48 protein-coding genes (1 of these 48 cut by a window edge) are annotated in these 57671 nt (G+C 30.9%); 26 read left to right on the top strand and 22 right to left on the bottom strand.

Annotated features, from left to right (window positions below):
• The 7 genes from ychF to FVF61_RS02615 all read left to right on the top strand — a co-directional run.
• A protein-coding gene (ychF, locus tag FVF61_RS02645) for a redox-regulated ATPase YchF (protein WP_148452955.1) crosses the window boundary here: on the top strand, positions 1-636 show its 3' portion. Its footprint begins 459 nt before the window's first position; only the last 636 of its 1095 coding nucleotides appear in the window; the start codon falls outside the window, past its left edge; it ends in the stop codon at positions 634-636.
• Between the two features lie 24 nt (positions 637-660).
• Positions 661-1230, top strand: a complete 570-nt coding sequence (locus tag FVF61_RS02640; RefSeq protein ID WP_148452953.1) for a hypothetical protein — start codon at positions 661-663, stop codon at positions 1228-1230.
• Between the two features lie 144 nt (positions 1231-1374).
• Positions 1375-3240 carry a DNA topoisomerase IV subunit B gene (locus tag FVF61_RS02635; RefSeq protein WP_148452951.1) on the top strand — a complete coding sequence of 622 codons (1866 nt, stop codon included), beginning with the start codon at positions 1375-1377 and terminating at the stop codon, positions 3238-3240.
• Positions 3237-4112 carry a hypothetical protein gene (locus FVF61_RS02630; RefSeq protein ID WP_148452949.1) on the top strand — a complete coding sequence of 292 codons (876 nt, stop codon included), beginning with the start codon at positions 3237-3239 and terminating at the stop codon, positions 4110-4112. The genes FVF61_RS02635 and FVF61_RS02630 overlap by 4 nt, the downstream gene beginning before the upstream one ends.
• A gap of 31 nt (positions 4113-4143) precedes the next feature.
• Positions 4144-4626 (top strand): hypothetical protein, encoded by a 483-nt coding sequence (locus FVF61_RS02625; protein WP_148452947.1) that lies wholly within the window; start codon positions 4144-4146, stop codon positions 4624-4626.
• Positions 4626-7286, top strand: a complete 2661-nt coding sequence (locus FVF61_RS02620; RefSeq protein WP_148452945.1) for a DNA gyrase/topoisomerase IV subunit A — start codon at positions 4626-4628, stop codon at positions 7284-7286. Before FVF61_RS02625 ends, FVF61_RS02620 begins: the two co-directional genes overlap by 1 nt.
• A 337-nt stretch (positions 7287-7623) precedes the next feature.
• Positions 7624-10482: a DUF4394 domain-containing protein gene (locus tag FVF61_RS02615; protein ID WP_148452943.1), complete on the top strand. Its 2859-nt coding sequence runs from the start codon at positions 7624-7626 to the stop codon at positions 10480-10482.
• 59 nt (positions 10483-10541) lie between these two features.
• Here FVF61_RS02615 and FVF61_RS02610 read toward each other — a convergent pair whose 3' ends face one another.
• Together FVF61_RS02610 and FVF61_RS02605 are read right to left on the bottom strand one after the other, a co-directional pair.
• Complete coding sequence (locus tag FVF61_RS02610) at positions 10542-11339, bottom strand: TerC family protein (RefSeq protein ID WP_148452941.1); 798 nt, start codon at positions 11337-11339, stop codon at positions 10542-10544.
• 2 nt (positions 11340-11341) lie between these two features.
• The gene (locus tag FVF61_RS02605) at positions 11342-11713 is read right to left on the bottom strand and encodes a DNA topoisomerase IV (protein WP_148452940.1); all 372 of its coding nucleotides are present in this window, start codon (positions 11711-11713) and stop codon (positions 11342-11344) included.
• A 216-nt stretch (positions 11714-11929) separates the two neighbouring features.
• On the opposite strand from FVF61_RS02605, the gene FVF61_RS02600 reads away from it, so the two are divergent.
• Genes FVF61_RS02600 through FVF61_RS02590 form a run of 3 tightly spaced genes read left to right on the top strand, consistent with a single transcriptional unit; the run spans position 11930 to position 17453 of the window.
• Positions 11930-14845 (top strand): glycoside hydrolase family 3 N-terminal domain-containing protein, encoded by a 2916-nt coding sequence (locus FVF61_RS02600; RefSeq protein WP_148452938.1) that lies wholly within the window; start codon positions 11930-11932, stop codon positions 14843-14845.
• A gap of 14 nt (positions 14846-14859) precedes the next feature.
• Positions 14860-15999, top strand: coding sequence for an N-acetyl-alpha-D-glucosaminyl L-malate synthase BshA (gene bshA / locus FVF61_RS02595; RefSeq protein WP_148452936.1), 1140 nt, complete (start codon positions 14860-14862; stop codon positions 15997-15999).
• A gap of 50 nt (positions 16000-16049) precedes the next feature.
• Positions 16050-17453, top strand: a complete 1404-nt coding sequence (locus FVF61_RS02590) for a Gfo/Idh/MocA family protein (protein ID WP_148452934.1) — start codon at positions 16050-16052, stop codon at positions 17451-17453.
• Here FVF61_RS02590 and FVF61_RS02585 read toward each other — a convergent pair.
• From FVF61_RS02585 to FVF61_RS02575, 3 genes are all read right to left on the bottom strand, one after another.
• Positions 17436-18527, bottom strand: coding sequence for a phosphotransferase enzyme family protein (locus tag FVF61_RS02585; protein ID WP_233586658.1), 1092 nt, complete (start codon positions 18525-18527; stop codon positions 17436-17438). The two genes, FVF61_RS02590 and FVF61_RS02585, sit on opposite strands and share 18 nt — an antisense overlap.
• 3 nt (positions 18528-18530) lie before the next feature.
• Complete coding sequence (locus tag FVF61_RS02580; RefSeq protein ID WP_148452932.1) at positions 18531-19370, bottom strand: sugar phosphate nucleotidyltransferase; 840 nt, start codon at positions 19368-19370, stop codon at positions 18531-18533.
• Positions 19371-19440: 70 nt separating this feature from the next.
• The gene (locus FVF61_RS02575) at positions 19441-19932 is read right to left on the bottom strand and encodes a hypothetical protein (protein WP_148452930.1); all 492 of its coding nucleotides are present in this window, start codon (positions 19930-19932) and stop codon (positions 19441-19443) included.
• A 97-nt stretch (positions 19933-20029) separates the two neighbouring features.
• On the opposite strand from FVF61_RS02575, the gene FVF61_RS02570 reads away from it, so the two are divergent.
• Entirely contained in the window at positions 20030-22960 is a 2931-nt protein-coding gene (locus FVF61_RS02570) for an FAD-binding and (Fe-S)-binding domain-containing protein (RefSeq protein ID WP_148452928.1), read from the top strand.
• On the opposite strand, the gene FVF61_RS02565 is transcribed toward FVF61_RS02570, so the two are convergent.
• Entirely contained in the window at positions 22957-23799 is an 843-nt protein-coding gene (locus tag FVF61_RS02565; protein ID WP_148452926.1) for a UDP-2,3-diacylglucosamine diphosphatase, read from the bottom strand. The two genes, FVF61_RS02570 and FVF61_RS02565, sit on opposite strands and share 4 nt — an antisense overlap.
• Before the next feature lie 186 nt (positions 23800-23985).
• Here FVF61_RS02565 and aroC point away from each other — a divergent pair, with 186 nt between their 5' ends.
• Genes aroC through FVF61_RS02535 form a run of 6 tightly spaced genes read left to right on the top strand, consistent with a single transcriptional unit; the run spans position 23986 to position 30497 of the window.
• Entirely contained in the window at positions 23986-25047 is a 1062-nt protein-coding gene (gene aroC, locus FVF61_RS02560; RefSeq protein WP_148452924.1) for a chorismate synthase, read from the top strand.
• Positions 25048-25106: 59 nt separating this feature from the next.
• Positions 25107-26552 carry a dicarboxylate/amino acid:cation symporter gene (locus tag FVF61_RS02555; protein WP_148452922.1) on the top strand — a complete coding sequence of 482 codons (1446 nt, stop codon included), beginning with the start codon at positions 25107-25109 and terminating at the stop codon, positions 26550-26552.
• A 59-nt stretch (positions 26553-26611) separates the two neighbouring features.
• Positions 26612-27649 (top strand): glutathione synthase, encoded by a 1038-nt coding sequence (gene gshB, locus FVF61_RS02550; RefSeq protein ID WP_148452920.1) that lies wholly within the window; start codon positions 26612-26614, stop codon positions 27647-27649.
• Positions 27650-27661: 12 nt separating this feature from the next.
• Positions 27662-28498 (top strand): sulfurtransferase, encoded by an 837-nt coding sequence (locus tag FVF61_RS02545; RefSeq protein WP_148452918.1) that lies wholly within the window; start codon positions 27662-27664, stop codon positions 28496-28498.
• A 7-nt stretch (positions 28499-28505) separates the two neighbouring features.
• Complete coding sequence (locus FVF61_RS02540; RefSeq protein ID WP_148452916.1) at positions 28506-29336, top strand: N-formylglutamate amidohydrolase; 831 nt, start codon at positions 28506-28508, stop codon at positions 29334-29336.
• Complete coding sequence (locus FVF61_RS02535) at positions 29337-30497, top strand: flavohemoglobin expression-modulating QEGLA motif protein (protein WP_148452914.1); 1161 nt, start codon at positions 29337-29339, stop codon at positions 30495-30497.
• 256 nt (positions 30498-30753) lie between these two features.
• Here FVF61_RS02535 and FVF61_RS02530 read toward each other — a convergent pair whose 3' ends face one another.
• Genes FVF61_RS02530 through FVF61_RS02515 form a run of 4 tightly spaced genes read right to left on the bottom strand, consistent with a single transcriptional unit; the run spans position 30754 to position 34853 of the window.
• A complete protein-coding gene (locus FVF61_RS02530; protein WP_148452912.1) occupies positions 30754-31428 on the bottom strand; it encodes a hypothetical protein in 675 nt (224 codons plus the stop codon).
• A 28-nt stretch (positions 31429-31456) separates the two neighbouring features.
• Positions 31457-32200, bottom strand: a complete 744-nt coding sequence (locus tag FVF61_RS02525) for a DUF3575 domain-containing protein (RefSeq protein WP_158635171.1) — start codon at positions 32198-32200, stop codon at positions 31457-31459.
• Positions 32201-32242: 42 nt separating this feature from the next.
• Positions 32243-32659 (bottom strand): thiol-disulfide oxidoreductase DCC family protein, encoded by a 417-nt coding sequence (locus tag FVF61_RS02520; protein WP_148452908.1) that lies wholly within the window; start codon positions 32657-32659, stop codon positions 32243-32245.
• A gap of 1 nt (position 32660) precedes the next feature.
• Positions 32661-34853 carry an endonuclease MutS2 gene (locus FVF61_RS02515; protein ID WP_148452906.1) on the bottom strand — a complete coding sequence of 731 codons (2193 nt, stop codon included), beginning with the start codon at positions 34851-34853 and terminating at the stop codon, positions 32661-32663.
• Positions 34854-34952: 99 nt separating this feature from the next.
• On the opposite strand from FVF61_RS02515, the gene FVF61_RS02510 reads away from it, so the two are divergent.
• Positions 34953-35909: an alpha/beta fold hydrolase gene (locus FVF61_RS02510; protein ID WP_148452904.1), complete on the top strand. Its 957-nt coding sequence runs from the start codon at positions 34953-34955 to the stop codon at positions 35907-35909.
• Here the strand turns inward: FVF61_RS02510 and FVF61_RS02505 are convergent, their stop codons facing one another.
• Positions 35910-37403, bottom strand: coding sequence for a YfcC family protein (locus FVF61_RS02505; RefSeq protein WP_148452903.1), 1494 nt, complete (start codon positions 37401-37403; stop codon positions 35910-35912).
• Between the two features lie 68 nt (positions 37404-37471).
• Between FVF61_RS02505 and ung the strand changes: the two genes are divergently transcribed.
• The gene (gene ung, locus FVF61_RS02500) at positions 37472-38137 is read left to right on the top strand and encodes a uracil-DNA glycosylase (protein WP_148452901.1); all 666 of its coding nucleotides are present in this window, start codon (positions 37472-37474) and stop codon (positions 38135-38137) included.
• Between the two features lie 262 nt (positions 38138-38399).
• Here ung and FVF61_RS02495 read toward each other — a convergent pair whose 3' ends face one another.
• The 5 genes from FVF61_RS02495 to FVF61_RS02475 all read right to left on the bottom strand — a co-directional run bounded on the left by FVF61_RS02495 (position 38400) and on the right by FVF61_RS02475 (position 42454).
• A complete protein-coding gene (locus FVF61_RS02495) occupies positions 38400-39254 on the bottom strand; it encodes a substrate-binding domain-containing protein (RefSeq protein WP_148452899.1) in 855 nt (284 codons plus the stop codon).
• Between the two features lie 35 nt (positions 39255-39289).
• Entirely contained in the window at positions 39290-40156 is an 867-nt protein-coding gene (locus FVF61_RS02490) for a nucleoside phosphorylase (RefSeq protein WP_148452897.1), read from the bottom strand.
• Complete coding sequence (locus FVF61_RS02485; protein ID WP_148452895.1) at positions 40146-41087, bottom strand: DUF1835 domain-containing protein; 942 nt, start codon at positions 41085-41087, stop codon at positions 40146-40148. The genes FVF61_RS02490 and FVF61_RS02485 overlap by 11 nt, the downstream gene beginning before the upstream one ends.
• On the bottom strand, positions 41087-41419 hold the full coding sequence (locus tag FVF61_RS02480) for a translation initiation factor (protein ID WP_148452893.1): 333 nt from the start codon (positions 41417-41419) through the stop codon (positions 41087-41089). Before FVF61_RS02480 ends, FVF61_RS02485 begins: the two co-directional genes overlap by 1 nt.
• Positions 41420-41503: 84 nt before the next feature.
• Positions 41504-42454 (bottom strand): isopenicillin N synthase family dioxygenase, encoded by a 951-nt coding sequence (locus tag FVF61_RS02475; RefSeq protein WP_148452891.1) that lies wholly within the window; start codon positions 42452-42454, stop codon positions 41504-41506.
• 124 nt (positions 42455-42578) lie between these two features.
• On the opposite strand from FVF61_RS02475, the gene FVF61_RS02470 reads away from it, so the two are divergent.
• The gene (locus FVF61_RS02470) at positions 42579-44585 is read left to right on the top strand and encodes an alpha-ketoacid dehydrogenase subunit alpha/beta (RefSeq protein ID WP_148452889.1); all 2007 of its coding nucleotides are present in this window, start codon (positions 42579-42581) and stop codon (positions 44583-44585) included.
• A gap of 43 nt (positions 44586-44628) precedes the next feature.
• On the opposite strand, the gene FVF61_RS02465 is transcribed toward FVF61_RS02470, so the two are convergent.
• Positions 44629-45942 (bottom strand): dipeptidase, encoded by a 1314-nt coding sequence (locus tag FVF61_RS02465; protein WP_148452887.1) that lies wholly within the window; start codon positions 45940-45942, stop codon positions 44629-44631.
• A gap of 84 nt (positions 45943-46026) precedes the next feature.
• On the opposite strand from FVF61_RS02465, the gene FVF61_RS02460 reads away from it, so the two are divergent.
• On the top strand, positions 46027-46446 hold the full coding sequence (locus tag FVF61_RS02460; protein WP_199757251.1) for a 3D domain-containing protein: 420 nt from the start codon (positions 46027-46029) through the stop codon (positions 46444-46446).
• A gap of 55 nt (positions 46447-46501) precedes the next feature.
• Here the strand turns inward: FVF61_RS02460 and FVF61_RS14380 are convergent, their stop codons facing one another.
• Positions 46502-46633: a hypothetical protein gene (locus tag FVF61_RS14380; protein WP_262711993.1), complete on the bottom strand. Its 132-nt coding sequence runs from the start codon at positions 46631-46633 to the stop codon at positions 46502-46504.
• Positions 46634-47129: 496 nt separating this feature from the next.
• On the opposite strand from FVF61_RS14380, the gene FVF61_RS02455 reads away from it, so the two are divergent.
• Positions 47130-47819 carry a hypothetical protein gene (locus FVF61_RS02455; protein WP_148452885.1) on the top strand — a complete coding sequence of 230 codons (690 nt, stop codon included), beginning with the start codon at positions 47130-47132 and terminating at the stop codon, positions 47817-47819.
• On the opposite strand, the gene FVF61_RS02450 is transcribed toward FVF61_RS02455, so the two are convergent.
• Entirely contained in the window at positions 47809-48387 is a 579-nt protein-coding gene (locus tag FVF61_RS02450) for a pseudouridine synthase (protein WP_148452883.1), read from the bottom strand. The genes FVF61_RS02455 and FVF61_RS02450 overlap by 11 nt on opposite strands.
• Positions 48388-48540: 153 nt before the next feature.
• Here FVF61_RS02450 and FVF61_RS02445 point away from each other — a divergent pair, with 153 nt between their 5' ends.
• From FVF61_RS02445 to FVF61_RS02435, 3 genes are all read left to right on the top strand, one after another.
• Positions 48541-50100, top strand: a complete 1560-nt coding sequence (locus FVF61_RS02445) for a DEAD/DEAH box helicase (RefSeq protein ID WP_148452881.1) — start codon at positions 48541-48543, stop codon at positions 50098-50100.
• Positions 50101-50239: 139 nt separating this feature from the next.
• Complete coding sequence (locus tag FVF61_RS02440; RefSeq protein ID WP_148452879.1) at positions 50240-51091, top strand: universal stress protein; 852 nt, start codon at positions 50240-50242, stop codon at positions 51089-51091.
• A gap of 107 nt (positions 51092-51198) precedes the next feature.
• Positions 51199-52197 carry an NADP-dependent oxidoreductase gene (locus FVF61_RS02435; RefSeq protein ID WP_317131652.1) on the top strand — a complete coding sequence of 333 codons (999 nt, stop codon included), beginning with the start codon at positions 51199-51201 and terminating at the stop codon, positions 52195-52197.
• A gap of 76 nt (positions 52198-52273) precedes the next feature.
• On the opposite strand, the gene FVF61_RS02430 is transcribed toward FVF61_RS02435, so the two are convergent.
• From FVF61_RS02430 to FVF61_RS02420, 3 genes are all read right to left on the bottom strand, one after another.
• Positions 52274-53110, bottom strand: coding sequence for an OmpA/MotB family protein (locus tag FVF61_RS02430; protein ID WP_148452875.1), 837 nt, complete (start codon positions 53108-53110; stop codon positions 52274-52276).
• A gap of 289 nt (positions 53111-53399) precedes the next feature.
• Positions 53400-53678 carry a hypothetical protein gene (locus tag FVF61_RS02425; protein WP_148452873.1) on the bottom strand — a complete coding sequence of 93 codons (279 nt, stop codon included), beginning with the start codon at positions 53676-53678 and terminating at the stop codon, positions 53400-53402.
• 148 nt (positions 53679-53826) lie between these two features.
• On the bottom strand, positions 53827-54636 hold the full coding sequence (locus FVF61_RS02420; protein ID WP_148452870.1) for a DUF1853 family protein: 810 nt from the start codon (positions 54634-54636) through the stop codon (positions 53827-53829).
• Between the two features lie 101 nt (positions 54637-54737).
• On the opposite strand from FVF61_RS02420, the gene FVF61_RS02415 reads away from it, so the two are divergent.
• Positions 54738-57563: a M16 family metallopeptidase gene (locus tag FVF61_RS02415; RefSeq protein ID WP_148452868.1), complete on the top strand. Its 2826-nt coding sequence runs from the start codon at positions 54738-54740 to the stop codon at positions 57561-57563.
• The last annotated feature ends 108 nt before the right edge of the window (positions 57564-57671 follow it).

The raw sequence follows: 57671 nt of genomic DNA, 5'->3' as shown, positions 1-57671 counted from the left end.
AAAGAAGCTCAAAAAGAAGAAGCCGTTTTATTGAAAATTAAAGCAGGTTTAGAAGCAGGAATTTCAGTAAGAGCCTTAGAGTTTTCGGAAGAAGAAAATGAAGATTTTGTGAAACCAAGTCAGTTTATAACAGACAAACCTGTTATGTATGTTTGTAATGTAGATGAAGGTTCTGCAGTATCTGGAAATGCCTATGTTGAAAAAGTAAAAGAAGCTGTAAAAGACGAAAACGCTGAAGTATTAGTATTAGCTGTTGGAACAGAAGCAGATATTAATGAATTAGATGATTATGAAGAACGCCAATTGTTTTTAGCAGATATTGGTTTAGATGAACCAGGTTCTTCAAAATTAATTCGTTCTGCTTATAAGTTATTAAATCTACAAACCTATTTCACAGCAGGAGTAAAAGAAGTTCGTGCTTGGACTGTGGATATTGGAGCAACTGCTCCTCAAGCAGCTGGAGTAATTCATACAGATTTTGAAAAAGGCTTTATTAGAGCTGAAGTTATTGCTTATAATGACTATGTTCAATTTGGTAGTGAAGCAAAAGTTAAAGAAGCTGGAAAAATGAGAGTAGAAGGCAAGAATTACATTGTAAAAGATGGAGACGTCATGCACTTCTTATTTAATGTTTAGATAAATAACCCAAATTTATAATAAATGAAACATATTTTATTGGTTGCTATGCTTTTCGGTTTAAGCATAAATGGTTTTTCTCAAGATAAAGAACAGACTGCTAGTGTTGAAAAATCAGTTTATGGTATCCAGACAGGTTTTGCTGGTATTTGGGCTCATGGAGAATTCAGATTGTCCAACAAGTTCGCCTTAAGAACTGAAATAGGTTTAGATTTAGGAATATGGGAAAATAATTACTCAAATGAAAAAGGTCTTTTTTTTATTCCTGTTATTACTTTGGAGCCACGTTTTTATTACAACTTAAATAAACGTGTAAACAAAGGAAAACGAATTGATGGCAATAGTGGAAACTTTATAGCTTTAAAAACCAGTTATAATTCAGATTTGTTTTTCATAGGAACAAGTAAGGATATTAATTTAGAAACCGATTTTATGATTGTTCCAACTTGGGGAATAAGAAGAAATATCGGTAACCACTTTAATTACGAAGCCGGATTTGGTTTAGGATATATACATTATAGAGAAGAATATTATAATGATAGCAATAGTGATGTAGCTGTAAATCTGCATGCAAGAATAGGATATAAGTTTTAATCCTTTAAAAATAAATTCATAAATTTAAAAGCCAATGTTCTCAACAACATTGGCTTTTTATTGTTAATTACTTTGTGGATTCTGTATTTCATTTTTTAGAACGAAACCTTATATTAGCATCGTACCAAAAAATTGCGCCAATTTATGTCTGAACAATCTAATTATACAGAAGATAATATACGTTCCCTAGACTGGAAAGAACACATAAGAATGCGTCCTGGAATGTATATTGGAAAACTTGGCGATGGTTCTTCTCCAGACGATGGTATTTACATCCTTTTAAAAGAGGTTTTAGACAACTCTATTGACGAATACGTTATGGGAGCTGGTAAAACCATCGATGTGTCCATTCAAGGTAATAAAGTTATTGTTCGTGATTATGGTCGTGGAATTCCTTTAGGGAAAGTAGTAGATGTGGTTTCCAAAATGAATACAGGAGGAAAGTACGACTCGAAAGCTTTTAAAAAATCGGTTGGACTAAATGGTGTTGGTACCAAAGCTGTAAACGCTTTATCTTCATTTTTTAGAGTCGAATCTACTCGTGATAATAAATCGGCATCAGCTGAATTTGAACAAGGAAACTTAACCAATCAAGAGCTTTTAGACGATACATCTAGAAGAAAAGGAACCAAAGTATCTTTTGTTCCAGACGATGTTATTTTTAAAAATTACAAATACAGAAATGAGTATGTTGTAAAAATGCTTAAAAACTACGTGTATTTAAACACAGGTTTAACCATTATTTTTAATGGAGAAAAATATTTTAGTGAAAATGGTTTAAAAGACCTATTAGCAGAAAACATAAAAGATACAGACAGGTTATATCCTATTATTCATTTACGAGGAGATGATATAGAAGTCGCCATTACACATAGTAAAACTCAATATAGCGAAGAGTATCATTCTTTTGTAAATGGACAAAACACCACACAAGGAGGGACACATTTAGCTGCTTTTAGAGAAGCTTTAGTAAAAACAATTAGAGAGTTTTATGGCAAAAACTATGAAGCTTCAGATGTTAGAAAATCAATTGTTTCGGCTGTTTCTATTAAAGTTATGGAACCAGTTTTTGAAAGTCAAACAAAAACAAAATTGGGTTCTACAGATATGGGAGGGAAACTTCCAACCGTTAGAACTTTTGTAAACGATTTTCTGAAAACACAATTAGATAATTATTTACATAAAAACCCGGATACTGCTGAGAAAATTCAACGTAAAATACTTCAGGCAGAACGTGAGCGTAAAGAACTTTCTGGTATTAGAAAGTTAGCAAAAGACAGAGCAAAAAAAGCGAATCTTCACAATAAAAAACTACGTGATTGTAGAGTGCATTTTGGAGATACTAAAAACGAAAGAAATTTAGAGACTACCTTGTTTATTACAGAGGGAGATTCAGCTTCTGGTAGCATCACAAAATCCAGAGATGTGAACACACAAGCTGTTTTTAGCTTAAAAGGAAAGCCTCTAAATTGCTATGGTTTAAGTAAGAAAATAGTTTATGAAAACGAAGAATTCAATCTGTTACAGGCTGCATTAAATATAGAAGAATCTTTAGAGGATTTAAGATATAACAATGTGGTAATTGCTACAGATGCTGATGTAGATGGAATGCATATTCGCTTATTGTTAATCACCTTCTTTTTGCAATTCTTTCCTGAAGTAATTAAAGAAGGACATTTGTATATTTTGCAAACCCCTTTATTTAGAGTAAGAAATAAGAAAGAAACAATATATTGTTATTCAGATGAAGAACGACGTGATGCTATAGAGAAATTAAAACTTAAACCAGAAATTACTCGATTTAAAGGACTTGGTGAAATTTCACCAGATGAATTTGTGCATTTTATTGGGGAAGATATGCGTCTAGACCCTGTGATGCTGGATAAAGACATGTCTATTGAAGAGTTGCTTTCTTTCTATATGGGAAAAAACACACCAACCAGACAAGATTTTATTATCGACAATTTAAAAGTAGAATTAGATATTTTAGAAGAAGAAAAAGTATCATGAAGAATTTAAGTTTCAATATTCTGGTTGTCTTGATATTATTAACGCAAAGCAGTTTTTCTCAATATTCTAAAATCGATCTTTCAACAATATCTGAAGAAAAAAAACAGGAGGTTTATGAATTTGTTTATCAAGCTTTAACAACTTGTGATGAAGCTCCTTCATTTACTTCTAAAAAAACAACATATGATTTTAGAAAATTTTATGATGATAACAAGATATCTTCCCATTGCAAATGGCAAGAAGAGCGATATGGTTCCATAGCAAGTATAATTTTAGATGAAGTAATTTTTAGAAATGATAAAGAAGTTTTTAGATACAAAGTAAAAAGATCTAAAGCTGATTGGCTTTCAGAAATAAGAATATTTATAGATAAAAAAGGCAGATTTACTAGTATAAACACAAAAAGTTATTGGTCTGATACATTTTATACTTGGGGTGAACATCCAAAACCATTTGTTGTAGATATTTCTATAGTGCAAGATTCTATTGTAAAACAAAACAATGAATTTGCATTAAAGTCTTATAACCTTTGTGAGAATTCTGAAATTTTTGAACTTAATGAAACCAATGCAATTTATAGAACTATAAGGAAAGATTGGAAAAAATACATGTTAAAAGAATGTGATTCTATAAAACAAACTCACGGAAATTTTAAAAAGTTACAATTCAGTCAGTATTTAACAGATTCAATTGGTTTTAAAGTTTATAGATACCAAGTTGATTTTGATAAGATGAAGAAGCCTTCAGAAATTAGAATCTACTCTAAATTAAATGATAAATATTCTGGTATTTTCGTTGTAGATGTTTGGTATGATAAATATTTTAGTTTAAAAGAAGCAAGAGAAAAATCGAGAAATGAACTAGGAAATTAGTTAATTTAGGGAGCTTAAAAAAATATATACAATGAGAACTAACAATTCTAAAGTAAAAAACGTAATTGTTTCAGTATATTTTATACTGATTGTTTTTGCCATACTTTTAGCAACTGTTTTTAGTGCCTTTAGTGATTTAACGCCAAATCCATTGATTACTTTTTTTGTAATTGTTTTAAGTTTTGGAGCTGTCTTTTTTATAGTACATTCTATAGCAAAATATTTTGAGTATGATAGCGACGGACTCAAAGTAATTGTTACAAATAAAGGGTTATTGTTATCAGATCATTTTAATTACAGAGAACATACTGTTGAATTTTATAAAGAACGACTTACAGGATTTAAATTTAATAATTACTTTTTCTTTAAAAGTTTGTTGCTTTATATTAAAGACAGTAAAGGTCATGTAAAAAAAGAGCGTTTTAACGTAACGCTATTATCAAGAAAAAAGAGAAAATATATAAGACAATCATTAACAAAAATGGTTAAACATAATAGAAAATCTGAAGATTAATGAGTGAAGAGAATGACGAATTGTTAAACGAACATGAAGATAACCACGAAACGATTACTAAAGTTTCTGGGATGTTTAAAGACTGGTTTTTAGATTACGCGTCTTATGTTATTCTAGAAAGAGCAGTTCCAGCTATTGAAGATGGCTTTAAGCCTGTGCAACGTCGTATCATGCAATCTATGAAAGATTTGGATGATGGACGTTACAACAAAGTTGCTAATATTGTTGGACATACCATGCAGTACCATCCACATGGTGATGCAAGTATTGCAGATGCTATGGTACAAATTGGTCAAAAAGATTTACTGATTGATACCCAAGGAAACTGGGGAAATATACTTACTGGAGATTCAGCAGCAGCTTCACGTTATATAGAAGCACGCTTATCTAAATTTGCCTTAGATGTTGTTTACAACCCTAAAATAACTGAATGGCAAGCATCATATGATGGTAGAAGAAAAGAACCTATTAACCTTCCTGTCATGTTTCCTTTACTCTTGGCACAAGGTGGAGAAGGAATTGCTGTAGGGCTTTCAACAAAAATATTGCCTCATAATTTTATAGAGCTTATAGATGCCTCAGTAAAGCATTTAAAAGGAAAACGTTTTACCATTTATCCAGATTTCCCAACAGCTGGAATTATAGATATTAATAATTATAACGATGGCTTGCGTGGTGGAAAAGTTCGAGTGAGGGCTAAAATTTCTCAGCTAGACAAAAATACGTTAGTTATTTCAGAAATTCCTTATGGAACCAACACATCATCTCTAATTGATTCTATTTTAAAGGCTAATGACAAAGGTAAAATCAAAATTAAAAAAATTGAAGACAATACAGCTGCTGAAGTTGAGATTTTAGTGCATTTGCCTGGAGGTATATCACCAGATAAAACCATTGATGCATTGTATGCTTTTACCAGTTGCGAAAGTTCCATTTCGCCTTTAGGTTGTGTTATTGAAGACAATAAACCTCTATTTATAGGTGTTTCTGAAATGCTTCGACGATCGACTGATAACACAGTACAGTTATTAAAAAGTGAATTAGAAATACAACTTGGAGAATTTGAAGAACAATGGCATTTTGCTTCATTGGAGCGTATTTTTATTGAAAACAGAATTTATCGCGATATAGAAGAAGAAGAAACTTGGGAAGGAGTTATTAAAGCAATCGATAAAGGCTTAAAACCACATACTAAACATTTAAAACGTGCTGTATTAGAAGAAGATATAGTTCGATTAACTGAAATTAGAATCAAACGTATTTCAAAGTTCGATATCGATAAGGCACAACAAAAAATTGATGCATTAGAAGATCAAATTGCTCAAGTAAAACATCATTTAGCAAATCTTATAGATTATGCTATTACATATTTCGAAAGACTTAAAAAGGACTATGGAAAAGGTAGAGAAAGACTCACAGAAATTAGAACTTTTGATGATGTAGATGCTACCAAAGTAGTCATAAGAAACACGAAACTATATGTAAATAGAGAAGAAGGATTTGTTGGAACATCCCTAAAAAAAGACGAATATGTTTGTGATTGCAGTGATATAGACGATATTATTGTATTTACCAGAGAAGGAATAATGATGGTAACAAAAGTCGATGCAAAAACATTTATTGGCAAAGACATCATTCACGTGGCAGTCTTTAAGAAAAAAGATAAACGTACCATTTACAATATGATTTATAAAGATGGTAGCAAAGGACCATCTTATGTAAAACGATTTTCAGTAACTAGCACTACCAGAGACAAGGAATATGATTTAACAAATGGAAATAAAGGTTCATTAGTTTGGTACTTTTCTGCCAATCCAAATGGAGAAGCGGAAGTAGTAACCATCCATTTAAGACAAGTTGGTAGTATTAAAAAACTGAAATGGGATTTAGATTTTTCTGAAGTTCTAATAAAAGGTAGAGCTTCAAAAGGAAATGTGGTTACTAAACATGCAGTTAAGAAAGTAGAGCTTAAAGAAAAAGGAGTATCAACATTAAAACCAAGAAAAATATGGTTTGATGATACAGTTCAACGTTTAAATGTTGATGAAAGAGGAGAATTAGTAGGAGAGTTTCGAGGTGAAGATAGGATATTAATTATTACGCAATCTGGTAATATTAAGACCATAATACCTGAAATAACAACGCGTTTTGATGACGATATGATTGTGATGGAAAAATGGATACCTAAAAAACCCATTTCTGCCATTTATTTCGATGGAGAAAAAGAAAGATATTATGTTAAACGATTTGTAGTTGAAAATGAATCTAAAGAAGAAAATTTTATTTCAGATCATCCAAATTCGCAATTAGAGATTGTGTCAACAGATTGGCGTCCAATGGCAGAAGTTGAATTTACTAAAGAAAGAGGTAAAGATAGAAAAGATAATATGGAAGTTAATTTTGAAGAATTTATAGCCGTAAAAGGAATTACAGCTTTAGGAAATCAATTAACAAAAGATAAAATAAATCAAGTAAGTCTTTTAGAGTCTTTACCTTATGAAGCACCTGAAGAAACTGCTGCCGAAGATATTGAAGTAGTTGATGAAACAGATATTTCAATAGAAACAAATAATGGAAATAAAGATATTGTTTCAAATAATTCAGAGGATAATGAATCATCAGATAATTTAGATGATAAAGGTCAGACTAAGTTATTTTAGAAATAAAAATTATTTTACAAAAAGTCTGGTTTATTTAATTAAACTAGACTTTTTTATTTGTCTTCATTTCAATTATCATATTTTTTAATTACTTAATATCTTAATAACTCTAGTAATAGGTCGTCAAACGTCTAATTGTTAACAATTTACGCTTAACATATTTTGTAAATAAGTTAGAAGATTGAATTTAGTTTTGTATTTTTAAGTACTAATCAATCTAATATTTTATGAAAAACACTACATTAAAAACCTTGTTTTGCTTACAATTTTGTTATTCATAACATCAATTTATGCTCAAACAAACAGAGAATAGTACGTTCCTACAGAAGTAGGCAAAGTGCTTGAGAAAGTTCAATCAGTTGAAAATTTGGCCTTAAGAGAGCCAGAAAATTTGTTTACTAAAGAGGAAAGGCAACTTTTAAAAAAACATTACCAATTTTCAGAAATATCAAATTTACAGTTAAGAGCAACAGGAGATGTATATGCATTAGATGTAAGAAATGGAGGAGATTATGGAAGTTTTCCTTTAATTGGTCCATTTAATATTACTAGTGTATCTACTATACCCAATGATATATATGCTTCAGATTTTGATATAACTGGCACCTTATATGCTCTAGAGACTACAAATGCAAATTTATTAACCATAAACCCTGATACAGGAGCAGTTACAGTAGTTGCTGCATTATCTGGGGCAGCTACTGGAGTTACATATTCTGGTTTATCTTGGAATAGAACAAACTCTACAATGTATGCACTAACAACAGATGGTACCACTACAAACTTATATACTTTAAATTTAACTACTGGAGCATTAACTTTAGTTGGAACAGTTGGTACTACTTTAGGTATATGGATTGCAATTGATAATGCTGGTGTTATTTATATGGCAGATATAGGTAATGACAATTTATATACACTTAATCCTACAACAGGAGCATCTACTTTAGTAGGTCCTTTAGGTGTAAATATTTCATTTGCTCAAGATGCTGATGTTGATCCTGTTTCAAATACGCTATATATGGCAGGGTATATTGGTGGTGGTGTAAATAATATTTATTCTGTAGATGTTTCAACTGGAACGGCAACAGCTTTAGGTTCTGTAAATAGTAATAATGCAGAGTTAGGTATGTTTACTATTGATGGTCCTTTAACGATAGACAATAATTGTATTTGTGATGATGCAATTATTATAGGTTTAGGTATAACAAATTCAAATGGAGCATCAAATTCAAGTGGAGGAGCTTCAAATGTTTGTTTATCTGGTGCTACTAATGCTGAATGGTATAAATTTACACCAGCAAATTCAGGTGACTTAACTATTACTTCAGACTTAGCTTCTAATACAGGTATAGATACCAGAGTGTCTGTATACAATGATGATTGTATGAATTTAGTGTGTATTGATTCAGATGATAATTCTGGAGCAAGTAATACATCTACAGTTGTAGTCCCAGTTACAAGTGGGATGACTTATCTAATAGAATGGGATGATGCTAATGATTCAGCTTCTTTTGATTTTGAATTATCATTATCAATTTCCTGTCCAGATCCTACAAACTTTGCAGTTGGATCCATAACTGATACTTCTGCTACTTTTAGTTGGGATGCTGTAGCTGGAGCTTCAAATGGCTATGTCTTTAATGTATTTAATGATGGAGCAGATCCCGATGTTGATACACCAGTTTATACGGAAAATATTCCGTCTGGAACATTAACAGCAACAGCAACTGGATTAATGTCTGAAACTATGTATGATGCCTATTTAATGGCAGATTGTGATACGAATGGGATGTCTAATTCTGTATCAGTAGGTATAGAAACTGAAATAACGCCACCAGCCTGTGGAGGTACTTATGTTGACACTGGAGGATCTTCAGCTGGATATATGCCAAATGAAAGTATAAGTACAACTATTATTCCAGATGTTCCTGGTGATGTTGTAACTGTAACTTTTACATATGTTGATATTGAAACAGCTACTGGAGATGGAATTCAAGATGGTTGTTGGGATTTTTTAACGGTTTATAATGGCCCTGATAATACTTATCCTGTTTTAGCTCAAACGCTTTGTGGCGAAGAAAGTGGAGATGGAGGTGTACCTTCTGTGCCAAGTAGTTTACTATCTGTAGGTATGTCTTTCACATCTTCAGATGCATCAGGTGCTTTAACATTTGTCTTTACTTCTGATGGTAGTATTCAAGAAACGGGCTGGGTAGCAGATGTTACTTGTGGATTACCACCAACTTGTGTCACACCAAGCTCATTTACTAACACTTTAACAACAGATACTGAAGCCACATATACTTGGGATGCTGTTGCAAACGCAACAAATGGTTATGTATTTAGTGTGTTTAATGATGGAGATGATCCAGATACTGGTACTCCTGTATATACAGAAAATGTTCCTTTTGGAACAAATACAGCAACTGCTACAGGCTTAATGCCTGCTACAACTTATGATGCCTATATTTCTGCCGATTGTGATACAGATGGAACATCCTCAAGAGACTCTGACTCGTTTACAACTGCAAATGCACTTGCTTGTGATGATACTTATGCAGATTCTGGAGGTGTTTCTGGAGGGTATATGGCAAGTGAAAATATTACAACTACGTTATCACCTAGTGTAGTAGGTGAAGCTGTTACTGTTACATTTACATATGTAGATATTGAAACTTCAACTGGAGATGGAACTCAAGAAGGTTGCTGGGACTTCTTAACTATTTACAACGGTCCAGATGCAACATATCCAGTTATTGCTCAAACGCTTTGTGGTGAAGAAAGTGGTGATGGAGGTGTACCAACTAACTATCCAGCAAGTTTACTTTCTGTAAATGATTCTTTTACATCAACAGATGCTTCAGGAGCTTTAACTTTTGTATTTACATCTGACACAAGTATACAAGAAACAGGATGGCTAGCAGATATCACTTGTGGTGCTTTATCAATTGATGAATTCTCAACAACACAATTTAATTATTTCCCTAATCCAACTACAGGATTATTATTTATTAATGCTAAGCAGAATATAGATTCGATTCAAGTATTTAATATGTTAGGACAAGAGGTTTTAAGTTTAAAGCCTAAAAATATGGAAGTTACATTAGACTTTTCTAGTTTAAGTCAAGGCACTTATTTTTTAAAGTCTTTAACTAATGGAAATGTATCAACTCATAAAATAATAAAGAGGTAGTATAATTATACTATTAAAAAAGACCATACATAATTGTATGGTCTTTTTTTTATAGATATTTAAGTTTTGATTGTTTTATTCTTTTGAATTTTAAAATTAATAAACTCAACCATTAACGAAAATGCAATGGCAAAATATAAATAGCCTTTTGGTATAGCTCCAACTGTTTGATTAAATATAGAAGTATGAGATAGGTGAGCAGCTTCTGTAATAAGCATGAAACCAATTAGGATTAAAAAAGCCAAACCTAATATTTGCATACTAGGATGTACATCTATAAATTTTCTAATTGGATTTGCAAAAACTATCATAATAATAATTGAAATAACAACAGCAATTATCATAAGAACTAATGCATAGTTATGATTTGGATGCAATCCATTGGTCATACCAACTGCAGTAAGGATGGAGTCTATGGAGAAAATAAAGTCGATAATTAATATTTGTGTAATCGCTTGAGATAATGATTTAATTTTTTTCCCTTTTACATGGTCTTCATCATGTGAAGGTGTTTCAACTTTATCCCTAATTTCAGAGGTACTTTTATAAATTAAAAACAAACCACCTAAAAATAAAATAATGGCCTGACCACTTATAGCTATTTGTAACCAACTAGTTTCAATAGTATAAAAAGGTTCTTTTAAACCAATTAAAAACGAAACAAAAAACAACAAAATGATGCGTTGAAGCATGGCAAAAAGCAAACCTAAATTAGTAGCTTTTGCTCTTTGATGTTCAGGTAGTTTATTTGCCGCAATAGAAATAAATACAATATTATCAATACCTAAAATAATTTCAAGAAAAGTTAAAGTTAATAAGGCCATAATGGCGTCACCAGTTAATAAAAATTCTAACATAATTATTTAATTTTAAATGCTTTTCCTTTTTGTTTTAATTTTTCTCCTACATATGAATACTCAAATGTATAAGTAGAATCTGTAGTTACTAATATTTTAAGATGTATATCTTTTTGTTCTGCCATACTTTTGGGGTTAATAGTTTTAAAAACTACTTCACAGTCGTTTATCCATCTCACTTGTGATGAATCTACTTTATTGTTATACGTTTCAATTTGAAGATATTTAGATCTTTTAAATTCAGATTTATAGATTTGACCATGTATAGTTATTTCACTGTAAAAAGAACCTGTTTGAAAGTCTGTGCAATTTCGCTCTACATCATAACAGCTTGCTAATGTGAACAGTAAAGCGATACCAAATAAATATTTCATATTAAAAAATTAATGAATCAAAAATACTAAAAAACCAATGGATTTAATGATAGCCTTTCTTTTTTTATTTCTTTAATATGGTTATTTAGTTAGTTTAATCTTTGGTTAATTAAATCTTTATAAATCTATCTTAAAGTCTTTTAAACTTCCTTTTAAAAGTACTATTTTGGCATAGTTTTTAATACAACTATTATTTGCTTATAAAGCCTGAAATTTATGCGTCATTTTATTTGCTTCATTGCATGTTTATTCATTTCTATTAATATATTTTCACAGAATAATAATCCGTTATTATCAAAAGATGTAGCAGCCCAGAATAAATGGGTGGACAGTCTTTATAAAAATATGTCTTTAGAAGAAAAAGTTGGACAACTATTTATGGTTAGAGCTTTCTCAAATCAAGGGTTGACGCATGAAAATATTGTTAGTCAGTTAATCACTAATTATCATATTGGAGGTGTAATTTACTCAACAGGAAGCCCAATAAAACAAGCTAAATTAAATAATTTACTTCAAGCAACTTCTAAAACGCCTTTATTAATAGGTATGGATGCTGAATGGGGTCTAGGTATGAGATTAGATTCTACTTATTCTTTTCCTTGGAATATGACACTTGGAGCAGTAAAAGATAATCAGCTTATAGAACAAGTTGGAAGACAGGTTGGAGAGCATTGTAAACGAATTGGTGTGCATTTTAATTTTGCTCCAGTTGTTGATATAAATACAAATCCTAAAAACCCAATAATTGGAAATAGATCTTTTGGAGAAGACAGAGATAATGTTACAGAAAAAGCTTTAGCTTTTATGAAAGGCATGCAAGATGCTGGAGTATTAGCTAATGCTAAGCATTTTCCAGGTCATGGAGATACGGATAGCGATTCTCATAAAACCTTACCAACTATTAATTTTGATGAAAAACGTATAGATTCTGTAGAATTATATCCTTACAGAAAGCTAATTGATAAAGGTTTGTCTAGTGTGATGGTAGCTCATTTAAATGTACCAGCATTAGAGTCTAGAGAAGGTCTTCCATCTACTTTATCAAAGCATATTGTTACAGACATTTTAAAAGACTCATTACATTTTCAAGGTTTAATTTATACAGATGCTTTAGAAATGAGAGGAGCTGCTAACTTTAGTGAGCCTGGAGATATTGATTTGGCAGCTTTTCAGGCTGGAAATGATGTGTTATTGATTTCTGAAGATGTTCCAAAAGCTATTGATAAAATTATTGAAGCCTATAATTTAGGTGATATTACTGAAGGCCGTTTAGCACATTCAGTAAAAAAAATACTTCAAGCTAAATATAAAGTTGGCTTAAATAATTTTAAACCAATCGAAACTGATCATTTAGTTGAGGATTTAAATAGAATAAAAGATATAGCTCTTTCTGAGGTTATTTTTGAAAGTGCGATTACAGTTATAAAGAATAAAGAAGATTTACTTCCAATTAGAAAATTAAATGAAAAGAAGATAGCATATGTAAAAATGGGAGATGATGATGGTTCTACATTTTTAAAAGAGCTCCAAAAATATGCAAAAGTGCATGAAGTTACTGCTGATAATTTAGATGAATTACTTGTAAAACTTTCAGCTTATAATACTGTAGTTATAGGTTTTCATCGTTCTAATGCAAATCCATGGAAAAGCCATGAATTTTCAGATCAAGAACTTGTTTGGTTATATGAAATTGCTAGAACAAATAATGTCATTTTAGATGTTTTTGTTAAACCTTATGCACTTCTAGACCTTGCAACTGTCGAGAATTTTGAAAGTATTGTTGTAAGTTATCAAAATAGTAGCATTGCTCAGCAAAAATCTGCACAGCTAATTTTTGGAGCTATTTCTTCAAAAGGCAATTTACCAGTTTCTGTTGGAAATGGATTTAACGCAGGAGAAGGAATTCACTATGCTAATTTATCTCGTTTAAACTATGGAATAGCAGAACGAGTTGGAATGAGTACAGAGAAACTAAATAAATTAGATTCAGTAGCTCAATATGCTGTAGATAAAAAAATGACTCCTGGAATTCAATTACTAGTAGCAAGAAAAGGGAAAGTAATATACAATAAAAATTTTGGTACTCACACTTACCAAAAAGACTCAGAACCTGTAGTTTTCGACGATATTTATGATGTGGCTTCCTTAACTAAAATATTAGCAACTTTACCATTGTTAATGGAGTTGGAAGAAAATGGTACAATAACGTTAGACACTAAGTTATCAGACATTCTTCCTGATTATGTGAATACAAATAAAAAAAACATAACAATTAAGAAGATGCTTTCTCATAATGCTAGGTTAAAACCCTGGATTCCTTTCTATTATGCTACTTTAGATTCAACTAAACATCCAGACTTTAAATATTATCAAAAAGAATATAGTAAAAAATTTAGTGTCAAAGTTGCTAATGAATTGTATATGAGAAAAGATTACCAAGATACAATTCAGAAAATAATAAGAGATACAGATCTTTTAAATAGAGAGAGTTACAGATATAGCGATTTACCTTATTACATTTTAAAGAAATATATTGAAACTTATTACGACAAAGGATTAGACGCTTTAGTGCAAGAACATTTTTATGAAACTTTAGGTGCAAATTATACAACTTATAATCCTTATAATAAATTTAGTGGAAAAAAGATTGTCCCAACTGAAATTGATGATTATTATAGATATCAAGAAATTCATGGATATGTACATGACATGGGAGCTGCAATGGAAAATGGCGTAGGTGGTCATGCAGGAGTTTTTAGTAATGCAAACGATGTAGCTAAAATTATGCAAATGTATTTACAAAAGGGATTTTATGGTGGCAAACGTTATTTTAAACCAGAAACTATAGATAAATTTAATACCTGTTATTTTTGCGATACTGATAATAGGAGAGGTATAGGTTTCGATAAACCACAATTAGGAGAGTCTGGACCAACTTGTGGGTGTATTTCTATGACAAGTTTTGGGCATTCAGGATTTACTGGTACTTATGCTTGGGCAGATCCTGAAGAAGAAATTGTTTATATATTTTTAGCAAATAGAACCTACCCAAAAGCAGATTCTAATTTGTTATTAAAAGAGAATATTAGGACAGATATACAACGAATGATATATGAAGCGATTATAGATTAATTCAAATTTTAATTATGAAAATAGGAATTGTATGTTATCCAACTTTTGGAGGAAGTGGAGTTGTTGCTACAGAGTTAGGAATTGAATTGTCTAAAAGAGGACATGAAGTTCATTTTATTACTTACAAACAACCTGTTCGGTTAGAACTTTTAGGAAGCAACGTACATTTTCACGAAGTTAATGTACCAGAATATCCCTTATTTCATTATCAGCCTTATGAATTAGCTTTATCAAGTAAATTAGTAGATATGGCTAAGCTTCATGAAATTGAAATCCTTCATGTGCATTATGCGATTCCTCATGCATATGCTGCATATATGGCAAAAAAAATGCTTCAGGAAGAAGGAATTTACCTTCCAATTGTTACCACACTTCATGGAACAGATATTACTTTAGTTGGTTCTCATCCATTTTATAAAACAGCTGTTACTTTTAGTATTAATAAGTCTGATGCTGTGACGTCTGTTTCCGAAAGCTTAAAGAATGATACGCTTAGATTATTCAATGTGAAGAATCAAATAGATGTAGTTACAAATTTTATTGATATTAGTAAACATATCAATCATTTTACAGATTGTCAACGTGCCATGATGGCTTCAGATAATGAAAAAATCATAACACACATAAGTAATTTTAGAAAAGTAAAACGTATTCCAGATGTTATTAAAATCTTTTATAACATTCAAAAACAAATACCAGCTAAATTAATGATGGTTGGCGAAGGGCCTGAAAAAGAACCAGCAGAACAATTATGCAAAGAATTAGGTATAGAAGATAAAGTAGTTTTCTTTGGAAATAGTAACGAAATAGATCGCATATTATGTTTTTCAGATTTATTTGTTCTTCCTTCAGAAACTGAAAGCTTTGGTCTGGCAGCTTTAGAAGCTATGGCTTCAGGTGTTCCTGTTATTTCTAGTAATTCTGGAGGTATACCAGAAGTAAATATTCAAGGTGTATCTGGATATCTAAGTAATGTTGGAGATGTAGAAGATATGAGTAAAAATGCTATTTCCATTTTAAAAGAAGAAACCACATTGTCTAAATTTAAAGCGCAGGCTAAAACGGAGGCTATGAAGTTTGATATTCATAAAATAGTCCCTCAATACGAAGCAATTTATCAAGCTACACTAACTAAATGTAAATCCTTACTATAATTTTAAAAAATATATTTATACCTTTCTGTTCTAATTGAATCTTTTCTAAAATGAACAGAAAATCCTTTTTGAATCTTACAGCAAGAGCAGGTCTATTTTTAGGATTGGCTCCAAGTCTACTTGCAGGCAAAACAAATGAAACTATAGAAAAAGAACTACTGAATAAGCTCTTAACTCAAAAAAAAGCTCTTGGAAATGCAGTTGGTCTTACAGCAGATCCAATTTCTAAAGTTAGAGTAGGTATTATAGGCATGGGAAATAGAGGTAGTGTGCTTATTCAGATGTTCGATTATTTAATTAAAAATAATCATGCAGAAATTGTAGCCCTTTCAGATTTAAGACAAGAGAAGGTTGAAAAAAACAACGAATACCTTAGAACTATTCAAAACAAGTCAGCAGATTTGTATTATGGCAACCAAACCGAATGGAAAAAGTTGGCGGAAAGAGATGATATAGATTTAATTTTAATAGCAACTCCTTGGAATTATCATACAGAAATGTCAGTGTATGGCATGGAACAAGGAAAACATGTAGCTTGTGAGCAACCCATGGCTATGACGCTTGAAGATTGTTGGAAACTAATAGATGTGGCAGAACGTACCCAAAAGCATTGTATGTACATGGAAAACTGCTGTTTTAATGGCGAAGAACTTTGGGTGTTAAATATGATTGACCAAGGTGTTTTTGGAGACATTAATCATGCTGAAGGTGCTTATATTCACGATTTGCGAAAGCATATGATGGATGATACTTACTACGAAAATCAATGGCGTATCAAGCATCATGAAACTAAAAACGGAAACTTTTATACAGGTCATGGATTAGGTCCTACAAGTTTTTATATGGATATTGGTCGTGGTGATAATTACGATTATTTAACCTCAATGAGTTCGCGAGATGACAGTTTGAAACTTGGAGCTGAAATAGAGAATTTTCCGGTAAAGCAATTTGCCTGTGGCGATATGAATACCACTTTAATTAAAACCAAATTGGGCAGAACCATCATGTTGCAATTCGATACACATACAGGAAGACCTTATTCTAGATTAAATAACGTATTTGGGACTAAAGCAGCTCATGAAGGCTATTCTTCCAGATTGTATGTTGGACATGACGAGTTACAATGGGGACACAGCTGGTTAAAAGACGAAGAATACAAAGAATATAGAGAGCGTTACGATCATCCATTATGGTATAAACTAAAAACTCAAATTGATGCCAATGCTGTTGGTCATGGAGGTATGGATTTTGTGATGGTTTATAGATTGATTCGTTGTCTAAACGAAGGGTTACCATTGGATATTAATTTATACGATAGCGTTCTTTGGAGTGCCATTACACCTTTGTCTGAAATATCGGTTGCTAATAATAGTGCGAGAACGGTTGTTCCAGATTTTACAGGTGGTACTTGGGAAACACCAAGAAAAAATGAAGTGTTACGAGATATTCTTTAAGTTAAAATTTGAATAAGTAATTGCTTTAACTTCATCAAAGTTTTCTATAACACTTTGTAAAAGCTTCATTTGATTTTTAGCACGAACCAAATTATGGGTTTTATAAGCTGTTTTATAATACACATCGTTGTTCAGATAATCAGTTAAAAATCGCAAACCTATAATATAAATCAAGGTTTTAACAGCTAATGGTAAATATTCTATTTCTTTTGGAGTAAACATCATAGAGGTCTCAGAAGCAAACCCTTTACAATAAATATTGTAAAAATTCATATTGATAAAGGTTTGTTCTAAATCTTCAGAATCTTCAACTGTATTTGAACAAATGGAACGAATGGAATCACCAAAATCAAAATGCACAATGCCAGGCATAACTGTGTCTAAATCTATAATAGCTAAGCCATTATCACCTTTATTAAACAAAATATTAGACATCTTAGTATCGTTATGAGTAACTCTTAAAGGAAAAGTATTTTTATTTTTTAATTCTGAAAGCTGAAACATCTCCTCTTTATGTTTATAAACAAAATCAATAAGCTGTTTTGCATGATTCATTCTCACTGGGCTGGCTTTTTTGAGAGCTGCTTCAAAATGAAGAAAACGACATGGAACCGAATGAAACTCAGGAAGTGTCTCAATAATACAATCAGTATCTAGAGTAGTGGTAGAAGAAATAAAATTCCCGAATAATTTTCCTGCTTCGAAAACTTGCTTTTCGTTTTCTGCTCGTTCAATAGTTTTAGAATTTGGTATATATTCCATTAAGGTCCAAAATCCTTGATATGCTTCAATGTAATAAGTATCTTTTTTAGATTTAATAAAACTTGCTGTTTGATACGTGCTACTTATTTTATCATATTCATTTTTTAAATGATTGGTTACTAAAACTTTGTTTGAAATAATATCTTTTAAATTATTAAAAACTTGATTGTTAATATTTTGAAGTATATATTTTAAATCATTACTACAATTAATTAAATAGGTATCATTAATATGTCCAGAAGCTATAATATTAGTTTTTAAGACAGGTTGTTCTATCTGAAATTGGTTGCATATGTTCTTAAGATATTCCAAAGCTTACCACAATTTTACTGGATACTCTCCTTTAGAAATAAACTCTTGAAGATGTTTCTTTACCATAGGTTCATCTTCTTTATAAGTAATCCCAAACCATTTGGTGCTGGTTTTAAGCATGTTGAATGTTCCTTTATTTTTTTCCAACATGAAATCAACAAGGGTAGGAATATAAAATTCTGCTGCTTCAGAATCTTTATGCTTTTCGAGAAAAGTTTTAAAAAGAAACTCTGCTATGTTAAAAATATCTGTTGTAAATCCCCAGAAATTCATGGATACAATAGTTTCTAAAGACACTTGTAAGTTAGCTTTATCTATGTTTGTATGTTCTGTAATTTTTAGCAGTTCTTGGTCTTTATTTAAAACACAGACACCTCTTGATACAGTTCCAAAGTCTGATAAAGTGTTCTTTAATTGATATCCAATGAAGTAATTTTCATGTTTGTCGTTTTCATATAAAGCGTTATACATGAGCTTATAGGCTTCTCGTCCATAAAAATCGTCTGCATTAATTAAAGCAAAATTGCTGTGTATTGTGTTTTTTAAAGAAAGTAATGCATGTCCAGTTCCCCATGGTTTTTTTCGTTCGGGTAAACCTATAGTATCTTGAATAACAAAATCAACTTGCACATATTTAGGGAGTGAGTTTTTATAACGTATTTCAAAAACATGCAGTATTTCTTCTCTAATAATAAAAACAAGATGGTTAAATCCAGCTTGAAGCGCATCATAAATAGAGAAATCTAAAAGCGCGTAGTTGTTTACAACTTCATGCACTTGCTTTAAACCTCCAAACCTAGAGCCCATTCCAGCTGCCATGAAGGCTATTGTTTTTTGCTTCATCTTACAAAACTATGTAAAAAAACACCTTGTAAAAGGTGTTTTAATTTTTATTTATTTAATTCTGGTTTATTTAGAATTGGTATCTAACACCTAACCCCAAATCGAAGTCTAAGTCGTTGTTATCATATGCATCGTCTCCAAAACCAAGTTCAGGTCTAACATCTAGGGAAAGTAGCAAAGGAAAATCAAAATTATATTCAATTCCTACGGTTCCAGTTAGAATAACAAACCCATCTTTATGGTCGTTACCATTGGGATGATCAAAGTCATAAGCAGCAAAACCTGCTCCAGGACCTGCATACCAATTAAATCCACCATCAATGTTCCAAACCCATTCGTATAACCCAATTAATTTTACACCATCATAATTTTTACCATCTGTCCAGCCAAAATTAAATTCCAAACGGTTGGTTTCCATGATGGCTCTTTGGTAAGAAATAGAAGCTCCAAAACCATCGCTATCACCAAGTCTTAAACCGATGGCGTTTTTAGAGATTTCTTGTGCGTTCATAAAAGTTGTAAAGCCTAAAAAGGCACATGCTATTAATGCTATTTTTTTCATAAGTCTTTCTAATTTTAAGTTCAAAATAAACAATTTTGTTTTACAATAAGTCATAAACAAATCTTAAATTTATGCTTATCTTTTAAACTAAAATTTATTGGAATTATTGCAAACAGCTCTCTTTTTTAAAGACTTGAAAAACCAGCTAGATGGTGATTTACTCTACGATAATTTAACAAAAGCTATCTATGCTACTGATGCTTCGGTATATAGGAAGTTACCACAAGCTGTCGCCTTTCCAAAAACCACACAGGATATAAAAAATTTAATAACATTTGCTGTAAAAAATAAAACCTCTATAATTCCTAGAACTGCTGGAACTTCTTTAGCTGGACAATGTGTTGGAGAAGGAATTGTTGTGGATGTTTCCAGATATTTCACTAAGATTCTAAATATAAACGAAAAAGATAAAACAGTAACCGTTCAACCAGGTGTAGTAAGGGATGAGCTAAACAATTTTTTAAAGCCTTTTGGCTTGTTTTTTGGGCCAAATACATCCACTTCAAATCGATGTATGATAGGAGGTATGGTAGGTAATAATTCCTCTGGAACCACTTCTATTCAATATGGTGTAACTCGTGATAAGGTATTAGAACTTAAAACTATATTAAGTGATAGTTCTGAAGTTGTTTTTGGGGATTTAACAAAAGATGATTTTCAACAGAAATTAACATTAAAAACCCTAGAAGGCACTATTTATAACACGATTTATAATGAATTACTTCCTAAATCAGTTCAAAATGAGATACTAGAGCAATTTCCAAAACCCGAAATCCATAGAAGAAATACAGGTTATGCCATTGACGAATTGATTAAAACAGAAATCTTTTCTGATTCTTCCGAAAGGTTCAACATGTGTAAATTACTTTCTGGTAGTGAAGGTACTCTAGCTTTTACAACAGAAATCACCTTGCAATTAAATGTACTTCCTCCAAAAGAAAGCCTGATGATTGCTTCACATTTTAAAACCATACAAGACTGTTTAAATGCTGTGGAAACTGTTATGCAACATGATTTGCATACCTGTGAAATGATGGATAAAACTATTCTGGATCTAACAAAATATAACAAAACACAACAAGAGAACAGACAGTTTATTGAAGGTGATCCTCAGGCTATTTTAATGTGTGAAATAAAAGGAGAAAATGAAGAAGAGGTTCAGTTACATGCAAATAGACTGATTAAAGACATAGAAAGTTTAGAATTAAGCTATGCGAATCCCATACTGAAAGCTAATGATATTGAAAAAGCCATCGAATTAAGAAAAGCTGGATTAGGTTTGCTAGGAAATATTATAGGAGATAAGAAAACTGCAGCTTGTATTGAAGACACAGCTGTTGCATTGCCAGATTTGGCAAATTACATTATTGAATTTACTAAGTTGATGACTTCCTTTAAACAAGAAGCTGTTTATTATGCTCATGCTGGAGCTGGAGAATTGCATTTGCGTCCAATTTTAAATTTAAAAAAGAAAGAAGATGTTGTTTTGTTCCGAAAAATAACCACAGATGTGGCTCATCTTGTCAAGAAATATAAGGGTTCTATGAGTGGCGAACATGGAGATGGTATTGTAAGAGCAGAATTTATTCCGTTAATGATTGGGGAGGCTAATTATCAGATCCTGAAACATATTAAAACAGCTTTCGATCCTAAAAATATTTTAAATCCAGGAAAAATAGTTAATACTTTTCCAATGGATAAAAACCTGCGTTATGTTACAGATAGAAAAGAACCTGAAATTGAAACCTTCTTAGATTTTACAGAATCTTTGGGTATTCTTCGTGAAGCTGAAAAATGTAATGGTTCAGGAGATTGTAGAAAACTTCCAGAATTTGGTGGTACTATGTGTCCAAGTTATCGTGCCACCAGAGACGAAAAAGATACCACTAGAGCTAGAGCCAATGCGCTGAGAGAATTTCTAACAAACTCTGAAAAAAAGAACAAATTTAACCACCATGAACTAAAAGAGGTATTTGACTTATGTTTAAGTTGTAAAGCTTGTGCAAGTGAATGTCCAAGTAGTGTAGATGTTGCTAGTCTAAAAGCCGAGTTTCAATATCAATATCATAAAGAGAATGGCATTTCACTACGAACAAAATTGTTTGCATACAATAATCAATTGAATAGGTTAGGGAGTAAGTTTCCAAGCTTCACAAATGTTATGTTTTCAAATAGCATTATTACCTCTTTGTTAAAAAAATCCTTCGGTATTGCTCCAAAAAGAACTTTGCCTTTGCTTTCAATTAAAAGTTTAAGTAAAATACATCAAACTACTTTATATCAGAATTATAATAAAATTAATATAAAGACTATCTATTTATTTAATGATGAATTTACCAATTATTTGGACACACAAATTGGGTTAGATGCTTTAGTGCTTTTACAAACTTTAAATTACAAAGTTATCATTTTAAATCATGAGGAATCTGGACGTGCATTTTTATCAAATGGTTTGTTAAAACAAGCTAAAGAAGTAGCCAATAAAAACATTAGCGTGTTTAAAGATAAGATTACAGTAGAGACACCATTGATTGGTATTGAGCCTTCTGCTATATTCACATTTAAAGATGAATATTTAAAACTTGTAGATGATAAAGAATCAGCAAAAAGAATTGCTGAAAACACCTTTTTAATTGAAGAGTTTATTCAACAAGAAATAGTTTTAGGTAACATCAAACCTGAGCAATTTACAAAAGAAACTAAATCCATTAACTTTCATGGGCATTGCCATCAAAAAGCATTAAGCAATCAAAAATCAAGTTTTGACGTGCTGAATTTGCCAAAAAACTATAACGTAACTATTATTCCAAGTGGTTGCTGTGGTATGGCAGGAAGTTTTGGATATGAAAAAGAACATTATGAAGTAAGTATGAAAATAGGTGAACAGACACTATTTCCAGCTATAAGAAAAACTAATGAGGATACAATTATTTCAGCAAATGGAACAAGCTGCAGACATCAAATAAAAGATGGAACACAGAAAGTTGCCAAACATCCAATAACCATACTTAAAGAAGCCTTGATTTAAGAGGTTTTTTTGATATCAAAAACAGTAATAGCAGCTATTAAATCTTTCATCTCCATTTTTTTAATATCTTCATCTGCAAAGAAAGGCGAGAGTTTGTCTTGATTGTAGTTGTATATCTTCCAGCGTTTAAATTGATACTCTAAAGCAGTAAAATTTTCTACCCAATCTCCTGAATTCAGATATATAGTTTTACCATGCTTGTTTTCCTTTAAGAGCATTTTTGGTTGATGATTATGTCCACATATCACATAATCATAACCGTTTTCAATAGCTAAATCTGTTGCAACTTCTTCAAAATCACTAATATATTTTAAAGCGCCTTTTACACTGTTTTTTATTCGCTTAGATAAAGAATATTTTTCTTTTCCCATTCGTTCTAAAACCCAGTTAATACATCTGTTAAATAAGATAAGCATATCATAACCATAACCACCTAATTTAGCTAACCATCTGGCATTTTGAATGGATGCATCAAACACATCACCATGAAAAAACCAAGCTTTTTTACCATCTAATTCTAAAACCAATTTATCAACAATAGATATATTTCCTATGGTAGTATCACTAAACTTTCTAAGCATGTCGTCATGGTTACCAGTAATATAGATGACTTCAACACCATTTGCAGCCATTGTCATAATTTTCTTAATAACTTTCAAATGTGATTTTGGAAAATAACGCTTACTAAATTGCCTAATATCAATAATATCACCATTAAGAATAAGTTTTTTAGGTTGAATACTATTTAAATAAGTAAGTAATTGTTTGGCATGACAACCATAAGTTCCTAAATGTACATCGGAAATAACAGCAATTTCAACTTTTCTTTTTAATTTCAAAGCAATATTTATTATGGTACAAAATAAAGACTTGATTATTAGTTAATCATTATGTTATAATTAATTATTTGTGAGAACATTGTTATTAAATTGTTACTAACATTTAAGAATGAAATAAGTGGCTTTTGTTAAAAGCATTTTTGTTTCTCTAATAATACAATTACATTAGCAACATAAATTAATTTTATGGCTGGAAATACCTTTGGAAAAATATTTAAGTTAACCACTTTTGGTGAATCTCATGGAGAAGCAATAGGTGGTGTAATTGATGGTTGTCCATCTGGATTGAAATTAGATTTTGATGCAATTCAAAACGAGTTAAACAGACGTAAACCTGGTCAATCTGAAATTGTTACTCAAAGAAAAGAACCAGATACTGTAGAATTTTTATCAGGCATTTTTGAAGGAATAACTACAGGAACATCTATTGGTTTTATTATTAAAAACACCAATCAAAAATCAAAAGATTATTCTCATATAAAAGATGTGTATCGTCCAAGCCATGCAGATTACACCTATGAAAAAAAATATGGTGTTCGAGATTATAGAGGTGGAGGACGAAGTTCTGCTCGTGAAACTGCTTGTAGAGTGGTTGCAGGTGCTGTTGCTAAACAACTTTTAAAAGAGGTAAAAATAAATGCCTATACATCGTCTGTAGGTGATATTTTTCTTGAAAAACCATATCAGGATTTAGATTTCTCTAAAACCGAGTCTAATGCTGTTCGTTGTCCTGATAGTGAAACAGCAGAACGAATGATTTCAAAAATTAAAAAAATAAAAAAGCAAGGAGATACCATTGGTGGTACAGTTACTTGTGTTCTACAAGATGTACCTATTGGTCTTGGAGAACCTGTATTCGATAAACTTCATGCAGAACTTGGTAAAGCCATGCTATCCATAAATGCTGTAAAAGGCTTTGAGTATGGTAGTGGGTTTTGTGGAGCCAAAATGACTGGAAGCGAACATAACGACTTATTTAATGAAGATGGAAGCACAAAAACCAATTTATCTGGAGGTATACAAGGTGGTATAAGTAACGGAATGGATATTTATTTTAGAGTAGCTTTTAAACCTGTAGCAACTATTATACAAAAACAAGATGCTTTAGATAGTTCTGGAAATATTGTTGAAATGCAAGGTAAAGGAAGACACGACCCTTGTGTCGTTCCAAGAGCCATACCAATTGTTGAAGCCATGGCAGCTTTGGTAATAGTTGATTACTATTTACATAATGGAATTTATAACTAACTAAAATATAAAGAATTTAAACATCAATTTTACAAGATGTTTTAAGTACAAAAAGACTTATGAAAAAACTAGCATTACATTGGAAAATAATTATAGGAATGGTACTCGGTATCATATGGGCTTTACTTTCAAGTTCAATGGGTTGGAGTGCTTTTACAATTAATTGGATTGATCCTTTTGGAACTATATTTATAAATTTATTAAAACTTATTGCAGTTCCGTTGGTTTTATTTTCCATTATAAGTGGTGTGGCAAATATAGGCGATCCTTCAAGTTTAGGTAGAATGGGTGGGAAAACTTTGGGTATATATTTACTTACAACCATTATGGCCATATCGTTAGGGTTATTGTTAGTAAACACCTTCAAACCTGGAAAACTAATTGATGAACAAAGTAGAATAGATAATAGAATAAGTTATGAAATTTGGGCAGATTCTCAAGGTTATGAAATTAAAGATGGTGTAAATTATCTTAAAGACCCAGAGTTTTTTCAACGTGCTCAGGAAATTTCAGATTTATCTAAAAGTGAACTTAAAGAAGCTGCTGTTGCCGATAAAATGGAAACAGTAAAAAACAGAAAAGAAACTACGCCTTTGCAGCCATTAGTGGATATAGTTCCTAGTAACTTTTTCTATTCTTTATCAAATAATGGTTTGATGCTTCAAATTATCTTTTTTGCTGTATTTTTTGGTGTTTGCTTGCTTTTTGTTCCTTCTGAAAAATCACAACCTGTATTAAATTTAGTAGATGGTATTAACGAAGTCTTTTTAAAAATGGTAGATGTTGTTATGCAGGCTGCTCCATTTTTTGTATTTGCTTTGTTAGCTGGTGTTGTAAGTAAAATGGCTGGAGACGATATAGGTAAAGTAGTTGAAATCTTTAAAGGTCTAAGTTGGTATTCTTTAACAGTCTTGGTAGGGTTGTTACTAATGATATTTGTAGTTTATCCTTTAATCTTAAAGACCTTTGTTAAGAAAATCCCTTATACTGGATTCTTTAAAGCGATGAGTCCAGCACAAACCTTAGCATTTTCAACTTCTAGCAGCGCTGCTACTCTACCTGTAACTATGGAGTGTGTAGAGCAGAATTTAGGTGTTAATAAAAAAATAAGCAGTTTTGTTCTTCCCATTGGAGCTACAGTAAACATGGATGGAACAAGTATGTATCAAGCCATAGCAGTTATTTTTCTGGCACAAATGCACATGATAGATTTAACCATTGCTCAACAAGTAACGGTAGTATTAACTGCAACTTTGGCATCTATAGGTTCAGCTGCTGTACCAAGTGCAGGATTGGTTATGCTTATTATAGTATTAGATTCTGTTGGGTTAAATCCAGCTTGGATTGCCATTATTTTTCCAGTAGATAGAATTTTAGATATGTTTAGAACGGTTGTAAATGTTACTGGAGATGCTACTGTTTGCTCAATTATTGCTGATGGAGAAAACATGCTTGATTATAAAGAACATGAAAACCCAACAGAAACTTTTGATTTAGATTCTTAATATATTTTAAAAGAAAATCAAAAACCTTAACTTTAAAATTCTAACAAATAATAGATATTATGAATGTTTGTTTTTTAATGTATCCTTGGGATAAAATAGATCCTGAAAACGATACTAGCTTAGCGTTGATTAAGGAATGTGTTAAAAGAAATCATGGAGTAGCTATTTGTACACCTGCAAATTTAACTATTAGAAATAGTGTTACCAATGCTTTTTGCACTGTTATAGGAAGAATGGAAAAGATACCTTCATCATTAAAGGTATTTTATAAAAAAGCAGAAATAAGAGAAGAAATGTTACCTTTAGCTGGTTTTGATGCTATTTTTTTTAGAGCCAATCCTCCGTTAGATCCTATTATGCTTAATTTTTTAGATTCCGTTAAAGACGATGTTTTTATAATCAATTCTCTTGAAGGCATGCGTGAAGCTAACAATAAGCTTTATACAGCAGCTTTTGGTGATGCACATAGCAATATTATACCAAACACACATGTTTCTAAAAATAAAAACTATTTAATCAAACAAATAAAGGAATCAAAATCTGATAAGATGATTATTAAACCATTAAATGGTTTTGGTGGTTCTGGAGTGATTCTTATTGAAAAATCTGCTATGAGTAATATCAATTCGCTTTTGGATTTTTACATTAATAGTGGAGATGGTACTTCAAACTACGTAATTTTACAAGATTATATAGAAGGAGCAGATCAAGGTGATGTTCGAATTTTAATGCTTAATGGAGAACCTATTGGAGCTATGAAACGTGTTCCAGGTTCAGACGATCATCGTTCAAATGTATCTGCTGGTGGATCTGTTCAAAAACATACTTTAACAAATGCTGAAAAGGCTTTATGCAAACAAATTGGTCCAAAATTAGTTAAAGATGGTCTCTATTTTGTTGGAATAGATGTTATTGGAGGTAAATTGGTTGAAGTCAATGTAATGTCTCCTGGTGGTATTACCTACATTAATAAAGTTTATAAAAACAAATATAAGATTGAAGAAAAAGTCATTGATTTTCTTGAAAGTAAAGTACTAGATAACGTAGAGGCTTTCAACAGACGTTCTCGTTTAAGAAAAACAGTTGAAGACGCTTAATCGATACTAAAAATGAGTACTGAGTTCATAATACCATCCCCAATTGTTTCTGTAGTTTGGCTTCATAAGCATTTAAATCATCCAAATCTGTTAGTTTTAAATACAACTATACCTAAAGTGACTGGAAATGATAGTGGTTTGAATGAAAATCAGATTCCTACAGCTAGATTTTTCGATTTAAAAAATAAGTTTAGTGATGTGTCTGCGCCATTTCCAACTACCTTTCCTTCTGAAAAACAATTTACAAAAGAAGCACAAGCTATTGGAATAAATAAAGATAGTGCAATTGTAGTTTACGATGAAAAAGGCATTTATTCAAGTCCTCGAGTTTGGTGGCTATTTAAAGCTTTTGGATTTAATAATGTAGCTGTTTTAGATGGAGGTTTTCCTGCATGGGAAAAAGTAGGTTTTCAAGTGGAAAAGAAAGTTGAAAGTCCAATTAAAAAGGGCAATTTTGAAGCGAAACTTCTACCTCAATATATGAAGTTTTTTAAAGACATAAAAAGGGAATCCCAAGATAGCAATCATTTAATTATAGATGCTCGTTCCAAAAGTAGGTTTAATGGTTTGGAAGCAGAACCACGAGCAGGATTACGTAGTGGCAACATTCCTAATTCGGTTAATTTACCATTTGAAAACTTAATAAATGATCAAGGTTTATTTAAATCTGAATCTCAAATAAAACAACTATTCCAACCATTAGTACAATTAAATCAATCCATTACTTTTTCATGTGGATCTGGTATTACAGCTTGTGTTTTAGCCTTGGGAGCAGAATTAGCTGGATATAAAAATCTATCCATATACGATGGCTCTTGGACAGAATGGGGAAGTTTAACAAACGACTAATATATTCATGCAAAAGCTAAGTATTTCACAAATTATCAGAAATATAGAGAACGAAGTTGTTTTTCATGCTGTTTCCAGTGACTATTCATTCACCTTAAAAATAGATTCTTATGTGCCTTATGCATGTGCTGCTATACATGATGGTCATCAGTTTCGAAAAGATTTATGGGAAAATTGTTTGCATAATGAATACGATAGATGGTATGAAGAAGATCCAGAAACTAAAAACATGATTGCTTCTCATCCAATTGTTCTCGCTGGTTGTGATTCTAGGTTTGAGTACGATTTAAATAGACCTCCAGAAGAAGCTGTTTTTGAAACCGCTTGGGGAAAACAACTTTGGAAAAAGCAGTTACCTAAAGATATAAAGCAAAAAAGCTTAAATAAGCATCTTGATTTCTATAAAGTGGTTCATGCTTTAATTGCAAAGTTGGAAGAGAAATTTGGTGTTTGTGTGGTTTACGACATGCATAGTTATAACTGGAAACGTTGGGATAGGGAAGTGCCAACCTGGAACTTAGGAACTAGTAACATTGATACTAAAAGATTTGGAGGTATCGTAGAACTCTGGAGGCAAAGTCTTTCAGAAATAAACTTTCCCAATGACATAAAATCTTCAGCAAAGATTAATGATACCTTTCAAGGTAACGGTTATTTTTTAAAATATATAACTAAAAACTTTAAAAATACTTTAGTTTTGGCAACTGAAATCGCAAAAGTATATTGCGATGAAGTTAATCAAATTATATATCCAGAAGTAGTTGCTACAGTTATAGATGAACTTAAAATAAGACTTCCAAAGCACGCTTCAGAATTTTATAACATGTATTCAGAATAAATGATTTCAGAAAAATTATTAGAACAACATCAAAGCTTGTTTGATATTGATGCCAATTTAAACCGATTGGTTAAAAAAATTGAACTCCTAAATTATATCAATCCATTAAATATTGAAAGTGAAAAGAAGCAATTTTACGCTTCAAAATTCAATTACGAGCCACATTTTAAATATCCTAAAATTAAATTCAATGGATTTAAATTGCATCGGTTATTTTTTTCTCAAAGGCTTGAACGCATTCAAGATGAAACCATAAGAGGTTTATATGAAGATATAATTTATGAATATTCTGGGCTTATAGAATGTATTGAAACCATCAATCAAGGAAGAAAATTTTATTATAACAGTTTAAAAAGTTTTGGAACTCCAACTGAAAAAGATATAGATAATGCGAAGTTTATATTAAGGTTTGAAGATTCTGAATTTTCTGAAGATATGCTTCCTATGTACTCAGCACATGAAGCTATTGACTATTTTGAAACATTTTCTAAGCGTTATAATTTTAAATACCACATTAAACTTTCCACCAATATATCGGCAGCAGCAATGGTTCAAAACAATGCTCAAACATTGCTATTAAGAAAGAATCATAAGTTTAGTGAAAACCAGTTACAAGTGTTAGCAAACCATGAAATTGGTGTGCATTTGGTAACAACTTTTAATGCAGTAAACCAGCCTTTGCATATTTTCTCTAATGGTTTTCCTAATAATGTAGAAACTCAGGAAGGATTAGCAGTATATTCAGAGTACATGTCTGGTTGTTTAACCTTAACTAGATTAAAGGAATTGTCTTATCGTGTAATTGCTGTAGATAGTTTAATAAAAGGTTATTCCTTTTCTGATACTTTCGATTTATTATATAACCAATATAAACTAGATAAGGATAAAGCTTTTGCTATTACACTACGTGTGCATAGAGGAGGAGGTTTTACTAAAGACCATTTATACTTATCTGGTTTACAAAAAGTGTATCAATATGCCAAACAAGGAAATGATTTGGATGTAATATTAACTGGAAAATCTTCTTTAGAATATAAGGATGCCATATATAAATTACAGGAATTAGGATTGGCTAAGACATCTACATATTTTACTGATTCGTATTTACTAAAAGAAAATTATAATAAAGATTTAGATTTTATACTAAATAGTTTAAAATAAATAACTGTAACTAACTGATTACTATACATTTTAAAGATGATTTTTACAAAAATATTTTTTAAAACAAATAATTATATCATTTCATCGAGTTTTCAATAAGCAATTAAAAAACTTTAATACATTTATCTAACAAAAATAAATTATTCTAAACTTTATTTATAGTTCTTAATTTTTAATTTTTTTGGTTAGTTGTTGTTAATAAAAAAGGTCTTGAATATTATATTCAAGACCTTTTTTTATTTTGATATAATTGATATTATTTGTCGTTTAGACTTTCTGCTACTTTTTTAGTGTATTCCTCTGCGTTTTTAGTAACATCTTGTGGGTCTTCTATTTGAGATGTAACAACAGCAGCTAATTGTTTGTCCTCAGGTTGAGCTAAATCATATATAACTGTCTCTACAATATAAGTTTTAACCGTTGTTGTAGTGTAAGTACTTGGTGTATAACTACCAAAAGTAGAATACGACATAGGATGTGCATAGTATCCATAAAATCCTCCATAATAATATCCTGGGTATAACGAAGAATAACTCGCTCCAGCATAATAGCCACCTTGTTCTGTAGTCTGAGTAGATTCTCTCATGTCTTTTACAACAGTTAATACAATACCGTCAAAACCTTCGTTATTTAAAAAAGCTTCAAAGTTTTTTAATTTTTCTTCCGAAAGTTTTTCGTCTGGTAACATATTTGGAAATTTTCTAAAGCTTTCTGTAGCTTTTATTCCGTTAGATCTCATTTGGTTTGCCATAGCTTGTTCGAAAGCAATTCTAGCTTGCTTATCTTGTGTTCTAGCTATAACCAAAATATTGTTATCTTTTACTGAACTTGCAGTTTCAGATTTCCAAGCATCTACAACTTTAATACTTGAGCAACTTGAAACAATTATTAAAAAAGCAAGTGTGCAAATAAATTTAAATGTGTTTTTCATAGTAATTTGTTAAAAATATAATTGATTGTTAAAATGTATAGCCAACAGCAATTCCATATCTAAATGAAAATGCTGAAAATTTTGATTTATTATTCACATCAGAAAATCTAAAATCTGAATTTATAAAGTCTAGAATACTATATTCTTCAAGAGCATCGTTTAAATCATCATAGAATTCTTCAGGTAGATCTTTCTTATTTTTAATTTGAAAATTATAGTTTCCTGAACCTGGTCCAGCAATCATAAAGTCAATATTAAACCTTTTTGTAACCGGAAGCTTATATCCTAACATAAATCCAACAGAAGTAACATCTAACTTCATATCAAATTCCATATCATAATTTACACCCAAATCATCAATATAAGTACCTGAAAGAGTTGATTTATAATCGGAAAATTTCAAATAAAGCCCAAAATAAAAACCGTTCAAATTATTATTTGATGTTTTCTTAAGATAATATCTAATCTCAGGTGCTATTTGATAACCTGTATAATAAACATCACCCGTTTTAATTTGGTCATTATCAATTCCTGATAATTTAATGATGCCTTCTTTTCCTTTATATCCTATAGCTAATGCTGCAGAAAAATTATTCCATACATATCGTTCATATGAAAGTTGATAAACTCCATTTATAAGCTGAAGGACTTCAAAAGAAATTTCATTTTTAACTATTCTTTTTTCAGATTGAGACACCTCTTCTTGTGCAAAAGAATTGGTCGAAATCAGAAAAAATACAGCTAAAAAAAGTGGTTTAATTGTGTGTCTCATAGTATTTTTCAAATGTATCATAAATATACAAATATATAAGCACTAACTTAAAAATTTTGCTTTTAATTTATCTGTAGGAATCATACATTCTTTTTGTTTGCCATACCAAGCATAACGGTTGGTTGCCATATAATCGTAAACAAAATTTCGAATGAAAGATGGAACAATTAAAAATATAGCCAATAGGTTTATTGGAAAACTAAGTTTAGAAAATATTTTTAATGCAGCAGTAGATTTATAGAATAACTTATTTTCATTTTTATAAAGTAAGATAGAGTCAACCTTTGATGTGTCAATCTTAAACTGATTAATTATCTCTTTACCTGTTTCACCTTGCAATGGAGCAAACAGGAAAATATTATTTTTATCATGTTTAATAATGTATTGAACGGTTGCATTGCATAAGTTGCAAACACCATCGAATAAAATTAGTTGTTTGTTTTTTGGGATATCTATCATCCTATTTTAATGCTTCTACAAGTTCTAACTGTTCTAAACTTACATTGGTTGTAAACATGCCATAATTTACTATAGCTTTATTTTTTTCAATACTATCAATACTTCCAACAGCTCGACCATCTTCTAAGCGAACACGATCGCCAACTTTTAACTTAGGCTTAGGCACAGGTGGTTTTAAAGCATCCTTAGTTTTGGTGTCTTTTTTCTTTTTTCTAATAATATCTACTTTTTTTTCTGCTTCTTTTTTTACCTGTTGTTCTTTTGCTTTTTCAGCCTTTTTTTGTTTTACTGATACTTTTTTGCGTTTGGAATTTTCGACTTGCACTATTTTAAAAAGCTCGTCCATAAGTTCTTGCTTTTTCTTATTTTCAAAATATTTTTCTGAAAGATCATTTATTTTCTGTCCTAAATAAATAAGTCTTTGATTACTGTCATACAACTCTTGATAGCTTTCTAACTTTTTTTGTATTTTGGTATTAATCTCTTCTAGTTTATCTGCTTCAGACTGTTTTTTGCGTTCGTTAACTTTTAAAGATTGTTCTGTTTTTTCTAGTTTAGATCGCTCTTTTTGGAGTTTTGCTATAGTTTTATCGAAGCGTACTTTGCCACGTTCAATTTTCTTTTTTGCTCTATTTATTAAACTATATGGAATTCCATTTTTTTGAGCGACTTCAAACGTAAAGGAACTTCCTGCTTGACCAAGTGCTAATTTATAAACAGGCTCCAAAGATTTTTCATCGAACATCATATTAGCATTCTGCATATAAGGTAATTCGCTAGCAAGAATTTTTAAATTAGAATAATGAGTTGTGATGATTCCAAAAGCTTCACGATGATAAAACTCTTCCAAAAAAGTTTCTGCTAATGCTCCACCCAATTCAGGGTCGCTTCCTGTGCCAAATTCATCAATTAAGAACAAAGTGTTTTTATTACATTTTTTCAAAAAGTAATTCATCTGTTTTAATCGATAACTATAGGTGCTTAAATGATTTTCTATAGATTGATTATCGCCAATATCTGTGATAATTCTATCGAATAGAAATACTTTACTTCTCTCGTGAACAGGAATTAATAAACCACTTTGCAACATAAGTTGAAGTAGTCCTACAGTTTTTAAAGTAATACTTTTTCCTCCAGCATTTGGACCAGAGATAACAATGATTCTATTCTCTTGATTGAGTTCTATAGTTTGAGGAAATGTTTTCGTATTCTTTTTTACATTGCTTAAATAAAGTAATGGATGATAAGCGTCTCTAAGATACAATTCTCTGTCCTGGTTAATTTCAGGAAGTATGGCATTCAAAGATTTAGCATATTTTGCTTTAGCAGAAATTACATCCAATTCAGTCAAAAAATCCTGATATTGTTTTAAGAGAGGTAAAAAGGGTCTAATAAAATTTGTAAGAGCTTTTAAAATTCTTATAACTTCCTCATTCTCTTCGTATTCCAGATTATTTAATTCTCTCGTATATTGTAAGGTGGTTTCAGGTTCAATATAAACAATACTTCCTGTTTTACTTCCACCCATAATTGCTCCACGAACTTTACGTCTATACATGGCTTTAACAGCTAGAACACGTTTATTATCTACAACAGATTCTCTAATATCGTCAAGATATTCTAATTGATGATATGTGTTTAATGCAGTTGCAAAACTCTGGTTAATTTTACCTTTTAACTTGTTAATTTGCTGTCTAAGTTCAAAAAGAAGAGAGGAAGAGGAGTCTTTAACATCTCCAAATCGATCTACAATCCTATCAATTTCTTCAATTATAGCTTTTGTTACTTCTATATTAGAAGCATAATTATTTAAACTTGGATAATATTCTTCAAACTTTCTTAAGAATAAAATTATTTCATTTGAAGTTAAAGATATAGATACAATTTTTTTAAAACTATGAGTTTCTAAATATGTGTTTTCAATTTTTAAAAGCTTAATTTCTTTACTTATTGTTTCAAACCCATGGTTTGGAATTCTATTTTCATTATAAAAAGAAGCTAAATACTCGTTTGTCAAGTCTAATGCATTTAAAACTAGCTTTTTATTACTATAAGGTTGGATTTCCAATGTTTTTTCATGACCTAAGGCAGTAATACACAACTCGCTTACTTGATTTAAAACTGTTGCTAATTCTAAATCTTGTAAAGTTTTATTATGAATATGGATGTGTGTTTTTTCCTTTGAAACAGGCATGTATAATACTTTTTAAAAAACAAAGTTACGTATTAAGTTTTAATGATGAAATTAGATTAATAATTATGTAGATTTGAATTTAAATTAATAAATAGATAGATGCAAAAGTTAAAAATATTTTGTCTTTGCTTTTTTTTCATAAGCGTATTCAATTGTAAGAACGACTATTTAAAATATACTGATGAACCTGAATATATTACTAATATTCAGTCTGAACATAAAGCTTATTTTGATGCATATGATGCGACAATGAAACTTTGGGATATTCCATTTGAGGAACTTTATATTCCTACCAATTATGGTATTGCTCATGTTATTGTAACAGGTAGTAATAACAAAGATTCTGTAGTTCTTCTGCATGGAATGAATGCTAGTTCTACTATGTGGTATCCTAATATTAAAGCTTTATCTAATGATTATCGAGTATTTGCTATCGATTTTATATTAGAACCTGGAAAATCATTTATTACAAAAGATTTTGAAAATACAAATCAAATTGCTGAATGGTATCATGAGATTTTTAAAAAATTAAATCTTGAAAAGTTTCATCTTATTGGAGCGTCAAGAGGTGGTTGGCTTGCTGTCAATATAGCATTGCAACAACAGGAAAATATAAAAAGTATGATTTTATTAAGTCCTGCTCAAACATTTATTTGGATAAGACCTAGCACAAACTTATTAAAAAATATAATTTATACTTTTTCTTCAAAAGAAAAACAAATTCAAGAAACTTTAGAATCTATGTCTAGTAATGTTGATAATATTAACAAAACATATATTGAGCAATATGCCATAGCTACAGAAAAAGATTCAATAAATAAATTTGTGGTAGATATGATGCCTTTTTCAAAACAAGATTTTAAGTCTTTAAAAATGCCTGTTTTAGTGTTAATTGGAGATGATGATATGATAAATAATGAAAAGAGCATTTTCTTAACCAAAAAACTTATTAATAAAGGCCAAGGTGAAGTTATAAATAATGCTGGTCACTTTCTATCAATTGATCAGGCAGAAACTGTTAATGAAAATATTCTAAATTTTTTAAAAGATAAATAATTAGATATAAACTAAAATAGTGAGCATAATCATAGTAAACACAGTTAATATGATAACTAAAGGCATTACAAATTTCAACCATTTATCATAACCAACTTTTACAATAGCCAAGGAAGCTAAAATTAAACCAGTTGGATTAATAAAAGCAAATAATCCCATGCCATATTGATAACAGTTTACTATTATTTCTCTTCCAAAACCAACGGTATCAGCTAAAGGAGACATAATTGGCATTGTTAAAACTGCCATTCCAGAAGAACTAGGAATAAAAAATGATAACCCACCATAGATAAATAGCATGGCATTTGCAAAAACACCTTTATTCATTCCTTCAGTGATACTACTAGAATGGTATAATAAGGTATCGCTAATAAAACCATCTTCCATTAATACAGAGACACCTCTAGCTATGCCGATAATAATAGCAACTCCTAGTAATTCGCCGGCACCTTTTACAAAGGTGTCAACAAAAGTGGCTTCTTGTATTTTGGCTATAATTCCTATTAATATAGCTCCAACTAAAAAAACAGTTGTCATTTCTATAAACCACCATTCTAACTGAGAAACACCATATATCATAACTACAAAACACATGGCGAAAATTAATAGAATGAGACGTAATCTATTCGTTAATTTAATTTCAGAATTTGAAGAAGTTCCAAAAAGCATTTCAATTTGTTCTTTCTGACTATAAATAATAGATTTTGAAGGGTCTTTTTTAACGCGACTTGCATAACGAAGAATATAAATAATACAAATTAAAGTACCTAAAAGAAGCATTATCAATCTCCCTGAAAAACCTGTAGTCCAGTTTATTCCTGCTGCATCTGAAGCTATAATAACACTAAACGGATTAACAGTAGAACACATGGTTCCTATAGAAGAGCCAATATAAATTGCTGCTAAAGGCACAATAGCATCATACTTTGCTGCTAAAAACATAGGAATTAAAATAGGGTAGAAGGCAATGGTTTCTTCTGCTAGTCCAAAAGTTGTACCACCTAATGCAATTAATACAGTTACAAATACAATTAAAATATATTCATGACCTTTTAAAGCATTTGCTAACCATGTTATTCCTGCATCAAAGGTTCCAGTTAAATTCATTATACCAATTAAACCTCCAATAATCAATACTAAGAATATAATGTCTGCAGCTTCAATTATTCCTTTTATTGGCGATTCAAAAAAAGCTACTAACCCTTGTGGTCTAGCTTCTACCTCTTGATATGTATTTGGAATTGAAATAGGTTTCCAAATATCTCCACTAGTAAATTTTTCAAGTGGAATTTTTATATTTAAATTATCTAAAGTAGTTTGAGTTGCTTCTAGAGTAGTAGAACTTTCTAAATGACTTCTTGTAAATGTGTTGGAATCCTTATTATATGATAGGGAATCATACTTTCCAGCTGGAATTATCCAGGTTAGAAGTGCTACAGCAGCAGCAATTATTATTAAAATAGTTTGAGCTGTTGGAAATTTTAGATTTTTCAAGTATTTAATATTTTATTTAGAATAAAGATAATATTATTTTAGTCGAGACATAAAGACGAAGATAAAAAATGACAATTAATATAGACAATAGCTGGCTGCCTTTTTTCGAAAATGAAATAAATAAACCTTATTTTCAATCATTAAATACCTTTGTTACTCAAGAATATTTAAATAATAATTGTTTTCCACCAGAGTCTAATATCTTTAATGCTTTTACTCAATGTTCTTTACAAGATGTAAAAGTAGTAATCATTGGTCAAGATCCATATCATGGTATTGGTCAAGCTAATGGATTGTGTTTCTCAGTAAATGATGGCATTAAACATCCTCCTTCTTTAATTAATATATTTAAAGAATTAGAACAAGATCTAGGAATTCCATATCCTAAAAGTGGAAATTTAATGCGTTGGGCAGAGCAAGGCGTCTTTTTATTAAATGCTACATTAACTGTAAGAGAAAATGTTGCTGGAAGTCATCAAAACAAAGGTTGGGAAAAATTCACAGATGAAGTAATTAAGACTATTAATGAAAATAAAGAGAAAGTTATATTCCTACTTTGGGGTGGATTTGCTAAGAAAAAAACTAAATTAATAAATAAGAATAAACATTTTGTTTTAGCATGTGGTCATCCTTCCCCTTTAAGTGCAAACAGAGGGTATTGGTTTGGAAATAAACACTTTAGAAAAGCTAACTACCTGTTGGAGCAAGCTGGGTTGAAGCCTGTTGATTGGTAACTTTATTATTTATTATAATAGTAGGTCGGTTTTCTTTTATTTCAGTTCGTCTAGTTGTTTTATTGCAACTAAAAAATAGCAATAAAAAATTAACTATAACTAGAAAAGAAAGAATTAAAGTAATGGTCAATAACATAAGCAATTGGGTTTGTTTATTACTGATATGGACAAATATAAGTGATTAGACTTAATTTCCTAAATATTTTTTAACATTTTAATTTATAATAGAGTGATAGTTAGGTCTTTTTACATTGTAAATATGTTAAATTAATGTAACTAATTTAGAATATTCAAGTTTTTTTGAAATGATATTTAATGCTAATAATTGATTTTGAATAGTATCAATAGTATCTTCATTTACAACTTCTTGCGACCATTCTGTTAATGATAACCATTCTTGAACATCTTCAATTTTCTGAGAATATCTTTCAGCTATAAGTCTATCTATATTTGGAATTTCTTTAAAGTTTAAAGTTATATTATTAATAATCTTAATAATCTTAATAATCTCCTCTTTATACAGCTCTAAAGATTCATTTCTAACTGCAATTACAAAACAAGGCCATGGAGTTGGGCAATTTCCAATACGTCTAAATATACCTTCATCTACGAGAGGTTTTGTCATAAATTTTTCCCACATAAAGTAATCAGCTTTGCCTTGCGTTAAGCCTTCTACAGCTCCTTCTAGATTTTTAATAACTTCAAATTGTAAATCTGTTTCTATATTCCAATTATTATTTTTGGCATTTATATAAGCCATTAAATGAGAACCAGAGCCATAACGACTTATAGCAGCTTTTTTACCTTTTATATCATCAATAGTATTAAAACTAGAATTATTAGCTACATGAATTCCCCAAATTAAAGGTGTTTGAACAAAGGTTTGAATTATTTTGCTTGGATTTCCTTCAACAATGTCTTTTATAATACCTTCTGTTAATATAACAGCTATATCAATTTCTTCTTTTCTTAATGCTTTGGTCATTGCTCCTGTACCACTAGGATAATCTTCCCATCTAACATTTAGTCCAGCTTTCTTAAAATATCCTTGTTTAAGTGCTAAATACCATGCTAAATTAAAATGCTCTGGAACACCACCAATATGAATAGTTTTCATTGAAATAGTTTGTTTTTTTTAAAGAATAAAAATATTTACACTAGTTTATTTAATGTGTAAGTTATTAATTTCTCAACTACTGCTTTTGGGTCTTTACTAAATTGACCTGTAGCTCTATTTGCAATAATGGCATTAAGTGAAAGCGCATGATGACCAAGTAGTTTAGATAATCCATAAATTACAGATGTTTCCATTTCAAAATTTGTAATTCGCATACCTTGAAAACTAAATGTATCCATTTTTTTATTTAATTCTGGATCTTCTAATGGTAATCTTAATATACGTCCTTGTGGACCATAAAAACCACCAGCTGTAGCTGTTAATCCTTTGTATACTTGATTGCTGTCAAATATTACTTCAAGCTTTTTACTGTTATTAATAACAATTGGTCTTGCTTTGTTTGAATTCCAATTTGTGTATTCAATAAAAGCATTTTCAATGTCTGGATTAATAATATCATCAATTTTATAAAAATGAAGCATGCCATTTAAATCCAATCCATGAGAACTTATTACAAACCCATCTACTGGAACATCTGCTTGTAAAGAACCAGAAGTTCCAACGCGAACAAAATTAAGACTTGTGTGGTTTTCTTTTAGTTTTCTAGTTTTTAAATCAATGTTTACTAAAGCGTCCAATTCATTTAAAACAATATCAATATTATCTGGTCCAATTCCTGTTGAAAGAACAGTTAATCGTTTGCCTTTATAGATTCCCGTTTGTGTTTTAAATTCTCGTTTTTGAGTAGAAAATTCAATACTATCAAAGTGCTTTGTAATTTTTTCTACACGATCTTGATCTCCAACTAAAATGATGTCGTGAGCTATATGTTCTGGTTTTAAATTTAAATGATAAATACTACCATCTGTATTTAAAATTAATTCTGAATCTTTAATTGACATTTAAAGGGGTTTTTATTAATTTATTTGTTTGGCTGTCGTAAGAAAAATCTAAACGATTCACGCCTCCAAAAGTTAAATTGTTATTTATTTCATTTGAAAAATTATGATTACCAATTAAAGCAACATAACCTTTTCTGTTTAATGTAATTTTATGGTCTTCTTCAGTGTAAAATATTTCAAGTAAATCTATAAGCCTCTCAATTTGCATGTCTCCAAAACCATAGTAACCTTGATAGTTAAGCACGTAACCAATTAGTTGATTTTTAGATTTTACAGATTTTTCTTTAATAATTGTCAATATATTTTTTTCTAAAACACTTAAGCCTGATTTTAAATTCGGAAAGCGTCTTAAATGTGCTTTCAGGCAATTGTTTAGATATTTAAATGAAGACTTTTCTATTAAATATGGTTTAAATAGATTGTGATCTTTTCCACAGTATATATGCCATAAAGAGATAGCTAATTCTATATCGCTATCTGTTAATATTATTTTTTCTTTATAATGTTTAAGTAATTCTTCTGCCGATAATTCAGATAGACCTTTTAGTTGTGTTTCTCCTTTAATTCTTCCACTGCAAACTAAATAGAGTGGAAGGTTGATGTTTTTCTCCTTTAACAGCTTAATAACTGCTAACATATTAATATGGCAAAACAAATCGTATTCAAACCAAAGTATAATTTTTGAATATCTTTCTGTATCATCTAAAATACTTAATTCTAGATAAAAATCCTCTTCATTAATTTCTATTTGATAAAAATTATTTAAAAATGTTTTTCGCACAGTTAAAAATTCTTCTGAAGCTACATCTCGTACTGTTGGTCCTTCACAAAGCATTTCTTGCCAAGTAAGTATTTCACCAGTAACATCTAGTTCTCTAAGGTAATTAGTTAAGCTATGACCATTAGTAATATGAAGAATATCTTGACTCATTATCCTCCAACACGTTTAACTTGAAACCCTTTTTCTTTAAGGATCTCCATAATTTTATCTCTAAAATCTCCTTGAATAATAATTTTATCGTCTTTAAAACTTCCTCCAACACTTAAGGTTGTTTTAATGTCCTTGGCAAGTGTTTTAAAATCTTCAGTAGCTCCAGTATAACCTTCAAGAATGGTAATGGGTTTGCCTTTACGCTTTTCGTATTTACAAATTATAGGCTCGTCTTGCATCCATAATTCTGTGGTTTTATCTTGAGATTCACTATCAGATGTTTCAGACACGTGATCTGGAAATAGGTTTTTTAGCTGGTCTTGTAAATCCATTTTTTTAAGTTTACAGTCTCGGTTTGTAGTCTCAGTAATAAGATATGCATTAAACAAACTACTACTGTGACTGAAAACGGAATATTACTTTTTAATTAATCCTAGCTCAATAAGACGTTCGTTTAAGAACTCTCCAGCAGTAATATCGTCGTATTGTTTTGGGTTATTTTCATCTATACAACTTTCCAAAACATTCAATTTCATGTCGCTTACAGGATGCATGAAAAATGGTATGGAATATCGTGAGGTTCCCCAAAGTTCTCTTGGAGGATTTATAACACGATGAATCGTAGATTTTAATTTATTGTTGGTATGTCTTGAAAGCATATCACCAACATTTATCATTAATTCGTCTGGCTCTGCAATGGCGTCCAGCCACTCTCCTTTATGGTTTTGAACCTGTAACCCACGTCCTTGAGCTCCCATTAATAACGTAATTAAGTTTATATCTCCATGAGCAGCAGCACGAACAGCATTTTTTGGCTCTTCTAATATTGGAGGATAGTGTATAGGTCTTAAAATACTATTTCCATTATGGATATAATTATCGAAGTAGGTCTCATCCAAACCTAAATGCAAGGCTAAGGCACGTAACACATACTTAGCAGTTTTCTCTAACATTCTATAAGTTTCTTTTCCTACTTTATTAAATTCTGGAAGTTCTTCGACTTGAACATTTTTTGGATATTCTGCTTCAAGTTTTGGGTTATCTTCAACATACTGTCCAAAATGCCAAAACTCTTTTAAATCGCCTTCTTTTTTGCCTTTCGCACTCTCTTTTCCAAAAGAGATATAACCTCTTTGACCACCAATTCCTTCAATTTCATATTTTCTTTTGGTTTCAACAGGAAGCGAAAAAAATTGCTTTACTTCACTATATAAGTTATCTACTAAAGCATCGTCTAAAAAATGACCTTTTAATGCAACAAAACCAATGTCTTCATAGGCTTTACCAATTTCATCTACAAATTTTTGTTTTCTAGCAGGATCACCTGAAGTAAAATCGTTTAAATTAACGCTAGGTATATTATTCATGGTAATTATTTTAAATAAGAATGTATTACAAATGTACGAAAACATTATATAGTTTATAACATTAAATCTTTTTAGATTTTCAGTTGGAATTATCAATTTATGCTATATTTGACAAACATTTTTTATGAGTACTCACGTGTCTATACCTACTATTATACAATACGATAAATCTAATCTTGATTCTACCGAATTACTAGAATTATATAAAAACATGCTAAAACCTAGATTGATAGAAGAAAAAATGCTCATTCTATTACGTCAAGGTAAAGTCTCTAAATGGTTTTCTGGAATTGGCCAAGAAGCTATTTCTGTTGGAGTTACTATGTCTTTACAGAAAGATGAATACATCTTACCTATGCATAGAAATTTAGGTGTTTTTACAACAAGAGAGATTCCATTATATCGCTTATTTAGTCAGTGGCAAGGAAAAGCAAATGGATTTACAAAAGGTCGTGATAGATCTTTTCATTTTGGAACTCAAGAGTTTAAGATTGTCGGCATGATTTCACATTTAGGACCACAATTAGGAGTTGCAGATGGGATTGCGCTTGCAAGTAATTTGCAAAACAAAAACCAAGTAACTGCTGTGTTTACAGGAGAAGGAGGAACTAGTGAAGGGGATTTTCATGAAGCTTTAAATGTGGCATCAGTTTGGCAATTGCCAGTCATGTTTTGTGTTGAAAACAATGGTTATGGTTTATCTACACCAACTAACGAACAATACAATTGTAAAGATATAGCAGATCGTGCTTTAGGATATGGCATGGAATCTCATATTATTGACGGAAATAATATTATTGAAGTTTATACTAAAATAAGAGATTTAGCAGAAAGTATGAGGCAAAATCCTCGTCCTGTACTTATAGAGTTTAAAACTTTTAGAATGCGTGGACATGAAGAGGCAAGTGGCACCAAATATGTGCCTCAAAATTTATTAGACACTTGGGCTAAGAAAGATCCACTTGAAAACTTTCAAGCTTTTTTAAGAGATGAAAATATATTAACTGAAGAACAAGAAGTTGTTTTTAAAGAGGAAATTATTCATGAAATTAATGAACATCTTCAAATAGCTTTCGATGAAGATAAGATTATTCCAAATGAAAGTGTTGAATTAAATGATGTATACAAACCATTTGAATATAAAGAAGTTGTAAAAAACTATAAAACTAAAGAGTTACGTTTGATTGATGCTATTTCTGAAGGCTTAAAACAGTCTATGGAACAACATGATAACTTGGTGATTATGGGACAAGATGTTGCTGAATATGGAGGTGTTTTTAAAATTACAGAAGGCTTTGTAGAACAATTTGGTAAAGAACGAGTAAGAAATACACCTATTTGCGAATCTGCCATTGTTGAAGCTGGAATGGGTCTATCTATTGCAGGAATGAAGAGTGTAGTTGAAATGCAATTTGCAGATTTTGTGACTTCAGGCTTTAATCCTGTGGTTAATTATTTAGCTAAATCGCATTACAGATGGAATCAAGAAGCAGATGTGGTGGTTAGAATGCCTTGTGGAGCAGGTGTTGCTGCTGGACCATTCCATTCGCAAACCAATGAGGCTTGGTTTACAAAAACACCTGGTTTAAAAGTTGTATATCCAGCATTTCCAGTAGATGCTAAAGGACTATTAGCAACTGCTATAAACGATCCAAATCCTGTGCTGTTCTTCGAACACAAAGCCTTGTATAGAAGCATTAGACAAGAAGTTCCAACAGATTATTTTACCATTCCTTTTGGAAAAGCCTCTCTTTTAAAACTAGGTAATCAGGTCACAATTATTTCTTATGGAGCTGGAGTTCATTGGGCTCTAGAAACTTTAAAAAACAATCCTGATATTCAAGCAGATTTAATTGACTTAAGAACTTTACAGCCATTAGATTCAGAAGCTATTTATACTTCGATTAAAAAAACAGGACGAGCCATTATTTTACAAGAAGATTCACTGTTTGGAGGTATCGCATCAGATATTTCTTCTATGATTATGGAAAACTGTTTTGAGTATTTAGATGCTCCAGTAAAACGTGTTGCAAGTATAGAAACCCCAATTCCTTTTATCAATCAGCTGGAAGATCAATACTTAGCCAAAGGTAAGTTTGAAGCAGCTTTAAAAGAGTTATTAGAGTATTAATATATAAATGAAAAGAGAGAAGAGAGCCTATTGGCTCTCTTTTTTATTTTAATGAATTTGAATAGGCTTGAACTTCGTTGAGTACTCTCAATAAATTACCACTCCAAATCATACTAATTTGTTCTTCGGTATAGCCACGTCTAACTAATTCTAGAGTTACATTAAAGGTTTCTGAAGCATCGTTCCAGCCTTCAATACCACCACCACCATCAAAATCACTACTAATACCAACATGTTCTATACCAATTTTTTCAATAATATAATCTATATGATCTACTAAATCTGCTACATTCACGTTAGGAGGGAAGCCATCAACGTTTTTCACTTTTGCATTAGCCAAGTCTAATATTTTCTTATAGTAACCAAAAAAGACTTCTTGTTCTTCATTTGAAAGCGTCATAAACTCTTCACTTGAAGCATACCACTTTACACCAAGAGAATCTGCTATTTTATATTGCACATCAAGTATTTCAGCATTTCTTACAGCCATTTTTTTAGTATTCAAATATTCATCTAAAGCAACCACCTGAACAACACCACCATTTTCTTTTAACCATTGTAATTGCTCATCGTCTAAATTTCTACTTTCATCACTTAAAGATCTTGCTGCCGAATGTGAAGCTATTATTGGCGCTTTAGTCAGTTCGATCATTTGTTTCATAGCTTCTTTAGATGGATGCGAGACATCTACCATCATCCCCAAACGATTCATTTCAACAATAACTTCTTTTCCAAGGTCACTTAAACCATTGTTTAGCCAAACACCTTCAGCTTCACCTGTATGACTATCGCTTAACTGACTATGTCCATTATGAGCCAAAGACATATAACGCGCTCCTAGATTATAAAATTTTTCAACATTTGAGATATCTAAACCAATAGGATAACCATTTTCAACGCCAATCATTGCAACTTTTTTTCCAGAAGCATTGATCCGTCTAACATCATCAGACGTTAATGCCATTTCTATTTGATCTGGAGCTATCACTTCAACAAGTTTATGAATAGCATCAAATTTAGACATAGCATTTTCATAGGCTTTTTTATAGCCATCAACACTCAAAGTATCTTGTCCAGTATAAACAATAAACCAAGCAACATCTAAACCTCCAGCTATCATTTTTGGCAAGGTAACTTGCGATTTTAAATCTTGAGCATAATTAATGGAATCTGTGAAATTACTTACTTCTATATCGTCGTGTGTATCTAAAGTAATCACACGCTCATGAATGGCTTTAGCTTTTTCTATTAAAGAGATAGAGTCGGTTTCCATATTTGAATCGTAGGTTTGTTTGGCTTCATTTTTGCAAGAAAGTAATGCAAGTGCAAATAGAAAAAATAAAAGATTGGTTTTCATGTATTTATAAGTTGGTTTATTATGTGAAGTTACAAAAAAGATGTTCAAGATGTATATGTCTATAAAAATTGTATATTTAAACTTATGATTATAAAAATATTTACATCCTTATTGATAATTCTAACAAACTCTAATTGTACAACTTTTGAGGATCCTTATACCTGGAAACCTTTAAAAGTTACAGCTACAGCTTATAATTCTTTAGAATCTCAAACAAACTCAAACCCAAGCATTACCGCTTTTGGTGATAGTTTAAAACCAGGATTGAAATACATTGCTGTTTCCAGAGATTTACAATCTTTAGGATTAGATTACAATACACCTGTAAAAATTGATGGTTTAGAAGGAATTTATCTTGTAAAAGATAAAATGCATCCTAGATGGAAAAATAAAATTGACATCTATATGGGAGTTAATGTGAATGCAGCTTTAGAATGGGGAAGAAGAAAGGTAGTTATACAATATGGTGTTTTAAAAGAAGATTCTGAACTTAGTAATGATTAAACATAAAAGCCAACATATATATGTTGGCTTTTATAAAACTAACTGTCCCTTTTTGTCAATGTGCATAACGTTTAATACCTGTCCAAAGCTCATCGTTTGTGTTATTAAACTTCGGAATGAGTTTATTAACTGAAAGATGTTTTACTTTCTCGAAAGAATCTCTGGAAATTTTAATAACTGCTTTCATTCTGTTTATTTTTTGATTGATTTTAATACACTTATCTGTATCTTCTTTTACTGTTCCAGGTGTAACCTTTACTTGTATTTACTCTTTCTGTTACTTGATTACTGTCTAATGTTCTCATGATTTTTGATTTAATTGATTGATGAATGAGTTGAGATACTTATCTAAATCTTCTTTTACTGTTCCAAGAATAACTCTTACTTGAGTTAATTCTGTCTGATACTTGATTACTATTTAATGTTCTCATAATGTTATGTTTTTAAAGATTGATTGATACTATATAGACGACACATAATTATAAATGTTACAGTACTATGCATAACATAATAGATATTTAACATTTTTTAACATCGATAGAGTAGTGCAGACACCATTAACTTAGGTAAAGCAAACTATTTTAATTAAAGTTTTAATAAAAAATTGGAAATGTATTTTTTAGGAACGATTTTTGTCAAATAACATATGGTTTAACAAACCGTTATTTAAAAACAATCATGTTATGAAATATTTTTGCCTCATCGTCTTTTGTTTGTTTTCTATATCTATCTATTCGCAAATTGATAATAGTAATCAATCGACTGCTATACCTGCTCAAGAAAGCAATGAGGGAAGTGAAAGTAATTCGCTTTTAGAATCAAAACCTATTGAGAATAATGGTTTAAGTAATACCAATTCAGATAAAATTAATGGGCTTTCTGTTCCAAAACAGAATCCTTTAACGAATTCAAATGAAAAAGAATTTTCAATGTTTCAATCTGAAGAATTTGGTAATCCAGCAGAATTATATTCAAAACAATTAAACAGACACACTAAATATACTAAAGAAGAAGCAGGTTCGAGAGAAAATGGAAGTACAACCAATCAGTATTTAGGAGATTTTAAAACAGGCGTGTCTAAAGTTAATATTATTTATAGAGATCATATGTATCCAGATGGAGACAGAGTACGTGTATTTGTAAATGATGATGTTGTTATGGCTAATGTTCTATTACATTCTTCTTTTAGTGGCTTTCAATTAGATTTAGTTGAAGGTTTCAATAAAATAGATTTTCAAGCTTTAAATCAAGGAGATTCAGGTCCAAATACAGCCGAACTTCAAATATTAGATCCTTCTGGAAATGTAATAGCTTCAAGCCAATGGAATTTAGCCACTGGAGTTAAAGCAACTCTTATCGTTATTAAAGAATAGTTTCTACTTCTTTTATATCTCCTGGTTGCATATTACCTAATTCAAAATCACCAATTCTAATTCTTACCAGACGTAAGGTTGGAAACCCTACTGTAGCAGTCATTTTACGTACTTGTCGAAATTTACCTTCTGTTAATGTTAAGGAGAGCCAGCTGGTTGGTCCATGTTTTTCTTCTCTAACAAATCGTTTAGGAACTTTAGGGGTTGTTTCAAACAGAAAAGCAGCGCAAGGCTTTGTAATATAAAGCTTTCCATTCACAGAAATTTCAATACCATCTTTTAGTTTTTGAAGTTCTTCTGAAGACATAATGCCATCAACCATTACATAGTATTCTTTTTCAATTTTAGAACTTCTTATATAATCGCTCATTTTACCATCAGTTGTCAATAATAATAACCCTTCAGATTTTTCATCTAATCTTCCTATGGCCATAAGGTTTTTTGGAAAATTAAAAAGTGAACCTAATAGTTTTTTATTCCGTCTTTTATTCTGATTATTAACAAACTGACTTAAGTAGCCATAAGGTTTATAAAGAATATAATGAGAGTGTTTAAGTGGCTTGGTCATAATATAATAAAATATGAGGCTTATATTTAATAAAAAATATTGACATTCCTAAATTTTATTAACTACAAATGTTAAAAAATCTTCAGAATTAATTTACGATTTAAGCTAGAAAAACCTAGAAAAGAACTTATTTTTGCACATTACAAAATTTTTATGAGTAAAACCATTACATCTTTAGAATTAGAAGACAGACAAGTAGGTAAAAACCTTTATAGTTATCAAAAAGGTGCTATTAATAAAATTTTTAAATGCTTTGAAGAAGCGCCTGAAGATTACCATCTACTGTATCAATTACCAACAGGTGGTGGAAAAACAGTTATATTTTCTGAAATTGTTAGACAGTATTTAAAACATCACAAGAAAAAAGTGTTAGTCATGACTCACCGAATTGAGTTATGTAGACAAACGTCAAATATGCTTGAAGAATTTGGAGTTGTCAACAAAGTAGTAAGCAGTAAAGCAAATCTAGACGATCAAGCACAATACAGTTGTTTTGTTGCTATGGTAGAAACTTTAAACAACCGTTTGCAGGAAGATAAGCTAGACATTTCTGATATTGGTCTAGTTATTATAGACGAAGCTCATTACAATTCGTTTACCAAGTTATTTAAATACTTTGAAAAATCTTTCATATTAGGAGTTACAGCAACACCCTTAAGCTCTAATATCAAGCTTCCTATGAAGGATAATTATGATGAGCTGATTGTAGGAGAAACAATTGAATCTTTAATTAATAATGAATTTTTATCTCAAGCAGATATTTATTCTTACAATGTTGGTTTAACTTCTTTAGTTGTTGGTGCTAATGGTGATTATACAGTAAAGTCTTCAGAAGATTTATATACCAATAACGACATGCTTACTAAGTTAATGCAAGCATATGAAGAACGTTCAAAAGGTAAGAAAACCTTAATCTTTAATAATGGTATTAATACTTCCTTACACGTATATGATACTTTTAGAGCTGCAGGATACCCAGTTGCACATTTAGATAATACCAATACAAAAAAAGAAAGACGTAAAATATTAAAGTGGTTTAACCAAACGCCAGATGCCATACTAACTTCTGTAAGTATTTTAACTACAGGTTTCGATGAGCCTACAGTTGAGTCTATTATACTTAACAGAGCAACCAAATCCTTGACACTTTATTATCAAATGATTGGCCGTGGTTCTCGTATTCTGCATAATAAAAACACCTTTACGGTTATAGATTTAGGAAACAACCTGCATCGATTTGGTCCTTGGGGAGCCGATTTAGACTGGCAACGTATTTTCAAATCGCCTAATTTCTATTTAGATAATATTTTAAGTGATGAAGACTTAGAAGATAACTTTAGATATGAAATGCCAGAAGAACTTAGAGCAGAATTCTCTAATTCTGATGTGGTATATTTTAATATCAAAGAAACTTATATAAGTGCTGTTAGAAATGGCGAATCTTCTAAAGTTGTTTTGGAACGTTCCATAGAACATCACGCAAAAATATGTATTGAAAACAGTCAAGATATGTATGATGCCTTAGACTTAGCAAAGAAACTAGGAGATGATATTGACTACAGAATTCATCGTTATACCAAATGTATTAGCAAAAGCACCTTTAATTTTGTTGAATGGTTGAAAAACGATTACAGATTAAAATTAAGAGCTTATTTACGTAGTAATTTCGATGAAGTATTTGAAGAAATTCATGGTAGACCAGCCGAAAGTTAGTAGGTTGTTTATACCTTTTATCTTTATTGTACTTATTATTCAAGATGAAGTTGTTTTAAGGATTTCTTTTTCAAAAGTGATAAATATCAATTTTTTTCTTATTAAAAAATAATATATTTAAGCTTTAAATGAAATACTTATGAAAAAGATTTTATTACCAACCGATTTTTCTGATAACTCTTGGGAAGCAACTCTATATGCTATAAAATTATTTAAGGATAAGAAATGTACCTTTTATATTATGCATTCGCTAGAGCCTTTAGTATCTGCTCCATCGACAGCTGTATCTTCTAGAAGAGCAAATGAAGCCATACAAAAGTCTAGACAAAACGAATCTAAAATTGAATTAGAAAAGGAATTCAATAAAATCTTAGAGCTTCCTAAAAATGACAATCATACTTTTGAAACTTTTATAGCTTATGATTATTTTTTAGATGCAGTACAATTTCATGTTAACAAACTGGATATTGAAATGGTTATTGTTGGCACAAAAGGAGCTAGTGGTATTAAAGAAATTACCATAGGTAGTAATACAGCAAACTTAATCAATAAAATAACTTGTCCCATAATTGCAGTTCCTCAAAATGTACTTACTAAAGATATGAGTGAAATTGGGTTTGCTACAGATTTTTCTATTAATAATTACGGAAATGAACTTGATTTATTGAAAGAAATAGCCACTGTTAATACCTCTAAAATATCTATAGTGCATGTGTCTCAAAAGAGCACAGAATTAACAGGTGATTTGTTAGCAAACAAGAATGTATTAGAAAAAACGTTACAACCATTACATTTTGAATTTTATTTTGTTACAGATGTTCCTGTGGAAGTTGGAACTCGAGTTTTTAGTGAAAGTAGAAGATTAGGAATGTTATGTATCATCAATAAAAAGCGTAGCTTTTTTGAAAAGTTATTTAGTAAAAGTAATAGTAAATCTATTAGCAGTCACATAAATGTACCATTACTCATATTTAATCACAGTCGTATTTAAGGTATTACCAGAGTTATCCAAATTCTTATATAGATTCTAAGCTTGACTTGCCGAAAGTTAGTAGGTTCTTATAAGATGTTGTATTTTTATGATTAAATAAATATATCATGAATAAACAACTCAAATTTATAAAACGTCCCGAAGGACTTCCTGATGCTTCAACTTGGACTATAGAAACCCAACCCATTCCAGACATCGCTTCTGGCGAATTTTTAGTGCAACAGCATTATGTCTCTTTAGATCCTGCCATGCGTGGCTGGATGAACGACTCTAAATCTTACATAGATCCAATTGCTATTGGAGATGTTATGAGAGCTGGTTCTATAGGTAAAATTATTAAATCTAATCATTCAGATTTTCAAGTAGGAGAAACAGTAACAGGTTGGGGAGGCGTTCAACAATATGCTGTAGGTTCAGAAAAAAACTGGTTTAAAGTGGATACTTCTTTAGCTCCAATGCCTATGTATTTAGGTGCCTTAGGGATGCCAGGCATGACTGCTTATTTTGGAATACTAAAAGTAGGTAAAATAAAAGAAGGAGACGTTGTTTTAGTGTCTGCAGCTGCTGGAGCTGTTGGTAGTATTGTAGGACAAATAGCCAAACTAAAAGGTTGTTATGTGGTTGGTATTGCTGGAGGAAAAGAAAAATGCGACTATCTTAAAAACCAACTAGGCTTTGATGCGACTATAGATTATAAATCTGAAAATGTCTTTGATGCTGTTAAAGAAACCTGCCCTAAGGGTATCGATGTATATTTTGATAATGTGGGTGGAGACATATTAGATGCAGCTTTATCCAGATTACGTATGCATGCCAGAATTGTTATTTGTGGAGCCATTTCGCAATACAACAATTTAGATGAAACTAAAGGACCTAGAAATTATATGTCTATATTAGTGAATAGAGCAACCATGCAAGGGATGGTAGTTATGGATTATATGCCAGAGTATAGAGAGGCTGCCAAAGTTATGGGACAATGGCTTATGCAAGGAAAAATAAAAAGTAAAGAAGATATTTATGAAGGTATAGAGAATTTTCATGAAACTTTTTTAAGACTATTCTCAGGTAATAAAAAGGGAAAACTTGTTTTAAAAATAATAGATTAAACTGAAAAAAACGTTATCATTTTATAGATAACGTCTTTTCTTCAGGACTAATTAATATAATATAAGAAGGTGATATTTATTCGTTTGAGGCCATAAGGGCAAAAAACTTATTGATGTTTGGTAATATAATAATTCTAGTACGTCTGTTTTTAGCTCTGTTTTCACTAGTATCGTTATCAACTAAAGGTTGATAAAAACTTCTACCAGAGGCAATTAATTTTTCAGGTGCCACTTTGTAATCGTTTTGCAGTTTTTTAACTACTGATGTGGCACGTAACACACTTAAATCCCAGTTGTCTTTTACCGAAGCATTAGCAACCATTGTTTGATTGTCTGTATGACCTTCAACCATAACATCTAAGCTTTCTTCAGAATTTATAACATCTGCAATTCTCTTTAATATATCGTTTGCGTTGTTGCTTACTTTATAACTTCCAGAGTTGAACAACATTTTATCTGAAATTGAAATCATTACTACTGTTTCGTTTATGTCAATTGCAATATCTTCATCTTCATTCATGTTAGACGTATCCATAGATTTACGCAAATTGTAACCAACAGCCAGATTCATAGAATCTTTTAACGTTTTTGCTTGAGCTAAATCTTCCTGATTCACATTTTTAAGAGTAGACTCCATTTGTTTTCTTACATCGTTAGAAATAACAATGTCGTCTCCAACAGTAACTATCTTCGCATCGTTCTCTTTAGTTAAAGAGTTTATTTTAGTATTATAAGTATCTATTCTTGCTTGAATTTCTTCAAACTTTGCTTCTAAATCTTCTTTTGCAACTTGTGTTTTTTGTAATTCGCTTCTAATTTCTCCGTTCTCTTGCTCTAGAGCAACGTATTTCTTTTTAGACACACATGCAGACAGCAATATTCCGGTTAATAGTAAAATTGATAGTTTTTTCATAATCTTGTTTTAAGTTTTAAGTTTTAGGTTTATTTAATCTACGCACGAGATAAAGTGACGGATGTTTCATATTTGTTTTTATCATTTCTTTAACATCTTAAATAAAGGATTTGATAGCCATTTAGAATGTCTCTGGAGAAGAAAAACAAAAAAATAAGCCTATTATTCAGATAAATAAGAAACTTATTTGACTGAAAATAACTTAAACAATTAGGAAATACATTTCACCTCAAATTGGAGGTAATTTGCAAATAAGAATAAGTAGATGTATTTGAGTAAATAAAATAGCCTAGGCACTTTGCTGTTGTTGTTGCCTGTGTACTACGGTCTCTCTAATATGTAACAAACTGTTAACTACAGCTATTAATTCAAACTTTAAAAAGTTTTTGTTCTTTTTGCTAAAGTGCGAGATGTGGTGAGTGTAAAGATGTTTATTTCCCTTTTTTATAGATACAAAATAAGAGTCTTTTTCAGCATCTAAAACAACTGAGCTTTTATAATTGCTCTCTAATAAGAACCAATATGATAAACTGTTAATTTGATTGAATAAGGATAAGTTAGTTTCCATAGTTTTAGTATTTGTAGGCTTGGGACCTTGATTTCTAATAATGAAACTAACCATAGGATTTAGTGATATCAAAAATAGGTGATAAAAACCCAGTAAATTCGTTAAATAACAGCTATTTACCGTTTGTCGATAGTATTTTAAGATATTCTTACCACCAAACAATAAACACTTTATTTATCTCTCCATTTGGATGTTTTATCCATACTAATGGAGACGTTTGCTCATCTAATATTGAGATTACTTTTTCTAAAAACAATGAATATTCCAACCATGGTACTTGAGGATAAGATTCTACCAGCCAATTGACTTTGCTTGGGATATAAAACTTACAATCTTTAAAATGAATTAATTCTTCTTTATTTACATAAAATCCAATAATACAATCCTTATTTACCCATTCATAATTTGTCTTTTCCGAAAGATATGGTACAAATAATTGTGCTTTAAAAAATACTTGTTGACTAATCTGTTCGACTTCTAGATTATAGTTTTCCAGATATTTCAAAGTTACAGAATGGTAGAGTAGTGGTAATTGTTTATTTTTTAGTTTCACTAACTTCTCAACAAGACTATCTTTTCTATTTGGGCCAATCCAATGATCTAGTTCGGTATTTCCCACAGAATCATCGTAAACATAAAACTTATAGACTATTTCTAAATGCACTGGCTTATTATCTATTAAAAGTAAGGCATCTATTTCACCCAAAGTATGTTTTTCTTGTTGTATTTGAAGGTTTTCTGCCAGAATTGAAATATATGTAACATGCTTTAACTCATGGAATACAAATTGTTCCACACGTTTTCCTAGACGTAAGTTTGAAGCTATAAATTCATTAAAATTGCTTGTATTAATAGCTTCAATTTCTAACTGCTGCAAATTATATACAGCATTCCCAAACCACATATTTGGAGTATTCAGATAGCCTTGGTATTGTAAGTTTAAGGATTTTGTATTCATTTCAGCAAATTACAAATTCGTTATTTTAACAAATCATTTAAATATAAGTTTCTTTAAAAAAGCTATTTTTAAAGCTTATATAAAACCAACCAATACATTCAATGAGATATATTAAGTATTTAACATTAGCATTATCTATCTGTATTTTTTCTTGTTCTAAAGATAAAAAAGTAGAAACAGTTACAGAGCCAGAATTCAAAATTGCCTACGAGAAATTTACTTTAGATAATGGCTTGGAAGTCATTCTACATGAGGACCATAGCGACCCATTAATTGCAGTTGCAACCATGATGCATGTAGGTTCCAATAGGGAAGAGCCTGGTAAAACCGGTTTTGCTCATTTCTTTGAGCATATGAGTTTTAACGACTCTGAAAATGTGCCAGTTGGTGCCAATAGAAAACTCATTCCAGAATGGGGTGGCATTAGAAATGGTGGTACTAATAACGATTATACGGTGTATTATGAGGTAGTCCCTAAAGATGCTTTCGAGAAAATTCTTTGGATAGATTCAGACCGTTTTGGTTATATGTTAAATACCGTTACAGAAGCTGCTTTAGAACGTGAAAAGCAGGTTGTAAAAAATGAAAAGCGTCAAAATTATGACAATAGACCGTATGGATATACGAATGAAATAGTTAGAAAAAACCTATATCCGGAAGGTCATCCTTACAGTTGGACTACTATTGGTGCATTACCAGATTTACAAGCTGCAACCATAGACGATGTAAAAACCTTTTACAAAAAGTATTATGGAGCAAGCAATGCCTCATTAGTCATTGCAGGAGATATCGATATTGAAGAAACTAAAAAACAAGTAGAGAAGTGGTTTGGCGAAATTCCTAGTGGACCAGAAGTAGAAAAACTGGTGGCTCAACCTGCAAACTTAACTGAAACTAAGTCTTTGTATTTTGAAGACGATTTTGCCAAGCTTCCAGAACTACGTATGGTTGTTCCAACGGTAGAAGATTATCATAAAGATACGTATGCTTTAAGTATTTTAGGACAATTATTGAGTGGCAGCAAAAAAGCTCCATTGTATCAGGTGGTTGTTGAAGAACAAAAATTAGCTCCAAATATTAGTACCTATCAATCCAGTAGTGAAATAGCTGGAGAGTTTGTATTTAGAGTAAGAGCCAATGAAAACACAGACCTAGATGCTGTTAAAGAAGGAATCGATGAAGGACTAAAGCGATTTGAAACCAATGGTGTGAATGCAAACGATTTAAAACGTATTAAAGCCGAGTTAGAAACTAATTTATATCAGGGAGTAAGTACAGTATTAAACAAAGCTTTTCAATTGGTTCAGGATAACGAGTTCAATGGAGATCCAAGTTATATTACTCAAACTGCAAAACTTACCAATGCTGTTACTGCTGAAGATGTGATGCGAGTTTACAATCAATATATTAAAAATAAAAATTACGTAATGACCAGTGTGGTACCAAAAGGACAGTTAGATTTAGCTGTTACTGGTAGTGTAGAAGCCACAGTTTGGAAAGAAGAAGTTGTAGAAGGGGTTGCTAACGAAGAAGTAAGCCAGGGAGAAGAAGCAGTTTACGAGAAAACTCCTAGTAAACACGATAGAAGTGAACCACCATTTGGAGAATTACCATTGTTTAAATCTCCAGATATTTGGACAGGTTCATTGGAAAACGGACTTACTTTATATGGTATAGAAAATAATGAAGTGCCTTTGGTACAATTCGATATTACCATTCCTGGAGGTGAATTACTTGATCCAAAAGGTAAAGAAGGAGTTTCTGGATTGTTTGCCAATATTATGATAGAAGGTACTGCCACCAAAACACCAGCAGAACTAGAAGAAGCCATAGGTTTATTAGGAGCATCCATAAATATCACTTCTGCAAGAGAAGAACTTCATATTATGGGCTCTTGTTTAGCTAAAAACTTTAATGAAACCATCAAATTGGTCAACGAAATTCTTTTAGAACCACGTTGGGATGAGGCAGAGTTTGCCAGACTAAAACAAGCTTTAGAAACCAGTTTAAAAGGGAGAGAGGCCAATCCGAATGCTATTGGTCAAATGGTATTATATAAACTGTTGTATGGAGAATCTCATAGATTTGGCATTCCAGGAGCTGGAACTTTAGAAAGCACAAAAGATATTAGCATGGACGATTTGAAAGCATATTATGCAAACTTATCTCCAAAGAATGCTTCATTTCATATAGTAGGAGACATTTCTAAACCACAAACAGAACATACTTTAGCTACCTTAAACAATTGGAAAGGCGACACTATACAAATACCAAAGGAAACCTTACCAGAAACACCTGTAAAAGGGAATTTATACTTTATAGATTTTCCTAATGCGAAACAGTCGGTAATTTTAATTTCAAAATTAGCATTATCATCAAATAATGATGACTTTAATAATTTACAATATACAAACGAGGTTCTTGGTGGTGGATCCAGTGGGATGTTAACACAAACCTTACGAATTCAAAAAGGGTATACCTATGGCGCATATTCAAGAATTTCTGCAGGCAACGAAGTCGTTCCATTTTATGTGCAAACAAGTGTTAGAGCCAATGCTACCTTACAGTCGTTAGAAATAATTGAAGACATGTTGGATAGTTATGGAACCAATTTTTCAGATACTGAAGTAGCTATTACAAAAAACAAGATTCTAAAATCTAATACTACAGCATATGAAAGTTTTGGAGCTAAATTAAACATCTTATTAGAGTTTAGTAAATACGATAAGGAAATGACTTTTTTAGTTGATGATCAAAACGAATTGATTTCAATGAATTTAGAAGATTATAAACATATCATCCAAACGTATTTAAACGAAGATGAAATGATTTATGTAGTTGTTGGTGATAAGACTACACAATTATCTGAAGTTAAAAAACTAGGAAAGCCTGTTATAGAATTGGATATTTTCGGAAATCCTATTTAATTTTCTAAATACAAGAGTTATACTAGGGCACACAATCTAAGTTTAAGGTTGTGTGCTTTTTTATATTATATAGGGAAGGATTGAAATATTCTATTTTACATAATATAA

Source organism: Xanthomarina maritima (genome assembly GCF_008084905.1).
Taxonomy (GTDB): domain Bacteria; phylum Bacteroidota; class Bacteroidia; order Flavobacteriales; family Flavobacteriaceae; genus Xanthomarina; species Xanthomarina maritima.
The sequence above is the reverse complement of the archived record's forward strand: the minus strand, read 5'-3'. Positions and strand labels throughout refer to the sequence as shown.

Excerpts from the sequence above, each read along its gene's own strand:
- FVF61_RS02450 (WP_148452883.1), bottom strand. The coding sequence starts at position 48,387 with ATGACCAAGCCACTTAAACACTCTCATTATATTCTTTATAAACCTTAT.
- ung (WP_148452901.1), top strand. The coding sequence starts at position 37,472 with ATGACAATTAATATAGACAATAGCTGGCTGCCTTTTTTCGAAAATGAA.
- FVF61_RS02475 (WP_148452891.1), bottom strand. The coding sequence starts at position 42,454 with ATGAATAATATACCTAGCGTTAATTTAAACGATTTTACTTCAGGTGAT.
- FVF61_RS02575 (WP_148452930.1), bottom strand. The coding sequence starts at position 19,932 with ATGAAAAAAATAGCATTAATAGCATGTGCCTTTTTAGGCTTTACAACT.
- aroC (WP_148452924.1), top strand. The coding sequence starts at position 23,986 with ATGGCTGGAAATACCTTTGGAAAAATATTTAAGTTAACCACTTTTGGT.
- FVF61_RS02480 (WP_148452893.1), bottom strand. The coding sequence starts at position 41,419 with ATGGATTTACAAGACCAGCTAAAAAACCTATTTCCAGATCACGTGTCT.
- FVF61_RS02465 (WP_148452887.1), bottom strand. The coding sequence starts at position 45,942 with ATGAAAACCAATCTTTTATTTTTTCTATTTGCACTTGCATTACTTTCT.
- FVF61_RS02510 (WP_148452904.1), top strand. The coding sequence starts at position 34,953 with ATGCAAAAGTTAAAAATATTTTGTCTTTGCTTTTTTTTCATAAGCGTA.
- FVF61_RS02435 (WP_317131652.1), top strand. The coding sequence starts at position 51,199 with ATGAATAAACAACTCAAATTTATAAAACGTCCCGAAGGACTTCCTGAT.
- FVF61_RS02580 (WP_148452932.1), bottom strand. The coding sequence starts at position 19,370 with ATGAAGCAAAAAACAATAGCCTTCATGGCAGCTGGAATGGGCTCTAGG.
- FVF61_RS14380 (WP_262711993.1), bottom strand. The coding sequence starts at position 46,633 with ATGAAAGCAGTTATTAAAATTTCCAGAGATTCTTTCGAGAAAGTAAAA.
- FVF61_RS02530 (WP_148452912.1), bottom strand. The coding sequence starts at position 31,428 with ATGAAAAACACATTTAAATTTATTTGCACACTTGCTTTTTTAATAATT.
- FVF61_RS02640 (WP_148452953.1), top strand. The coding sequence starts at position 661 with ATGAAACATATTTTATTGGTTGCTATGCTTTTCGGTTTAAGCATAAAT.
- FVF61_RS02490 (WP_148452897.1), bottom strand. The coding sequence starts at position 40,156 with ATGTCAATTAAAGATTCAGAATTAATTTTAAATACAGATGGTAGTATT.
- FVF61_RS02420 (WP_148452870.1), bottom strand. The coding sequence starts at position 54,636 with ATGAATACAAAATCCTTAAACTTACAATACCAAGGCTATCTGAATACT.
- FVF61_RS02625 (WP_148452947.1), top strand. The coding sequence starts at position 4,144 with ATGAGAACTAACAATTCTAAAGTAAAAAACGTAATTGTTTCAGTATAT.
- FVF61_RS02515 (WP_148452906.1), bottom strand. The coding sequence starts at position 34,853 with ATGCCTGTTTCAAAGGAAAAAACACACATCCATATTCATAATAAAACT.
- FVF61_RS02620 (WP_148452945.1), top strand. The coding sequence starts at position 4,626 with ATGAGTGAAGAGAATGACGAATTGTTAAACGAACATGAAGATAACCAC.
- FVF61_RS02555 (WP_148452922.1), top strand. The coding sequence starts at position 25,107 with ATGAAAAAACTAGCATTACATTGGAAAATAATTATAGGAATGGTACTC.
- FVF61_RS02630 (WP_148452949.1), top strand. The coding sequence starts at position 3,237 with ATGAAGAATTTAAGTTTCAATATTCTGGTTGTCTTGATATTATTAACG.
- FVF61_RS02455 (WP_148452885.1), top strand. The coding sequence starts at position 47,130 with ATGAAATATTTTTGCCTCATCGTCTTTTGTTTGTTTTCTATATCTATC.
- FVF61_RS02520 (WP_148452908.1), bottom strand. The coding sequence starts at position 32,659 with ATGATAGATATCCCAAAAAACAAACAACTAATTTTATTCGATGGTGTT.
- FVF61_RS02440 (WP_148452879.1), top strand. The coding sequence starts at position 50,240 with ATGAAAAAGATTTTATTACCAACCGATTTTTCTGATAACTCTTGGGAA.
- FVF61_RS02535 (WP_148452914.1), top strand. The coding sequence starts at position 29,337 with ATGATTTCAGAAAAATTATTAGAACAACATCAAAGCTTGTTTGATATT.
- FVF61_RS02610 (WP_148452941.1), bottom strand. The coding sequence starts at position 11,339 with ATGTTAGAATTTTTATTAACTGGTGACGCCATTATGGCCTTATTAACT.
- FVF61_RS02470 (WP_148452889.1), top strand. The coding sequence starts at position 42,579 with ATGAGTACTCACGTGTCTATACCTACTATTATACAATACGATAAATCT.
- FVF61_RS02425 (WP_148452873.1), bottom strand. The coding sequence starts at position 53,678 with ATGGAAACTAACTTATCCTTATTCAATCAAATTAACAGTTTATCATAT.
- bshA (WP_148452936.1), top strand. The coding sequence starts at position 14,860 with ATGAAAATAGGAATTGTATGTTATCCAACTTTTGGAGGAAGTGGAGTT.
- FVF61_RS02545 (WP_148452918.1), top strand. The coding sequence starts at position 27,662 with ATGAGTACTGAGTTCATAATACCATCCCCAATTGTTTCTGTAGTTTGG.
- FVF61_RS02495 (WP_148452899.1), bottom strand. The coding sequence starts at position 39,254 with ATGAAAACTATTCATATTGGTGGTGTTCCAGAGCATTTTAATTTAGCA.
- FVF61_RS02605 (WP_148452940.1), bottom strand. The coding sequence starts at position 11,713 with ATGAAATATTTATTTGGTATCGCTTTACTGTTCACATTAGCAAGCTGT.
- FVF61_RS02485 (WP_148452895.1), bottom strand. The coding sequence starts at position 41,087 with ATGAGTCAAGATATTCTTCATATTACTAATGGTCATAGCTTAACTAAT.
- gshB (WP_148452920.1), top strand. The coding sequence starts at position 26,612 with ATGAATGTTTGTTTTTTAATGTATCCTTGGGATAAAATAGATCCTGAA.
- FVF61_RS02445 (WP_148452881.1), top strand. The coding sequence starts at position 48,541 with ATGAGTAAAACCATTACATCTTTAGAATTAGAAGACAGACAAGTAGGT.
- FVF61_RS02635 (WP_148452951.1), top strand. The coding sequence starts at position 1,375 with ATGTCTGAACAATCTAATTATACAGAAGATAATATACGTTCCCTAGAC.
- FVF61_RS02590 (WP_148452934.1), top strand. The coding sequence starts at position 16,050 with ATGAACAGAAAATCCTTTTTGAATCTTACAGCAAGAGCAGGTCTATTT.
- FVF61_RS02600 (WP_148452938.1), top strand. The coding sequence starts at position 11,930 with ATGCGTCATTTTATTTGCTTCATTGCATGTTTATTCATTTCTATTAAT.
- FVF61_RS02460 (WP_199757251.1), top strand. The coding sequence starts at position 46,027 with ATGATTATAAAAATATTTACATCCTTATTGATAATTCTAACAAACTCT.
- FVF61_RS02525 (WP_158635171.1), bottom strand. The coding sequence starts at position 32,200 with ATGAGACACACAATTAAACCACTTTTTTTAGCTGTATTTTTTCTGATT.
- FVF61_RS02415 (WP_148452868.1), top strand. The coding sequence starts at position 54,738 with ATGAGATATATTAAGTATTTAACATTAGCATTATCTATCTGTATTTTT.
- FVF61_RS02540 (WP_148452916.1), top strand. The coding sequence starts at position 28,506 with ATGCAAAAGCTAAGTATTTCACAAATTATCAGAAATATAGAGAACGAA.
- FVF61_RS02430 (WP_148452875.1), bottom strand. The coding sequence starts at position 53,110 with ATGAAAAAACTATCAATTTTACTATTAACCGGAATATTGCTGTCTGCA.